Source organism: Micromonospora sp. NPDC005324 (assembly GCF_040607155.1).
Taxonomy (GTDB): domain Bacteria; phylum Actinomycetota; class Actinomycetes; order Mycobacteriales; family Micromonosporaceae; genus Micromonospora; species Micromonospora trifolii.
This window is the reverse complement of sequence record NZ_JBEXGE010000015.1, coordinates 103,597-158,501: the sequence shown is the minus strand read 5'-3', so window position 1 is coordinate 158,501 and position 54,905 is coordinate 103,597. Positions and strand designations below refer to the sequence as shown.

At 69.8% G+C, this 54,905-nt stretch carries 62 protein-coding genes and 1 riboswitch (1 of these 63 running past the window's edge); of the genes, 53 read left to right on the top strand and 9 right to left on the bottom strand.

Annotated elements, in window-relative coordinates:
• Positions 1-50: 50 nt before the first annotated feature.
• From rpsL to truA, 37 genes are all read left to right on the top strand, one after another.
• Complete coding sequence (gene rpsL / locus ABZS40_RS17960; protein ID WP_007465318.1) at positions 51-425, top strand: 30S ribosomal protein S12; 375 nt, start codon at positions 51-53, stop codon at positions 423-425.
• 1 nt (position 426) lies between these two features.
• Complete coding sequence (gene rpsG / locus ABZS40_RS17955; protein WP_007465317.1) at positions 427-897, top strand: 30S ribosomal protein S7; 471 nt, start codon at positions 427-429, stop codon at positions 895-897.
• Between the two features lie 74 nt (positions 898-971).
• On the top strand, positions 972-3,068 hold the full coding sequence (fusA, locus tag ABZS40_RS17950) for an elongation factor G (protein ID WP_354944335.1): 2,097 nt from the start codon (positions 972-974) through the stop codon (positions 3,066-3,068).
• Positions 3,069-3,280: 212 nt separating this feature from the next.
• Positions 3,281-4,474, top strand: coding sequence for an elongation factor Tu (gene tuf / locus ABZS40_RS17945; RefSeq protein ID WP_354944334.1), 1,194 nt, complete (start codon positions 3,281-3,283; stop codon positions 4,472-4,474).
• Between the two features lie 350 nt (positions 4,475-4,824).
• Positions 4,825-5,133 carry a 30S ribosomal protein S10 gene (gene rpsJ / locus ABZS40_RS17940; protein ID WP_007073037.1) on the top strand — a complete coding sequence of 103 codons (309 nt, stop codon included), beginning with the start codon at positions 4,825-4,827 and terminating at the stop codon, positions 5,131-5,133.
• A gap of 10 nt (positions 5,134-5,143) precedes the next feature.
• Entirely contained in the window at positions 5,144-5,809 is a 666-nt protein-coding gene (gene rplC, locus ABZS40_RS17935) for a 50S ribosomal protein L3 (protein WP_204942101.1), read from the top strand.
• The gene (rplD, locus tag ABZS40_RS17930) at positions 5,806-6,456 is read left to right on the top strand and encodes a 50S ribosomal protein L4 (protein WP_110563096.1); all 651 of its coding nucleotides are present in this window, start codon (positions 5,806-5,808) and stop codon (positions 6,454-6,456) included. Before rplC ends, rplD begins: the two co-directional genes overlap by 4 nt.
• On the top strand, positions 6,453-6,755 hold the full coding sequence (gene rplW / locus ABZS40_RS17925) for a 50S ribosomal protein L23 (protein ID WP_007465304.1): 303 nt from the start codon (positions 6,453-6,455) through the stop codon (positions 6,753-6,755). The genes rplD and rplW overlap by 4 nt, the downstream gene beginning before the upstream one ends.
• A 12-nt stretch (positions 6,756-6,767) precedes the next feature.
• Complete coding sequence (rplB, locus tag ABZS40_RS17920; protein ID WP_354944333.1) at positions 6,768-7,607, top strand: 50S ribosomal protein L2; 840 nt, start codon at positions 6,768-6,770, stop codon at positions 7,605-7,607.
• Positions 7,608-7,619: 12 nt separating this feature from the next.
• Positions 7,620-7,901, top strand: a complete 282-nt coding sequence (gene rpsS / locus ABZS40_RS17915; RefSeq protein WP_007465299.1) for a 30S ribosomal protein S19 — start codon at positions 7,620-7,622, stop codon at positions 7,899-7,901.
• Positions 7,902-7,942: 41 nt separating this feature from the next.
• Positions 7,943-8,401, top strand: coding sequence for a 50S ribosomal protein L22 (gene rplV, locus ABZS40_RS17910; RefSeq protein ID WP_007465297.1), 459 nt, complete (start codon positions 7,943-7,945; stop codon positions 8,399-8,401).
• Entirely contained in the window at positions 8,401-9,270 is an 870-nt protein-coding gene (rpsC, locus tag ABZS40_RS17905) for a 30S ribosomal protein S3 (protein WP_091402401.1), read from the top strand. The genes rplV and rpsC overlap by 1 nt, the downstream gene beginning before the upstream one ends.
• A gap of 3 nt (positions 9,271-9,273) precedes the next feature.
• Positions 9,274-9,699, top strand: coding sequence for a 50S ribosomal protein L16 (gene rplP / locus ABZS40_RS17900; protein ID WP_354944332.1), 426 nt, complete (start codon positions 9,274-9,276; stop codon positions 9,697-9,699).
• On the top strand, positions 9,699-9,935 hold the full coding sequence (gene rpmC, locus ABZS40_RS17895; RefSeq protein ID WP_007465283.1) for a 50S ribosomal protein L29: 237 nt from the start codon (positions 9,699-9,701) through the stop codon (positions 9,933-9,935). Before rplP ends, rpmC begins: the two co-directional genes overlap by 1 nt.
• The gene (rpsQ, locus tag ABZS40_RS17890) at positions 9,932-10,210 is read left to right on the top strand and encodes a 30S ribosomal protein S17 (RefSeq protein WP_354944331.1); all 279 of its coding nucleotides are present in this window, start codon (positions 9,932-9,934) and stop codon (positions 10,208-10,210) included. The genes rpmC and rpsQ overlap by 4 nt, the downstream gene beginning before the upstream one ends.
• A gap of 101 nt (positions 10,211-10,311) precedes the next feature.
• Entirely contained in the window at positions 10,312-10,680 is a 369-nt protein-coding gene (gene rplN, locus ABZS40_RS17885; RefSeq protein WP_023358185.1) for a 50S ribosomal protein L14, read from the top strand.
• Positions 10,677-10,997 (top strand): 50S ribosomal protein L24, encoded by a 321-nt coding sequence (gene rplX, locus ABZS40_RS17880; protein ID WP_203120238.1) that lies wholly within the window; start codon positions 10,677-10,679, stop codon positions 10,995-10,997. Before rplN ends, rplX begins: the two co-directional genes overlap by 4 nt.
• A complete protein-coding gene (gene rplE / locus ABZS40_RS17875) occupies positions 10,997-11,563 on the top strand; it encodes a 50S ribosomal protein L5 (RefSeq protein ID WP_354944330.1) in 567 nt (188 codons plus the stop codon). The genes rplX and rplE overlap by 1 nt, the downstream gene beginning before the upstream one ends.
• Before the next feature lies 1 nt (position 11,564).
• On the top strand, positions 11,565-11,750 hold the full coding sequence (locus ABZS40_RS17870; protein ID WP_272613587.1) for a type Z 30S ribosomal protein S14: 186 nt from the start codon (positions 11,565-11,567) through the stop codon (positions 11,748-11,750).
• Positions 11,751-11,866: 116 nt separating this feature from the next.
• The gene (gene rpsH / locus ABZS40_RS17865; RefSeq protein ID WP_124816396.1) at positions 11,867-12,274 is read left to right on the top strand and encodes a 30S ribosomal protein S8; all 408 of its coding nucleotides are present in this window, start codon (positions 11,867-11,869) and stop codon (positions 12,272-12,274) included.
• 16 nt (positions 12,275-12,290) lie between these two features.
• Positions 12,291-12,833: a 50S ribosomal protein L6 gene (gene rplF / locus ABZS40_RS17860; protein ID WP_354944329.1), complete on the top strand. Its 543-nt coding sequence runs from the start codon at positions 12,291-12,293 to the stop codon at positions 12,831-12,833.
• The gene (rplR, locus tag ABZS40_RS17855) at positions 12,830-13,219 is read left to right on the top strand and encodes a 50S ribosomal protein L18 (protein ID WP_354944328.1); all 390 of its coding nucleotides are present in this window, start codon (positions 12,830-12,832) and stop codon (positions 13,217-13,219) included. Before rplF ends, rplR begins: the two co-directional genes overlap by 4 nt.
• Positions 13,220-13,252: 33 nt before the next feature.
• Positions 13,253-13,867 (top strand): 30S ribosomal protein S5, encoded by a 615-nt coding sequence (gene rpsE, locus ABZS40_RS17850; protein WP_074314587.1) that lies wholly within the window; start codon positions 13,253-13,255, stop codon positions 13,865-13,867.
• Complete coding sequence (gene rpmD / locus ABZS40_RS17845; RefSeq protein WP_007465262.1) at positions 13,867-14,049, top strand: 50S ribosomal protein L30; 183 nt, start codon at positions 13,867-13,869, stop codon at positions 14,047-14,049. The genes rpsE and rpmD overlap by 1 nt, the downstream gene beginning before the upstream one ends.
• Positions 14,049-14,492, top strand: coding sequence for a 50S ribosomal protein L15 (rplO, locus tag ABZS40_RS17840; protein ID WP_088950230.1), 444 nt, complete (start codon positions 14,049-14,051; stop codon positions 14,490-14,492). The genes rpmD and rplO overlap by 1 nt, the downstream gene beginning before the upstream one ends.
• A 232-nt stretch (positions 14,493-14,724) precedes the next feature.
• Complete coding sequence (secY, locus tag ABZS40_RS17835; RefSeq protein WP_354944327.1) at positions 14,725-16,053, top strand: preprotein translocase subunit SecY; 1,329 nt, start codon at positions 14,725-14,727, stop codon at positions 16,051-16,053.
• A complete protein-coding gene (locus tag ABZS40_RS17830; RefSeq protein WP_088950228.1) occupies positions 16,054-16,707 on the top strand; it encodes an adenylate kinase in 654 nt (217 codons plus the stop codon).
• A gap of 87 nt (positions 16,708-16,794) precedes the next feature.
• Positions 16,795-17,646 carry a type I methionyl aminopeptidase gene (map, locus tag ABZS40_RS17825; RefSeq protein ID WP_354944326.1) on the top strand — a complete coding sequence of 284 codons (852 nt, stop codon included), beginning with the start codon at positions 16,795-16,797 and terminating at the stop codon, positions 17,644-17,646.
• 125 nt (positions 17,647-17,771) lie between these two features.
• Entirely contained in the window at positions 17,772-18,284 is a 513-nt protein-coding gene (locus ABZS40_RS17820) for a DUF1707 domain-containing protein (RefSeq protein ID WP_354944344.1), read from the top strand.
• A gap of 293 nt (positions 18,285-18,577) precedes the next feature.
• Positions 18,578-18,799: a translation initiation factor IF-1 gene (gene infA / locus ABZS40_RS17815; RefSeq protein WP_007073013.1), complete on the top strand. Its 222-nt coding sequence runs from the start codon at positions 18,578-18,580 to the stop codon at positions 18,797-18,799.
• Between the two features lie 90 nt (positions 18,800-18,889).
• On the top strand, positions 18,890-19,003 hold the full coding sequence (gene rpmJ, locus ABZS40_RS17810) for a 50S ribosomal protein L36 (protein ID WP_088952025.1): 114 nt from the start codon (positions 18,890-18,892) through the stop codon (positions 19,001-19,003).
• A 266-nt stretch (positions 19,004-19,269) separates the two neighbouring features.
• Positions 19,270-19,650 (top strand): 30S ribosomal protein S13, encoded by a 381-nt coding sequence (gene rpsM / locus ABZS40_RS17805; RefSeq protein WP_184178702.1) that lies wholly within the window; start codon positions 19,270-19,272, stop codon positions 19,648-19,650.
• Between the two features lie 87 nt (positions 19,651-19,737).
• Entirely contained in the window at positions 19,738-20,145 is a 408-nt protein-coding gene (gene rpsK, locus ABZS40_RS17800; protein ID WP_354944325.1) for a 30S ribosomal protein S11, read from the top strand.
• A 13-nt stretch (positions 20,146-20,158) separates the two neighbouring features.
• Positions 20,159-20,785 carry a 30S ribosomal protein S4 gene (gene rpsD / locus ABZS40_RS17795; protein WP_354944324.1) on the top strand — a complete coding sequence of 209 codons (627 nt, stop codon included), beginning with the start codon at positions 20,159-20,161 and terminating at the stop codon, positions 20,783-20,785.
• Between the two features lie 98 nt (positions 20,786-20,883).
• Positions 20,884-21,906, top strand: a complete 1,023-nt coding sequence (locus ABZS40_RS17790; RefSeq protein ID WP_007465227.1) for a DNA-directed RNA polymerase subunit alpha — start codon at positions 20,884-20,886, stop codon at positions 21,904-21,906.
• Positions 21,907-21,940: 34 nt separating this feature from the next.
• Positions 21,941-22,498, top strand: coding sequence for a 50S ribosomal protein L17 (gene rplQ, locus ABZS40_RS17785; RefSeq protein WP_053653920.1), 558 nt, complete (start codon positions 21,941-21,943; stop codon positions 22,496-22,498).
• A 68-nt stretch (positions 22,499-22,566) separates the two neighbouring features.
• Positions 22,567-23,397: a tRNA pseudouridine(38-40) synthase TruA gene (gene truA / locus ABZS40_RS17780; RefSeq protein ID WP_354944323.1), complete on the top strand. Its 831-nt coding sequence runs from the start codon at positions 22,567-22,569 to the stop codon at positions 23,395-23,397.
• A 12-nt stretch (positions 23,398-23,409) separates the two neighbouring features.
• Here truA and ABZS40_RS17775 read toward each other — a convergent pair whose 3' ends face one another.
• Positions 23,410-24,519: a hypothetical protein gene (locus tag ABZS40_RS17775; protein WP_354944322.1), complete on the bottom strand. Its 1,110-nt coding sequence runs from the start codon at positions 24,517-24,519 to the stop codon at positions 23,410-23,412.
• A gap of 102 nt (positions 24,520-24,621) precedes the next feature.
• Here ABZS40_RS17775 and ABZS40_RS17770 point away from each other — a divergent pair, with 102 nt between their 5' ends.
• From ABZS40_RS17770 to ABZS40_RS17760, 3 genes are read left to right on the top strand one after another with little or no spacing between them, the layout of a single operon-like run.
• A complete protein-coding gene (locus ABZS40_RS17770) occupies positions 24,622-25,227 on the top strand; it encodes a methyltransferase (RefSeq protein ID WP_354944321.1) in 606 nt (201 codons plus the stop codon).
• A gap of 40 nt (positions 25,228-25,267) precedes the next feature.
• Positions 25,268-26,947 carry an ATP-binding cassette domain-containing protein gene (locus tag ABZS40_RS17765; protein ID WP_354944320.1) on the top strand — a complete coding sequence of 560 codons (1,680 nt, stop codon included), beginning with the start codon at positions 25,268-25,270 and terminating at the stop codon, positions 26,945-26,947.
• A 36-nt stretch (positions 26,948-26,983) separates the two neighbouring features.
• The gene (locus ABZS40_RS17760; protein ID WP_354944319.1) at positions 26,984-27,946 is read left to right on the top strand and encodes an aldo/keto reductase; all 963 of its coding nucleotides are present in this window, start codon (positions 26,984-26,986) and stop codon (positions 27,944-27,946) included.
• Between the two features lie 63 nt (positions 27,947-28,009).
• Here the strand turns inward: ABZS40_RS17760 and ABZS40_RS17755 are convergent, their stop codons facing one another.
• Together ABZS40_RS17755 and ABZS40_RS17750 are read right to left on the bottom strand one after the other, a co-directional pair.
• Entirely contained in the window at positions 28,010-28,558 is a 549-nt protein-coding gene (locus ABZS40_RS17755; RefSeq protein WP_354944318.1) for a hypothetical protein, read from the bottom strand.
• A 70-nt stretch (positions 28,559-28,628) separates the two neighbouring features.
• A complete protein-coding gene (locus tag ABZS40_RS17750; protein ID WP_354944317.1) occupies positions 28,629-34,460 on the bottom strand; it encodes a ThuA domain-containing protein in 5,832 nt (1,943 codons plus the stop codon).
• Between the two features lie 310 nt (positions 34,461-34,770).
• Positions 34,771-34,880, top strand: a riboswitch (TPP riboswitch).
• On the opposite strand from ABZS40_RS17750, the gene thiE reads away from it, so the two are divergent.
• The 7 genes from thiE to thiC all read left to right on the top strand — a co-directional run bounded on the left by thiE (position 34,875) and on the right by thiC (position 40,760).
• The gene (gene thiE / locus ABZS40_RS17745; RefSeq protein WP_354944316.1) at positions 34,875-35,501 is read left to right on the top strand and encodes a thiamine phosphate synthase; all 627 of its coding nucleotides are present in this window, start codon (positions 34,875-34,877) and stop codon (positions 35,499-35,501) included. (Overlaps the previous riboswitch by 6 nt.)
• Positions 35,498-36,661 carry a glycine oxidase ThiO gene (gene thiO, locus ABZS40_RS17740; protein WP_354944343.1) on the top strand — a complete coding sequence of 388 codons (1,164 nt, stop codon included), beginning with the start codon at positions 35,498-35,500 and terminating at the stop codon, positions 36,659-36,661. Before thiE ends, thiO begins: the two co-directional genes overlap by 4 nt.
• On the top strand, positions 36,652-36,852 hold the full coding sequence (gene thiS, locus ABZS40_RS17735) for a sulfur carrier protein ThiS (protein ID WP_354944315.1): 201 nt from the start codon (positions 36,652-36,654) through the stop codon (positions 36,850-36,852). The genes thiO and thiS overlap by 10 nt, the downstream gene beginning before the upstream one ends.
• Positions 36,849-37,628: a thiazole synthase gene (locus ABZS40_RS17730; RefSeq protein ID WP_354944314.1), complete on the top strand. Its 780-nt coding sequence runs from the start codon at positions 36,849-36,851 to the stop codon at positions 37,626-37,628. The genes thiS and ABZS40_RS17730 overlap by 4 nt, the downstream gene beginning before the upstream one ends.
• Positions 37,625-38,368 (top strand): thiamine phosphate synthase, encoded by a 744-nt coding sequence (locus ABZS40_RS17725; protein ID WP_354944313.1) that lies wholly within the window; start codon positions 37,625-37,627, stop codon positions 38,366-38,368. The genes ABZS40_RS17730 and ABZS40_RS17725 overlap by 4 nt, the downstream gene beginning before the upstream one ends.
• Positions 38,365-39,150 (top strand): bifunctional hydroxymethylpyrimidine kinase/phosphomethylpyrimidine kinase, encoded by a 786-nt coding sequence (thiD, locus tag ABZS40_RS17720; RefSeq protein ID WP_354944312.1) that lies wholly within the window; start codon positions 38,365-38,367, stop codon positions 39,148-39,150. The genes ABZS40_RS17725 and thiD overlap by 4 nt, the downstream gene beginning before the upstream one ends.
• Positions 39,151-39,167: 17 nt before the next feature.
• Entirely contained in the window at positions 39,168-40,760 is a 1,593-nt protein-coding gene (gene thiC, locus ABZS40_RS17715; protein WP_354944311.1) for a phosphomethylpyrimidine synthase ThiC, read from the top strand.
• A gap of 161 nt (positions 40,761-40,921) precedes the next feature.
• Here the strand turns inward: thiC and ABZS40_RS17710 are convergent, their stop codons facing one another.
• The 4 genes from ABZS40_RS17710 to ABZS40_RS17695 all read right to left on the bottom strand — a co-directional run bounded on the left by ABZS40_RS17710 (position 40,922) and on the right by ABZS40_RS17695 (position 46,236).
• Positions 40,922-44,116 carry a hypothetical protein gene (locus tag ABZS40_RS17710; RefSeq protein WP_354944310.1) on the bottom strand — a complete coding sequence of 1,065 codons (3,195 nt, stop codon included), beginning with the start codon at positions 44,114-44,116 and terminating at the stop codon, positions 40,922-40,924.
• 76 nt (positions 44,117-44,192) lie between these two features.
• Positions 44,193-44,501, bottom strand: a complete 309-nt coding sequence (locus ABZS40_RS17705) for a cupin (protein ID WP_007465195.1) — start codon at positions 44,499-44,501, stop codon at positions 44,193-44,195.
• Positions 44,498-45,448 carry an LLM class F420-dependent oxidoreductase gene (locus ABZS40_RS17700; protein WP_354944309.1) on the bottom strand — a complete coding sequence of 317 codons (951 nt, stop codon included), beginning with the start codon at positions 45,446-45,448 and terminating at the stop codon, positions 44,498-44,500. The genes ABZS40_RS17705 and ABZS40_RS17700 overlap by 4 nt, the downstream gene beginning before the upstream one ends.
• Before the next feature lie 2 nt (positions 45,449-45,450).
• Positions 45,451-46,236: an ABC transporter ATP-binding protein gene (locus tag ABZS40_RS17695; protein ID WP_354944308.1), complete on the bottom strand. Its 786-nt coding sequence runs from the start codon at positions 46,234-46,236 to the stop codon at positions 45,451-45,453.
• A gap of 270 nt (positions 46,237-46,506) precedes the next feature.
• Here ABZS40_RS17695 and ABZS40_RS17690 point away from each other — a divergent pair, with 270 nt between their 5' ends.
• Positions 46,507-47,538, top strand: coding sequence for an ABC transporter substrate-binding protein (locus tag ABZS40_RS17690; protein ID WP_354944307.1), 1,032 nt, complete (start codon positions 46,507-46,509; stop codon positions 47,536-47,538).
• Between the two features lie 103 nt (positions 47,539-47,641).
• Entirely contained in the window at positions 47,642-48,499 is an 858-nt protein-coding gene (locus ABZS40_RS17685) for an ABC transporter permease (protein WP_354944306.1), read from the top strand.
• Between the two features lie 111 nt (positions 48,500-48,610).
• Here the strand turns inward: ABZS40_RS17685 and ABZS40_RS17680 are convergent, their stop codons facing one another.
• Positions 48,611-49,789, bottom strand: a complete 1,179-nt coding sequence (locus ABZS40_RS17680) for an ABC transporter substrate-binding protein (RefSeq protein WP_354944305.1) — start codon at positions 49,787-49,789, stop codon at positions 48,611-48,613.
• A 444-nt stretch (positions 49,790-50,233) separates the two neighbouring features.
• Between ABZS40_RS17680 and ABZS40_RS17675 the strand changes: the two genes are divergently transcribed.
• The 4 genes from ABZS40_RS17675 (at position 50,234) to ABZS40_RS17660 (ending at position 54,858) form a co-directional block, all read left to right on the top strand.
• The gene (locus tag ABZS40_RS17675) at positions 50,234-53,395 is read left to right on the top strand and encodes a nitrate- and nitrite sensing domain-containing protein (RefSeq protein WP_354944304.1); all 3,162 of its coding nucleotides are present in this window, start codon (positions 50,234-50,236) and stop codon (positions 53,393-53,395) included.
• The gene (locus ABZS40_RS17670) at positions 53,392-53,799 is read left to right on the top strand and encodes a roadblock/LC7 domain-containing protein (RefSeq protein WP_007465177.1); all 408 of its coding nucleotides are present in this window, start codon (positions 53,392-53,394) and stop codon (positions 53,797-53,799) included. Before ABZS40_RS17675 ends, ABZS40_RS17670 begins: the two co-directional genes overlap by 4 nt.
• An 89-nt stretch (positions 53,800-53,888) precedes the next feature.
• Positions 53,889-54,254 (top strand): DUF742 domain-containing protein, encoded by a 366-nt coding sequence (locus ABZS40_RS17665; protein ID WP_124778091.1) that lies wholly within the window; start codon positions 53,889-53,891, stop codon positions 54,252-54,254.
• Positions 54,235-54,858 carry an ATP/GTP-binding protein gene (locus ABZS40_RS17660; protein ID WP_354944303.1) on the top strand — a complete coding sequence of 208 codons (624 nt, stop codon included), beginning with the start codon at positions 54,235-54,237 and terminating at the stop codon, positions 54,856-54,858. Before ABZS40_RS17665 ends, ABZS40_RS17660 begins: the two co-directional genes overlap by 20 nt.
• Positions 54,859-54,902: 44 nt before the next feature.
• Here ABZS40_RS17660 and ABZS40_RS17655 read toward each other — a convergent pair whose 3' ends face one another.
• Positions 54,903-54,905, bottom strand: the 3' end of a protein-coding gene (locus ABZS40_RS17655; protein ID WP_327033960.1) for a uroporphyrinogen-III synthase. Its footprint extends 1,086 nt past the window's final position; 3 of the gene's 1,089 nt are visible here — the last part of the coding sequence; its start codon lies beyond the right edge, outside the window; the stop codon is at positions 54,903-54,905.

Genomic DNA, 54,905 nt, shown 5'->3' with positions numbered 1-54,905 from the left:
CGAGCAGACGGCGCGGCCGCGGATGCGGCCGAAGGGAGCGGAGAAACCCGGTGCCCACGATCCAGCAGCTGGTCCGCAAGGGCCGACAGGCGAAGACGACCAAGACCAAGACCCCGGCGCTGAAGGGTTCCCCTCAGCGGCGCGGCGTGTGCACCCGCGTGTACACCACCACCCCGAAGAAGCCGAACTCGGCGCTGCGCAAGGTCGCTCGCGTGAAGCTCAGCAGCCAGATCGAGGTGACCGCCTACATCCCCGGCGTCGGTCACAACCTGCAGGAGCACTCGATCGTGCTCGTTCGCGGCGGCCGGGTGAAGGACCTCCCCGGCGTGCGTTACAAGATCGTTCGCGGCTCGCTGGACACCCAGGGTGTCCGCAACCGCAAGCAGGCGCGCAGCCGTTACGGCGCGAAGAAGGAGAAGAGCTGACATGCCGCGTAAGGGACCCGCTCCGCGGCGGCCACTGGTCGCTGACCCGGTGTACAACTCGCCGCTGGTCACCCAGCTGGTGAACAAGATCCTGCTCCGCGGCAAGCGTCAGCTCGCCGAGTCCATCGTGTACGCGGCCCTCGAGGGCTGCCGCGAGAAGTCCGGCACCGACCCGGTCGTCACCCTCAAGCGGGCGATGGACAACGTCAAGCCGACCCTCGAGGTGCGTAGCCGTCGTGTCGGTGGCGCCACCTACCAGGTTCCGGTCGAGGTCCGCCCGACCCGGGCGACCACTCTGGGCCTGCGCTGGCTGGTCACCTACTCCCGCGCCCGGCGCGAGAAGACCATGGTCGAGCGGCTGATGAACGAGCTGCTGGACGCGAGCAACGGCCTCGGTGCCGCCGTCAAGCGGCGCGAGGACACGCACAAGATGGCCGAGTCGAACAAGGCCTTCGCGCACTACCGCTGGTAACACCCTGGTTCCGGCGCCTCCGGGCGCCGGAACCGCCACCAGTTGAGTCGAGACGACGATAAGTAGGGATTGAAGTGGCCGCCGCAGACGCGCTCGCCAAGGTACGCAACATCGGCATCATGGCGCACATCGATGCCGGTAAGACCACGACCACCGAGCGAATCCTGTTCTACACCGGCATCACGTACAAGATCGGTGAGGTCCACGAGGGCGCTGCCGTCATGGACTGGATGGAGCAGGAGCAGGAGCGTGGTATCACCATCACCTCCGCTGCTACCAAGTGTGAGTGGAAAGACCACACGATCCAGATCATCGACACGCCTGGCCACGTCGACTTCACGGTCGAGGTCGAGCGGTCGCTGCGTGTCCTGGATGGTGCTGTCGCGGTCTACGACGGCGTTGCCGGTGTGGAGCCGCAGACCGAGAACGTCTGGCGGCAGGCCGACAAGTACAACGTCCCGCGCATGTGCTTCGTCAACAAGCTCGACCGGACCGGCGCCGACTTCTTCCGCTGCGTGCAGATGATGATCGACCGGCTGAACGCCACCCCGCTGGTGCTCCAGATCCCGATCGGGCTCGAGGGCGACCACATCGGTGTCGTCGACCTGATCGGCATGCGTGCGCTCACCTGGCGTGGGGAGACCCAGAAGGGTGACGACTACGCGATCGAGGAGGTCCCGGCCGACCTGGCCGACTCCGCGGCCGAGTGGCGCGAGAAGCTGATGGAGACCCTGGCCGACGTCGACGACGCCGTGATGGAGAAGTACCTGGAAGGCGAAGAGGTCTCCGTCGAGGAGATCAAGGCCGCCATCCGGCGCGCCACCATCGCCGGCAAGGCCAACCCGGTGCTCTGCGGCTCGGCGTTCAAGAACAAGGGCGTCCAGCCCATGCTCGACGCCGTTGTCGACTTCCTGCCGTCGCCGCTGGACGTTCCGGCGATCGAGGGTACGGCCACCGACGGCGAGACCCCGCTGCTGCGGAAGCCGTCCAAGACGGAGCCGTTCGCTGGGCTGGCCTTCAAGATCCAGACGGACAAGCACCTCGGCAAGCTCACCTACGTCCGGGTCTACTCCGGCACGCTCGATTCCGGTTCCCAGGTGGTCAACTCCACCAAGGATCGCAAGGAGCGGATCGGCAAGATCTACCAGATGCACGCCAACAAGCGGGAAGAGCGTCCGTCGGCGCAGGCCGGCGACATCATCGCGGTGCAGGGTCTCAAGCAGACCACCACCGGCGACACGCTCTCCGACCCGGCGAACCCGGTGATCCTGGAGTCGATGACCTTCCCGGAGCCGGTCATCTCGGTGGCGATCGAGCCGAAGACCAAGTCCGACCAGGAGAAGCTCGGCACCGCGATCCAGCGCCTGGCCGAGGAGGACCCGACCTTCCGCGTCCGTCTGGACGAGGAGACCGGTCAGACGGTCATCTCCGGCATGGGCGAGCTGCACCTGGACATCCTGGTCGACCGGATGCGCCGCGAGTTCAACGTCGAGGCGAACGTCGGCAAGCCGCAGGTGGCCTACCGCGAGACCATCCGCCGCAAGGTGGACAAGGTCGAGTACACCCACAAGAAGCAGACCGGTGGTTCCGGCCAGTACGCCCGCGTGATCGTGAGCGTCGAGCCGCTGCCGCTGGACAACGACTCGCCGACCTACGAGTTCGCCAACGGCGTCAGCGGTGGCCGCATCCCTCGGGAGTTCATCCCGTCGGTCGACGCCGGCGCGCAGGACGCTCTGCAGTACGGCATCCTCGCGGGCTTCCCGCTGGTCGGCGTGAAGCTGACCCTGCTGGACGGCCAGTACCACGAGGTCGACTCGTCGGAAATGGCATTCAAGATCGCCGGCTCGATGGTGATGAAGGACGCGGCCCGCAAGGCCGACCCGGCGTTGCTCGAGCCGATGATGGCCGTTGAGGTCACCACTCCTGAGGAGAACATGGGTGACGTCATCGGCGACCTCAACTCCCGCCGCGGTCTGATCCAGGCGATGGAGGAGCGCAGCGGCGCCCGCATCGTCCGGGCTCTCGTGCCGTTGTCGGAGATGTTCGGCTACGTCGGCGACCTGCGGTCGAAGACCCAGGGCCGGGCTAGCTACAGCATGCAGTTCGACTCCTACGCCGAGGTTCCGCAGAGCGTCGCGAAGGAGATCATCGCCAAGGCAACGGGCGAGTAACGCCCTGAGCAGGTGATTCGTGGTTGGTCGCGGGAGGGTTCGCCCGCCTGCGGCCACCACGATCGGATCGCGTGAGACCGGGCCTGTAGGCTTCATCGCCGCAGAACCCACAAAGGCTCTCCGGCCGTCAGGCCGGAAAGGCTGTCGACAGAGTCCTAAGCGCCGACCGGCGCGCCGGGCGTACGAACCAAGAAGTCCACAGGAGGACACCAGTGGCGAAGGCTAAGTTCGAGCGGACTAAGCCGCACGTCAACATCGGCACCATTGGTCACATCGACCACGGTAAGACGACGCTGACGGCGGCCATCACCAAGGTCCTGCACGACCAGTACCCGGACCTGAACCCCTACACGCCGTTCGACGAGATCGACAAGGCGCCGGAGGAGAAGGCCCGCGGCATCACGATCTCGATCGCACACGTCGAGTACCAGACCGAGACGCGGCACTACGCGCACGTCGACTGCCCCGGGCACGCCGACTACATCAAGAACATGATCACCGGTGCCGCGCAGATGGACGGCGCGATCCTGGTGGTCGCGGCGACCGACGGCCCGATGCCGCAGACCCGCGAGCACGTGCTGCTGGCCCGTCAGGTTGGTGTGCCGTACATCGTCGTGGCGCTCAACAAGAGCGACATGGTCGATGACGAGGAGCTCCTGGAGCTCGTCGAGCTCGAGGTCCGTGAGCTGCTCTCCTCGCAGGAGTACCCGGGTGACGACCTGCCGGTCGTTCGGGTTTCGGCGCTGAAGGCCCTCGAGGGTGACCCCGAGTGGACCGGCAAGCTGCTGGACCTGATGACCGCTGTCGACACCTCGATCCCGCAGCCGGAGCGCGAGATTGACAAGCCGTTCCTGATGCCGGTTGAGGACGTCTTCACGATCACCGGTCGTGGCACCGTCGTCACCGGTCGCGTGGAGCGCGGCGTTCTCCTGCCGAACGAGGATGTTGAGCTCGTCGGTATCAAGGAGAAGAGCTTCAAGACCAAGGTCACCGCGATCGAGATGTTCCGGAAGACCCTGGACGACGCCCGCGCAGGCGAGAACGTCGGCCTGCTGCTGCGTGGTACCAAGCGCGACGAGGTCGAGCGCGGCATGGTCGTCGTGAAGCCGGGCTCGAACACCCCGCACACGGAGTTCGAGGCGACGGTCTACATCCTCTCCAAGGAGGAGGGCGGCCGTCACACCCCGTTCTTCCAGAACTACCGTCCGCAGTTCTACTTCCGGACCACGGACGTCACCGGTGTCGTCACCCTTCCCGAGGGCACCGAGATGGTCATGCCGGGTGACAACACGTCCATGTCGGTGAAGCTGATCCAGCCCATCGCCATGGAGGAGAACCTCAAGTTCGCGATCCGCGAGGGTGGCCGCACCGTCGGCGCCGGGTTCGTCACCAAGATTAACAAGTGAACTAGGTAACCCCGATTAGACCCGCCGCCGGTCGTGCGGCATACTAGTCAGGTTGCGTAACGACAGTTCGTCGCCTGTGTTCGGCTTTCGCTGAACCTCCAGGTGGCGAGGCAGTCGAGCGTAGGGTGGTTGGCGGCCCAGTCGCCAACCACCCTCGCACGGCGTTCAGGTCGCGGTAATGCGATCGGCGCCTTGACCCCCCGTGCGGTCAGCACCACTCCGGTACCTAGGGGCGGAGCTCGGCCCGAGGGCGCGACACGCCCGACCGCGGGGGTCGGCGAAGTGGGCCTGTACCAGCCGGTACAGGCGCCCGCAACACAGCGGCATCGAGAGAAGGAACAGAAGCCACCATGGCGGGACAGAAGATCCGCATCCGGCTCAAGGCCTATGACCACGAGGTCGTCGACTCCTCGGCTCGGAAGATCGTCGAGACGGTGACGCGCACCGGGGCGCAGGTCGCGGGCCCGGTGCCGCTGCCCACGGAGATCAACCGTTTCTGCGTTATCCGCTCGCCGCACAAGTACAAGGACTCGCGCGAGCACTTCGAGATGCGCACGCACAAGCGGCTGATCGACATCATCGACCCGACCCCGAAGACGGTCGACTCGCTCATGCGCCTCGACCTGCCGGCTGGCGTCGACATCGAGATCAAGCTGTAGGGACCGGACAATGGACAGGCAAGTCAAGGGGATCCTGGGCGCCAAGCTCGGCATGACCCAGGTCTGGGACAACAACCGTGTTGTTCCCGTGACCGTGGTCGAGGCCGGCCCGTGCGTCATCAGCCAGGTTCGTAGCGCCGAGAAGGACGGTTACTCCGCGGTCCAGCTCGCGTACGGCACCATCGACCCGCGCAAGGTCAAGAAGCCGATCAGCGGGCACTACGCCAAGGCGGACGTGGCGCCGCGCCGGCACATCGTCGAGCTGCGCACCACGGACGCTGGGGAATACTCGCTCGGCCAGGAAGTCACTGTCGAGGAGTTCCCGGCCGGCGTCACCATCGACGTCACCGGCAAGACCAAGGGCAAGGGCTACGCCGGCCCGATGAAGCGGCACGGCTTCCACGGTCTGGGTAGCAGCCACGGTGTCGAGCGCAAGCACCGTTCGCCCGGTTCCATCGGCGCCTGCGCGACCCCGGGTCGTGTCTTCAAGGGCACCCGGATGGCCGGCCGGATGGGTGGCGTGCGGTACACCGTGCAGAACCTCACCGTCCAGGCGGTCGACACCGAGAACAACCTCCTGCTCGTCCGGGGTGCCATTCCTGGTCCCAAGGGCGCGCTGGTTCTGGTCCGTACCGCGGCCAAGATCAAGGTGAAGAAGGGCGGTGCGGCCAAGTGACCACCGTTGACGTGCGCACCGTCGAAGGCACCACCAGCAGCTCCGTCGAGCTGCCGGCGGACATCTTCGACGTGCAGGCCAACGTCGCGCTGATGCACCAGGTCGTGGTGGCCCAGCTCGCGGCGGCCCGACAGGGCACGCACAAGACCAAGACGCGCGCCGAGGTTGCTGGTGGCGGCAAGAAGCCGTACAAGCAGAAGGGCACCGGTCGCGCCCGGCAGGGCTCGATCCGCGCGCCGCAGTTCGCCGGCGGTGGCGTCGTGCACGGTCCCGTGCCGCGCGACTACAGCCAGCGGACCCCGAAGAAGATGAAGGCCGCCGCTCTGCGGGGCGCCCTCTCGGACCGGGCCCGCGCCGGGCAGGTGCACGTCGTCGAGGCGTTCGTCTCGGGCGAGAAGCCGTCGACCAAGGCGGCCCTGGCCACGCTGACCAAGCTCACCGAGGCCCGTCGGGTCCTGGTCGTGCTGAGCAGCACCGACGAGCTGAACTGGGTGTCGCTGCGCAATGAGCCGCGCGTGCACCTGATCGAGTCCGGCCAGCTGAACACGTACGACGTGTTGGTGGCCGACGACGTGGTCTTCACCAAGGACGCCCTGGACGAGTTCCTGGGCGTGCCCGCCGAGACCACCGAGGAGGGTGGCAAGTGAGCACGATCGCCGACCCGCGCGACATCATCGTGGCGCCGGTCGTCTCGGAGAAGAGCTACAGCGAGCTGAACCGGAACTGGTACACCTTCCTGGTGCACCCGGACGCGAACAAGACCGAGATCAAGATCGCTATCCAGCAGATCTTCAACGTCCGCGTCCTGACGGTCAACACGCTCAACCGCCAGGGTAAGCGCAAGCGCACCAAGACCGGCTTCGGTCAGCGCAAGGCGACCAAGCGGGCGATCGTGAAGCTGGCTGACGGTGACCGTATCGAGGCCTTCGGCGGCCCGGTCAGCTGAGGGGTGTAGACAATGGCTATCCGTAAGTACAAGCCGACGACGCCGGGCCGACGTGGCTCGAGTGTCGCTGACTTCGCCGAGATCACCCGGTCCACGCCGGAAAAGTCGCTGCTGGCTCCGCTGCCGAAGAAGGGCGGGCGTAACGCCCACGGCCGGATCACCACGCGGCACCACGGTGGCGGTCACAAGCGCCAGTACCGTCTGATCGACTTCAAGCGGGTCGACAAGGACGGCGTGCCGGCGAAGGTCGCTCACATCGAGTACGACCCGAACCGAACGGCGCGCATCGCGCTGCTGCACTACGCCGACGGCGAGAAGCGGTACATCCTCGCGCCGAAGGACATGAAGCAGGGCGACCGCATCGAGTCCGGTCCGGGCGCCGACATCAAGCCGGGTAACAACCTGCCGCTGCGCAACATCCCGGTCGGTACCACGATCCACAACGTGGAGCTGCGTCCGGGTGGCGGGGCCAAGCTGGCCCGGTCCGCCGGTGTCGGCATCCAGCTGCTCGGCCGTGAGGGCGCGTACGCGACCCTGCGTATGCCGTCCGGTGAGATCCGGCGGGTGGACGTGCGCTGCCGCGCCAGCATCGGCGAGATCGGCAACGCCGACCAGTCGAACATCAACTGGGGCAAGGCCGGCCGGATGCGGTGGAAGGGCAGGCGCCCGACCGTCCGTGGTGTCGCCATGAACCCGGTCGACCACCCGCACGGTGGTGGTGAGGGTAAGACCTCCGGTGGTCGCCACCCGGTCAACCCGCAGGGTAAGCCCGAGGGCCGCACCCGCCGTAAGGGCCAGCCGAGTGACCGGCTGATCGTCCGCCGCCGCTACGCCACGCGTAAGCGCGGCTGAGGGAGATAAGACATGCCTCGCAGCCTGAAGAAGGGCCCGTTCGTCGACGACCACCTGCTCAAGAAGGTGGAAGTACAGAACGACAAGGGCTCCAAGAACGTGATCAAGACCTGGTCGCGGCGTTCGACGATCATCCCGGAGATGCTGGGGCACACGATCGCCGTTCATGACGGACGCAAGCACGTCCCGGTGTTCGTGACCGAGGCGATGGTCGGGCACAAGCTCGGCGAGTTCGCGCTGACCCGCACGTTCAAGGGTCACGAGAAGGACGACCGGAAGAGCCGTCGGCGCTGACGCCGCGGGCATACGGATAGAGGGAACAAGGGGTTACAGCGATGCCAGGAAAGGGCGACGCTCCGGTGCTTCCGGGCGCGCGGGCGGTTGCGCGGCACGTGCGCATCTCGCCGATGAAGGCGCGCCGGGTGGTCAACCTCGTCCGCGGTTTGCCCGCGAAGGAGGCGCTCACGGTGCTGCAGTTCGCGCCGCAGGCTGCGAGCGAGCAGGTGTACAAGGTGCTCGCTAGCGCGATCGCCAACGCGGAGAACAACGAGCGGCTGGACCCCGACGCGCTGCTCGTCAGCGAGGCCTTCGTGGACGAGGGCCCGACGATGAAGCGCTTCCAGCCGCGGGCGCAGGGTCGGGCGTACCGAATCCGCAAGCGCACCTGCCACATCACCGTGGCGGTCGAAGCGGTCGCGCCGGCAGCGCCGAGGAAGGCCGCGGCGAAGAAGGCCGCCCCGGCCACGGAGGCCGCACCGGCCGAAGCGCAGAGCAAGACGGAGGACGCCGAGTAATGGGTCAGAAGGTTCACCCCACTGGGTTCCGGCTCGGCATCTCGACCGACTGGAAGTCCCGCTGGTTCGCGGACAAGCTCTACAAGGACTACATCGGCGAGGATGTCAAGATCCGCCGCATGATGTCCAAGGGCCTCGAGCGTGCCGGGATCTCCAAGGTCGACATCGAGCGCACCCGCGACCGGGTCCGGGTCGACATCCACACCGCCCGGCCGGGCATCGTCATCGGCCGTAAGGGTGCGGAGGCCGACCGGATCCGCGGTGAGCTCGAGAAGCTCACCGGCAAGCAGGTTCAGCTGAACATCATCGAGGTGAAGAACCCCGAGTCGGACGCTCAGCTGGTCGCGCAGGGCGTGGCCGAGCAGCTGTCCAGCCGGGTCAGCTTCCGTCGGGCGATGCGTAAGGCCATGCAGTCGGCGATGAAGAACCCGGTCTGCAAGGGCATTCGGGTTCAGGTCTCGGGCCGCCTCGGCGGCGCCGAGATGAGCCGGACCGAGTTCTACCGTGAGGGCCGGGTTCCGCTGCACACGCTGCGGGCCAACATCGAGTACGGCTTCTTCGAGGCTCGTACCACGTTCGGTCGGATCGGTGTGAAGGTCTGGATCTACAAGGGCGACGCCGTCCCGGGCCGGGAAGCTCCGGCCGAGGCCGGTCCGTCCCGCCCGCGTCGTGGTGAGCGCGGCGACCGTCCCGAGCGTCCGCGCCGTGGCCGGTCGGGTTCGTCCGGCACCACGGCTGGTGGCACCGAGGCCGGTCGGGCTGCTGCGACCACCATCGCGCAGCAGGCCGAGACGCCGAGCGGCGAGCCGGTCGACAGCGCAGCTGTCGCCGCCACTGCTGCTCCGGCAGAAACGCAGCAGGAGGGCTGACAGATGCTGATGCCGCGCAAGCCTCCGAAGGGCTTCCGCAAGCCGCACCACCCGAACCGCAGTGGCGCGTCCAAGGGTGGTAACCGGGTGGTGTTCGGCGAGTTCGGGATCCAGGCTCTCGAGCCGGCGTACGTGACGAACCGGCAGATCGAGTCGGCACGTATCGCGATGACTCGCCACATCAAGCGTGGTGGCAAGGTCTGGATCACGATCTTCCCGGACCAGGCCCTCACCAAGAAGCCTGCCGAGACCCGCATGGGTTCCGGTAAGGGTTCGCCCGAGTGGTGGGTCGCCAACGTCAAGCCGGGGCGGGTTCTCTTCGAGATGTCCTTCCCCAATGAGCAGACCGCGCGTGAGGCCATGCGTCGCGCGATCCACAAGCTCCCGATGAAGTGCCGCATTGTTACGCGCGAAGTGGGTGAATCCTGATGGCAGCGGGCGTTAAGGCGACCGAGCTGCGTGAGCTCTCCGAAGAGGAGCTGGTCACGAAGCTGCGGGAGGCCAAGGCGGAGCTGTTCAACCTCCGCGTGCAGGCCGCAACCGGGCAGCTGGACAACAACCGGCGGTTGCAGGTCATCCGTCGGGAGATCGCCCGGATCTACACGATCATGCGCGAGCGTGAGCTGGGGCTCTCGGCCGCGCCGACTGAGGTGACTGCATCATGACCGAGAACACCACCACTGACGCCACGCGCTCGCGCCGTAAGGTCCGTGAGGGCCTTGTGGTCAGCGACAAGATGGACAAGACCATCGTGGTCGAGGTCGAGGACCGGGTTCGGCACGCGCTGTACGGCAAGATCATGCGCCGTACCCGCAAGCTGAAGGTGCACGACGAGCAGAACGCCGCCGGCATCGGCGACCGGGTCCTGATCATGGAGACCCGGCCGCTGAGCGCCACGAAGCGTTGGCGGATCGTGGAGATCCAGGAAAAGGCCAAGTAGCGAAGGCTCGATCTCGCCCGGCGTTGCGTCGGGCGTAGGTTCCGCCAGGCTCCGGCCGGCCGCTACGGCGGCCGGAGAACCGGCAGACATAGGAGATAGACGTGATTCAGCAGGAGTCGCGACTGCGCGTCGCCGACAACACGGGTGCTCGGGAGATCCTGTGCATCCGGGTTCTCGGTGGCTCGGGTCGGCGCTACGCGAGTATCGGCGACGTCATCGTGGCCACCGTCAAGGACGCGATCCCGGGTGCCGGTGTGAAGAAGGGCGATGTCGTCAAGGCGGTCATCGTTCGCACCGCCAAGGAGAGGCGACGTCCGGACGGCTCGTACATCCGCTTCGACGAGAACGCCGCCGTCATCATCAAGGACGGCGGGGACCCGCGTGGAACCCGTATCTTCGGCCCGGTGGGCCGGGAGCTGCGGGACAAGCGGTTCATGAAGATCATTTCCCTCGCGCCGGAGGTGTTGTGACCGTGAAGGTCAAGAAGGGCGACACGGTCGTCATCATCGCCGGCAAGGACAAGGGTGCCAAGGGCAAGGTCATTCAGGCCTACCCGCGGCAGGACAAGGTCCTGGTTGAGGGCGTGAACCGGGTCAAGAAGCACACCCGTATCAGCACCACCCAGCGTGGCGCCAAGACCGGCGGCATCGTCACCCAGGAGGCCCCGATCCACGTCTCGAACGTGCAGGTCCTGGACTCCGACGGCAAGCCGACCCGCGTCGGTTACCGGATCGACGACAACGGCCAGAAGGTCCGCATCGCGCGTAGCACCGGTAAGGACCTGTGATGACCACGGCTACCGAAAAGACCCTGCCGCGCCTCAAGGAGCGGTACCGCAACGAGATCGTGGCCCAGCTGCGCGAGCAGCACAGCTACGGCAACCCCATGCAGGTGCCGCGGCTGGTCAAGATCGTCGTCAACATGGGTGTCGGCGAGGCTGCTCGCGACGCCAAGCTGATCGACGGTGCGGTCCGCGACCTCGCCACGATCACCGGCCAGAAGCCGCAGGTGCGGCGGGCGACCAAGTCCATCGCGCAGTTCAAGCTCCGCGAGGGCATGCCGATCGGCGCGAAGGTCACCCTTCGCGGCGACCGGATGTGGGAGTTCCTGGACCGGCTGCTGTCCATTTCGTTGCCGCGTATCCGCGACTTCCGCGGTCTGGACGGGCGCAAGCTCGACGGGCACGGCAACTACACGTTCGGTCTGACCGAGCAGTCGGTGTTCCACGAGATCGACCAGGACCGGATCGATCGCCAGCGGGGCATGGACATCACGGTGGTCACGACCGCCACGACCGACGACGAGGGACGGGCGCTGCTCAAGCTCCTGGGCTTCCCGTTCAAGGAGAACTGAGATGGCCAAGAAGGCGCTGATCATCAAGGCGGCCGCGAAGCCGAAGTTCTCGGTTCGCGCCTACACCCGGTGCCAGCGGTGCGGGCGTCCGAAGGCGGTCTACCGCAAGTTCGGGCTCTGCCGGATCTGCATCCGGGAGATGGCCCACCGCGGCGAGCTGCCGGGTGTGTCCAAGGCTTCCTGGTAAGGGCGACCGCGTCCCGGCCGTCGGCCGGGAACTCCTGCACCGATTAGGTATTGCTCTTCGCCGTAGGCCCGGAGCTGATGCTCCGGGAACCCCGGCGAGAAAGGCTGACGAAATCCATGACGATGACCGACCCGATCGCAGACATGCTCACGCGTCTGCGTAACGCCAACCAGGCGTACCACGACCAGGTGAAGATGCCCTACTCCAAGATCAAGGCGAACATCGCCGAGGTCCTGAAGGCCGAGGGTTACATCTCCACCTGGTCGGTCGAGGAGCCCGAGGAGGGTGCCGTCGGCAAGCGACTGGTCGTCGAGCTGAAGTACGGCCAGAGCCGCGAGCGGAGCCTGGCCGGCATCAAGCGCGTGTCCAAGCCCGGTCTCCGGGTGTACGCCAAGTCGGACGGGCTCCCCCGGGTGCTCGGTGGGCTGGGCGTGGCGATCATTTCGACGTCCCAGGGGCTGCTGACCGACCGGCAGGCCCGCAAGCGGAGTGTTGGCGGGGAAGTCCTCGCCTTCGTCTGGTAACGGGAGACAGGTAGAAATGTCGCGAATTGGACGTAAGTCGATCCCGGTACCAGCCGGCGTCGACATCAACATCGACGGGCAGACCGTCAAGGTCAAGGGCCCCAAGGGCCAGCTCCAGCACACCCTCGCCGAGCCGATCACGATCGAGCGGGCCGAGGATGGGCAGCTGAGCGTCAACCGGCCGAACGACGAGCGCAAGGCCAAGGAACTCCACGGCCTGAGCCGTACGCTGGTTGCCAACATGATCGTCGGGGTCACCGAGGGCTACCGCAAGAGCCTGGAGATCGCCGGCACCGGTTACCGGGTCACCGCCAAGGGTTCGGACCTCGAGTTCGCGCTCGGGTTCTCGCACCCGGTGGTCGTCCCTGCCCCGGCGGGCATCACCTTCACGGTGGAGCGGCCGACCCTGTTCCACGTGGCTGGCATCGACAAGCAGCAGGTCGGTGAGGTCGCCGCCAACATCCGGAAGATCCGCCCGCCGGAGCCCTACAAGGGCAAGGGCGTCAAGTACCAGGGCGAGGTCATCCGCCGCAAGGCTGGAAAGGCAGGTAAGAAGTGAGCGCCACGCTGCTCAAGCGCCGCCGCGGTGTCGCCGCCAAGCGCGCCGTTGGGCGTGCGCGTCGACACTTCCGCGTCCGCAAGAACGTCAGCGGTACGACCGAGCGTCCGCGCCTGGTCGTCACCCGCTCGCTGCGGCACATGGTCGCCCAGATCGTCGACGACACCAAGGGTCACACCCTGGCGTCGGCGTCGACCCTGGACGCCTCGCTGCGCGGTGCGGAGGGCGACAAGAGCGCCCTGGCTGGCAAGGTGGGCGCGCTGCTCGCCGAGCGGGCCAAGGCCGCCGGCGTCTCCAAGGTCGTCTTCGACCGCGGCGGCAACCGGTACGCGGGGCGAGTCGCCGCGCTTGCCGACGCCGCCCGCGAAGCCGGGCTCGAGTTCTAACAACCCCGTCACGAGAGAGAAGGAAGGCTGCTGATGCCAGGTCAACAGCGCCGTGGCGGCGGGTCCGGTGGCAACGAGGGTGGTCGCCGCGACAACCGCCGTGAGGGCGGCCGCGGAAACGCGCCCGTCGAGAAGACCCCGCACCTTGAGCGGGTCGTCGCGATCAACCGCGTCGCCAAGGTCGTGAAGGGTGGTCGTCGCTTCAGCTTCACCGCCCTGGTGATCGTGGGCGACGGCGACGGCACGGTCGGCGTGGGCTACGGAAAGGCCAAGGAGGTGCCCGCGGCCATCGCCAAGGGTGTCGAGGAGGCCAAGAAGCACTTCTTCAAGGTTCCGCGGATCGGTCAGTCGATCCCGCACCCGGTGACGGGTGAGGACGCCGCTGGTGTGGTGCTGCTCAAGCCGGCCTCGGCCGGTACGGGTGTCATCGCCGGTGGACCGGTGCGTGCCGTGCTGGAGTGCGCTGGGATCCACGACGTGCTCTCCAAGAGCCTCGGCTCGTCGAACCCGATCAACATCGTGCACGCCACCGTGGCGGCCCTGAAGGGGCTTGAGTCCCCCGAGCAGGTCGCGGCGCGTCGTGGTCTGCCGGTGGAGGACGTCGCGCCGGCCGCCATGCTGGCGTCGCGTGCGGGGGTGGCGCACTGATGGCACGCCTGAAGGTCACCCAGCTCCGGTCCGGTATCGGGACCAAGCACAACCAGCGTGAGTCGCTGCGTTCGCTCGGTCTCAAGCGGATCAACGACGTGGTGGTCAAGGAGGACCGGCCCGAGATCCGCGGCATGATCTTCACTGTGAGCCACCTCGTGAAGGTCGAGGAGGTCGAGTAATGACGATCAAGGTGCATCACCTGCGCCCGGCGCCCGGTTCCAAGACCGCGAAGACCCGTGTGGGTCGCGGTGAGGGTTCCAAGGGCAAGACCGCTGGTCGCGGTACCAAGGGTTCCAAGGCCCGCAAGAACATCTCGGCGGCGTTCGAGGGTGGGCAGATGCCCATCCACATGCGCCTGCCGAAGATGAAGGGCTTCAAGAACAAGTTCAAGGTGGTCTTCCAGGTGGTCAACCTGGACCGACTCGCTGAGCTGTTCCCGAATGGTGGTCAGGTCGGCCCGCTGGAGCTCGTTGAGTCCGGCGCGGTCCGCAAGGGTCACCCGGTCAAGGTCCTCGGCACCGGGGATCTCGGCGGTGTGGCGCTCCAGGTGTCCGCGCACGCGTTCAGTGCGTCGGCCAAGGAGAAGATCGCTGCCGCCGGTGGCTCCGCCACCGAGCTGTAAGGCGTACGACCATGGCGCCCGTCCAGTTGAGAGCAACTGGCGGGCGCCGTGGTCTGCCTGGGGCCTGAGCGCCCGGTAACATCGGAATCGATTTATGTAGTCGGGCGCATCTGCCCGGACCGGGGTGAGGCTGTTAGAGTCCCATCCCAGCCATGGATTGCGGGCGCTCGCCCGTGATCCAACCCGACCCGCCAGGGATCACCGGCGGCCCGCCTCGCGCAGGAGGAAGAAGTTGCTGTCCGCCTTTCTCAGTGCGTTCCGTACGCCTGACCTGCGCAAGAAGCTGCTGTTCACAGTAGGCATCATCGCGGTCTACCGGCTGGGTGCAACGCTCCCCAGCCCGGGCGTCTCGTACGGCAACGTGCAGAAGTGCCTCGACCTCATCCAGGGTGACACCACCGGGGTGGTGAACCTTCTCAACCTCTTCTCCGGCGGAGCGCTGCTACAGCTCTCGGTCTTCGCGCTGGGCATCATGCCCTACATCACCGCGTCGATCATCCTGCAGCTGCTGACCGTCGTGATCCCCCGCTTGGAGCAGCTCCGCAAGGAGGGCCAGGCCGGTCAGGCGAAGATCACCCAGTACACCCGCTACCTGACCCTCGGTCTCGGTGTGCTGCAGGCTTCGGCGTTCGTGGCTCTGGCCCGCTCGGGCCAGCTGTTCCAGAACAAGTGCGACCAGTTCCCGATCATCCCCACCGGCACCGGCATCCCGGACTGGCTGACCCTGGCCATCCTGGTGATGACGATGACCGCCGGCACCGGCATGGTCATGTGGCTCGGCGAGCTGATCACCGACCGCGGCGTCGGCAACGGCATGTCCGTCCTGATCTTCACCTCGATCGCGGCGCGGCTGCCCAGCGAGGGCTGGCAGATCAAGACCAGCAAGGGCTGGGACATGTTCGCCCTGGTCATCGCGCTGGTCCTGGTGGTCATCACCGCTGTCACCTTCATCGAGCAGGCGCAGCGCCGGATCCCGGTGCAGTACGCCAAGCGGATGATCGGCCGGCGGATGTACGGCGGAACCTCGACCTACATCCCGCTCAAGGTCAACCAGGCGGGTGTGATCCCGGTCATCTTTGGCTCGTCGCTGCTCTACCTGCCGCAGTTGGCGCTGCAGTTCTTCGACCAGACCGACCCGGGCAAGACCCAGTCGTGGATCCAGAACAACCTGGTCAACCCGAGCAGCCCGATCTACATCGCGGTCTACTTCCTGCTGATCATCTTCTTCACGTACTTCTACGTCTCGATCACGTTCAACCCGACCGAGGTCGCGGACAACATGAAGAAGTACGGCGGATTCGTGCCGGGCATCCGCCCGGGCAAGCCGACCGCCGACTACCTGGACTTCATCCTCAGCCGGATCACCCTGCCGGGCGCGCTCTACCTCGGCGTCATCTCGATCCTGCCGAACTTCTTCTTCATCTGGCTGGACAACCAGCAGTACCAGAACTTCCCGTTCGGCGGCACCGCTGTGCTCATCATGGTCGGCGTCGGTCTGGAGACCGTGAAGCAGATCGAGAGCCAACTCATGCAGCGGAACTACGAAGGGTTCCTGCGGTAGATGAGACTCGTTCTGGTTGGCCCGCCGGGCGCGGGCAAGGGCACGCAGGCCGAGTTCATCGCCGCGCACCTCTCGGTGCCGAAGATTTCGACCGGAGACATCTTCCGGTCGAACGTCACCCAGGGCACGCCGCTCGGTGTCGAGGCGAAGCGGTACATGGACGCGGGCGAGCTGGTTCCGGACGAGGTCACCATCAACATGGTCCGGGACCGGCTGGCCGAGCCCGACGCCAGCGAGGGTTTCCTGCTCGACGGCTTCCCGCGGACGACTCCGCAGGCGGCCGCTCTGGACAAGCTCCTGGCCGATCTGGGCACCGCCCTGGATCTGGTCCTGGAGCTGGTCGTCGACGACGACGAGGTGATCCGGCGGCTCTCCGGCAGGCGTACCTGCCGGGGCTGCGGCAAGATCTGGCACGTCGAGTTCGACGCCACCACCCGGCCCGGCATCTGTGACCGGTGCGGCGCCGAGCTGTTCCAGCGCGACGACGACAAGCCGGAGACGATCGCCACGCGGCTTCGTGAGTACAGCGAGAAGACCGCACCCCTGGTCGACTACTACGGCGCCCAGGGCAAGCTCGTCGGGATCGACGCCACCGGGCCGGTGGAGGACGTCACCACCCGGGCCATCGACGCGTTGCGGTCGTACGGCGGCTGAGGTCCGGCCGGGCCACGGCGGATAGAGTGCGAACAGCGGGGTACGCGTTATGTGCCCCGCTGTTCGGCAACGAAAGGTAACCGCTCCATGCGTCGTCCCCAGCTGGACATCCAGCTGAAGACCCCTGACCAGATCGAGAAAATGCGGGCCGCCGGGCTGGTGGTGGCCGAGGCGCTGCGCCGGATGCGGGAGGCTGTCGCCCCCGGTGTGAGCACCGCCGATCTGGACGCGATCGCCGAGTCGACCATCCGCGAGGCGGGTGGCGTTCCGTCGTTCAAGGGCTACCACGGTTTCCCGGCGTCGATCTGCTCCTCGGTCAACGAGCAGATCGTGCACGCCATCCCGTCGCCGAAGCAGGTGCTCCAAGCCGGTGACCTGATCTCCATCGACTGCGGCGCGGTGCTGGACGGCTGGCACGGCGACTCCGCGATCACGGTCGGGGTCGGTGACGTCGACCCGGCGCTGCTGAAGATGGCCGAGGTCGCCGAGGACGCGATGTGGGCCGGCATCGCCGCCGCGGCGCGGGGCGCGGCCAGCGGCAGGGGTCGACTGACCGACATCTCGCACGCGGTGGAGACCGCTGTCCGCAAGGGCGGCCGGTACGGCATCGTCGACGGCTACGGCGGGCACGGCATCGGCACCGAGATGCACCAGGACCCGCACGTGCTCAACCACGGCCGGCCGGGCAAGGGTCCGCGGCTGGTTCCCGGAATGGCCCTGGCCATCGAGCCGATGATCACCATGGCGTCCCCGCGTACCGTCGAGTTGGCCGACGGGTGGACGGTCGTCACCCGGGACGGGTCGGTGGCCGCGCACGTCGAGCACTCGATGGCGCTGCTGCCGGACGGCGTCTGGGTGCTCACCGCGTTCGACGGTGGCCGCGCCCGTCTGGGCGACCTGGTGACCGCCCGCCAACCCGCAGCCACAAAAACCCCCTGACCCCAGGCCCCCCGTCGATCATGAAGTTATTGCCCTGACACGCCGGCGAGGCGGGCAACAACTTCATGATCGACCGATGGTCCGGGGTCGGGCGGGAGTGGCGCGACGGTGGCATGCTTGCCGGCATGGACGGGCGCGACGGGATGCGAGCCGCGGACTCGGACCGTGCGGCGGTGGCCGACAGGTTGCGGGTCGCCCTCGACGAGGGTCGACTGGATCTGCACGAGTACGACGAGCGGTTGCAGCGGGCCTACGCGGCACGCACGTACGCCGACCTTGAGGCCCTGCTCACCGACCTGCCGCCGGTGACCCCAGCGCAGCGGTCGGGCCTGGCGCCGGCCGCCGGGTCGATGGTGAGCCAGTTGGGCGACCAGCTTGGTCCGGCCCCCACCGGGGGCGTCACCGCCCGCTGGTTGGCTGAGGTGTGGTTCCCGTACCTGCGGGTGATCGCCATCGTGGTGACCATCTGGGCGGTGACGTCGTTGCTCACCCAGGACCTGCTCTACTTCTGGCCGGCCTGGGTGGCGGGGCCGTGGGGTGCGGTGCTGATGGTCCGCACGGTCACCGGGTTGGCCGGGAAAGAGCCGGACAACCAATCCCCAACCCCCTGCCCCCCCAACCCCCACCCGTCCCATTGATCATGAAGTTGTTGCCGCCGGCTCCGGCGTGTCGTGACAACAATTTCATGATCAACGGGGCTGGGGGTGGGGCCGGATGGGGCGGCGCGCGGGTTGGTGGGTGGTCGGTTTGGCGGGGGACCGCGGGCCGGCGTACACTTTCAGATCGGCGCACAGCGTCCACTCCGGCATGCCCACCCTGCGCTTCGGTGGGAGCTGGAGCCGCGGCTGGCGCGGGCTTCTGATTCTGATCAGATTTCCGTGTAAGACGTTGTGGGCCGCCCGGAGCAATCGACGTCAGGACAGCGGAGGACATGCCGAAAAAAGACGGAGCCATTGAGATCGAGGGTCGGGTCATCGAGCCTCTGCCGAACGCCATGTTCCGGGTGGAGCTCGCGAACGGCCACAAGGTGTTGGCTCACATCAGCGGCAAGATGCGGCAGCACTACATCCGCATCCTTCCGGAGGACCGGGTCGTCGTCGAACTTTCGCCGTACGACCTGACCCGCGGGCGCATCGTCTACCGCTACAAGTAGTCCTGACGACGGCCGGGAAGTCCGTGTCCGTCTTCGACGTCCGGTGTCGCGTAGAGCGCGTAGCCGGGCCAGATGGGAAGTAAGGCAACCGTGAAGGTCAAGCCGAGCGTCAAGAGGATCTGCCAGAAGTGCCGGGTTATCCGCCGGCACGGCCGGGTCATGGTCATCTGCAGCGACCCGCGCCACAAGCAGCGCCAGGGCTGACTCAGCCCGTCCGGCCGGAGCACGGCCGGGTGGCGTTGGTCCAGGCAGATCCTCAGCGACACACACATCACACATGCTCGTCCCAGCCACGAGCGGTACGCCAGTCGTACCTCTGCGTGGCTGACCCCCGGTCGGAGGCCGGGGCCCGCTCGGGCAGCGACCGATCCCGGTCGCCGGCGCTCACCGCGTCGGAAAGACGGGACGGCCGGTAGCGGGGTGGGACGGGTCCACACCTCCGCCACACACCACGAGGAGTACGCCCGCACATGGCACGTCTAGCCGGCGTGGATCTCCCCCGCGAAAAGCGGATGGAGATCGCGCTCACCTACATCTTCGGGGTCGGTCGCACCCGCGCCCTGGAGACACTCGCCGCTACCGGCATCTCGCCGGACAAGCGCGCTCGGGACCTCACGGACGAGGAGCTCGTGCAGCTCCGCGACCACATCGAGGGCAACTACAAGGTTGAAGGCGACCTGCGCCGCGAGGTCGCCGCTGACATCCGCCGCAAGGTTGAGATCGGCTGCTACGCCGGCATCCGGCACCGCCGGGGCCTGCCCGTGCGTGGCCAGCGGACCAAGACCAACGCCCGGACCCGCAAGGGCCCGAAGCGGACCGTCGCCGGCAAGAAGAAGCCCGGCAAGAAGTAGTTCTTAACCGGATGACGGGGGCGGCCGCCGCCAAGGTGGGCCAGGCCGCAACCCAATCCGGAAAGTCAACTAGGAGCGCACAGACTTATGCCACCGAAGGCTCGTGCCGGAGCCGCTGTAAAGAAGGTCCGGCGCAAGGAACGCAAGAACGTCGCCCACGGGCAGGCGCACATCAAGAGCACGTTCAACAACACCATCGTGTCCATCACGGACCCGACCGGTGCGGTCATCGCTTGGGCCTCCGCTGGCCAGGTCGGCTTCAAGGGCTCCCGCAAGTCGACTCCGTTCGCTGCGCAGCTGGCCGCCGAGGCTGCCGCGCGTCGCGCCATGGAGCACGGCATGCGCAAGGTCGACGTGTTCGTCAAGGGCCCCGGCTCCGGCCGGGAAACCGCCATCCGTTCGCTGCAGGCCGTGGGCCTCGAGGTCGGCCAGATCGCCGACGTCACCCCGCAGCCGCACAACGGGTGCCGTCCGCCGAAGCGTCGCCGGGTCTGAGAGGTAGAGAGAGATGGCTCGTTACACCGGTGCAGACTGCCGCCGTTGCCGGCGGGAGAAGATGAAGCTGTTCCTCAAGGGCAGCAAGTGCGATGGTCCGAAGTGCCCGTTCGAGTCCCGGCCGTTCCCGCCCGGGCAGCACGGCCGCGGCCGCACCAAGGAGACGGAGTACCTGCTCCAGCTCCGTGAGAAGCAGAAGGCCCGTCGGGTTTACGGCGTGCTGGAGAAGCAGTTCCGCGGTTACTACGAGGAAGCCGTTGGCAAGCAGGCCAAGACCGGTGAGGTCCTCCTGCAGATCCTCGAGTCGCGGCTGGACAACGTCGTTTACCGGGCCGCCTACGCCCACTCGCGGGACATGGCCCGCCAGTTGGTCAAGCACGGTCACTTCACTGTGAACGGCAAGAAGGTCGACATCCCGTCGTACCGCGTCAAGGAGCACGACATCATCGAGGTTCGGGGCAAGAGCAAGGAGCTCACCCCGTTCGTCGTCGCGCAGGCTCAGGCCGGCTCGAAGACGGTTCCGGCGTGGCTTGAGGCCATCCCGAGCCAGATGAAGGTGCTCGTGCACTCCCTCCCGGCCCGGCAGGTCATCGACACGCAGGTCCAGGAGCAGTTGATCGTCGAGCTCTACTCCAAGTAGTCCGAGCTCGTTCGGTGGCCCGCCCTTCGGGGCGGGCCACCGGAACAGTTTGTGTCGTGGGCGTCAAATAGCGGGCGCCCCGGAAGAGAAGAGAAAAGATGCTCATCAGCCAGCGACCCTCCCTCTCCGAGGAGTCGATCAACGAGACCCGGTCCCGGTTCGCCATCGAGCCGCTGGAGCCGGGCTTCGGCTACACCCTGGGTAACTCGCTGCGGCGTACGCTGCTGTCGTCGATCCCGGGCGCGGCCGTGACCTCGATCAAGATCGACGGTGTGCTGCACGAGTTCACCACGATCCCCGGTGTCAAGGAGGACGTGGTCGAGCTCGTCATGAACATCAAGGAGCTGTGCGTCAGCTCCGAGCACGACGAGCCGGTCAGCATGTACCTGCGTAAGCAGGGCCCGGGCGACGTGACCGCGGGCGACATCCAGCCCCCGGCCGGCGTCTCGGTGCACAACCCGGATCTCAAGCTCGCCACCCTGAACGGCAAGGGCCGGCTCGACATGGAGCTGACCGTCGAGCGGGGCCGGGGCTACGTGACGGCGGCGCAGAACAAGCAGTCCGGCGCCGAGATCGGCCGGATCCCGGTCGACTCGATCTACTCGCCGGTGCTGAAGGTGACCTACCGCGTCGAGGCGACCCGTGTCGAGCAGCGCACCGACTTCGACCGGCTGATCATCGATGTCGAGACCAAGCCGTCGATGGGTCCGCGTACCGCGCTGGCCTCCGCCGGTTCGACGCTGGTGGAGCTGTTCGGGCTCGCCCGGGAGCTGGACGAGACCGCCGAGGGCATCGACATCGGACCGTCCCCGCAGGACGCCCAGCTGGCGGCGGACCTCGCTCTGCCGATCGAGGAGCTGGACCTCACCGTCCGCTCCTACAACTGCCTCAAGCGCGAGGGCATCAACTCCGTTGGTGAGCTCATCGGGCGTACCGAGGCCGACCTCCTCGACATTCGCAACTTCGGTCAGAAGTCGATCGACGAGGTCAAGATGAAGCTCGCCGGGATGGGTCTCGGGCTGAAGGACTCGGCTCCGAACTTCGACCCGGCGCACGTCGTGGACACCTTCGGCGAGGCCGACTACGACACCGACGACTACCGCGAGACCGAGCAGCTCTAGTCCGCGCTGCCGCCACAACTGAGGAGCACCAAAAATGCCCACGCCCACCAAGGGCCCCCGCCTCGGCGGCAGCCCCTCGCACGAGCGGCTGATGCTGGCCAACCTGGCGACCGCGCTGTTCCAGCACGGGAAGATCCAGACCACCGAGACGAAGGCCCGGCGGCTGCGCCCGCTGGCCGAGCAGCTCATCACCAAGGCCAAGCGCGGTGACCTCGCCTCGCGGCGTCGGGTGCTGGGTGTCGTCAAGGACAAGGACGTGGTCTACGCCCTGTTCGACCAGATCGCGCCCCGGTACTCCAACCGCCCCGGCGGTTACACCCGGATCGTGAAGACCGGTCCGCGCAAGGGTGACAACGCGCCGATGGCCATCATCGAGCTGGTGGAGGAGCTTCAGGTCGCCGAGCCGAAGGTGAACAAGAAGACCGCCGCCCGCAAGGCCGCGCAGCAGGACAAGGTCGAGGCGCTCGCCCCGGCCGACGAGGCCCCGAAGTCGGCTCCGGCCGACCAGGACTCCGAGGCGCCGGTGTCGGCGTCCGGTGACACCGACGCCGCCCGCGAGGACAGCGACGAGGCCACCGAGAACAAGGCCTGATCAAGGGCGTTGTCGGGCCCGGCACCCCATCGGGGGTGTCGGGCCCGACCCGTAACAGGAGGTACGAGGTGGACGAGCGGATCCGGCTGCGGCTGGACGTCTCGTACGACGGCACCGACTTCTCCGGCTGGGCAGCCCAGCCGACCAGGCGCACCGTCGCGGGGGTGCTCGTCGAGACCCTGGACCTGGTCCTCGGCGCCGGTACGGCCACCGGGCTGACGGTGGCCGGGCGTACCGACGCGGGCGTGCACGCCACGGGGCAGGTGTGCCACGTGGACCTGCCCGTGGACGTGTGGCGGCAGCACGAGGGACGACTGCTGCGTCGGCTGGCCCGGCTGCTCCCCACCGACGTGCGGGTACGGGCGATGACCGAGGTGGCGGCCGACTTCGACGCCCGGTTCTCGGCCACCTTCCGGCGCTACGAGTACCGGGTCACCGACGCGCCCTTCGGTGCCGAGCCGCTGCGCCGTCACGAGGTGCTGGCCTGGCCGAAACCGTTGGACCTGGCCGCGCTGAACGCCGCCGCGAGCGGGCTGGTGGGGGAGCACGACTTCGCCGCGTACTGCCGGCGCAAGGAGCACGCGACCACGCTGCGCGAGGTGACCCGGCTGGACTGGCGTCGCGACCCGGACGGCATCCTGGTCGCCACAGTGCAGGCCGACGCGTTCTGCCAGGCGATGGTGCGCAGCCTGGTGGGTGCCATGCTGGTGGCCGGGGACGGCCGCCGCCCGGTGGAGTGGCCGGGAACTCTGCTCACCCAGCGGGAGCGGTCCAGCGAGGTGACAGTGGCCCCCGCGCGTGGGCTGACCCTGGTCGCCGTCGGCTACCCGGCGGATCCGGCCGAGTACGCCCACCGCGCCACCCTCACCCGCCGGCTGCGGGTTCCGGTCGAGGGCTGACCGTCCGCGGGGTCAGTTGCCCGGCAGATCGCCCTGGTTGGCGCTGCTGCCGGTCGGTGCCGCCGTCGGTTGCGCGGCGGTGCCACCGTCGGCCCGGCTCTGCAGCACGCCCCGGCTGAGGTGCAGCTCGATCATGTCGAAGAGGATCTCGCGGACCTTGGCGTCACCCGCCTTGACCGCCGCCCCGTCCTTGCGGACCACCAGCGCGTACGCCAGATAGTGGCCACGGACCTGCCAGCCGACGCGTGCCGGGGCGCTGGCCAGGACATCGGTGCCGTCGCCCTCGTCGGCGGTGAGGCCACGGAAACGGCCCTGCCGCTCGTCGAGCAGTTGCCGCAGGCGGTCTCGGGCTCGTTCCGCGCTGACCTTGTCGGTGAGGTTGAACAAACCGGCGGTGACCAGGTGGCTGCCGTCGGGCGTGCTCAGCGTGGCCCGGACGACCTGGTTGCAGCCGAGCCGGACCAGCAGGTCGGCGACCTCGTCGGTGGCGGCGACGGCGCAACTGCCACTGGACTGTGTCTTGAGCACCTGGTAGCTCGGCTGGCCGTCGGTGAGCTTCAGCTCCTTGCCGGGGAAGAGTTCCTTGGCGGTGAGCGGGGCCTGGTCGGTGTCCCGGGAGTCGAGGGCCAGCCGTTCCGCCGGTGCCGACGTCGGGGCGGCGTTCGGCTGGTACGTCGGGTTGCTCTGCGGCTGCTCGTTGCGGTTGGCGAGCAGCGCGGCGGCGCCGAGGCCGCAGAGGGCGAGCAGCACCAGGACGGCTGCGCCGCCGATCAGCACCTGCCACAGTCGGCCGCCGCCGCGCCGGCTGGGCGGCTCCACCGGCGTCGACGAGGTGTAGATCTGGCTGCGCGGCGGGGCGGGCGGGATGTCGGCACGAGTCGGTAGTTGCTGCGGCGCATCGGTGCGGGCGACCGGCCTGGGCGGCGACACATCGGCACGAGCCTGCGCGGGCTGCGACGAGGGCAGCGAGAGCTGGTTCGGCCGGGGCAGCGACGGCGTGGGGAAGCGCGACGGAGAGGGCCCGGCCGGCGGGGGCGGACCGGCGCCGAGCACCGACAGGTCGGACCCGGGCTCCGGGTACTCCTCGAAAGCGTCCTCATCGGACTGGTACCGATACACCATGTCGCCCAGAGTAGGAGCCATTGTCCCTTTAGGGGGTAATATCGGGGAAATGTGCGTGTGGGCCGCGTCAGGTCCGCCCCGGACCGGTGCGAGAATTGCCTGGTGACCGGCGACCATTACTTCACCGCTCAGCCCACCAGCGACGCCCCGGCGCGCGAGGTCGAGTTCTCCGTCGCCGACCGCGACTACCGGCTCACCTCGGCCGGCGGGGTCTTCTCCGCCAGCCGGCTCGACCCGGGCACCGCGGTGCTGCTGCGCAAGGCGGAGCTGCCCGCCGCGGACACCACCGGCGACCTGCTCGACCTCGGCTGTGGGTTCGGACCGATCAGCTGCGTGCTGGCCGACCTCGCGCCCACCAGCACCATCTGGGCCGTCGACGTCAACGCCCGGGCCCGCGAGCTGACCGCCGCCAACGCGGCCCGGATCGGCGCCGCGGACCGGGTCCGGGTCAGCGCGCCGGACGACGTCCCGGACGGCATCCGCTTCGCCCAGCTCTGGTCGAACCCGCCCATCCGGATCGGCAAGGACGGGCTGCACGACCTGCTGCTGCGCTGGCTGCCCCGACTCGCCCCGGACGGCGTCGGCTGGTTGGTCGTCGCCCGGCACCTCGGCGGCGACTCGCTGCAACGCTGGCTCACCGAGCAGAGCTGGCAGGTCGAGCGGTACGCCAGCCAGAAGGGCTTCCGGGTGCTGCGCGTCACCCGGTAATTGGATATGCCCCCGACCCTCACTGGGGCAGGATCCCGGCGTGGGATACGTGGACGTGGCAGCGGTCGGGCACATCCTGCCCGACGGTCGGGAACTCTTCGCCGACGTGTCGTTCCGGGTCGGGGAGGGCAGCAAGGTCGCCCTGGTCGGGCCGAACGGTGCGGGAAAGACGACGCTGCTGAGGATGGTCGCCGGCGACCTGCCGGTGCGCAGCGGCGTCGTCGCGCGTGCCGGTGGGCTGGGCGTGATGCGCCAGTTCATCGGCATGATCGGCGACGAGTCGACAGCCGCCGACCTGGCGTTGTCGCTGGCCCCACCGGCGCTGCGCGACGCCGGCCGGCGGCTCGGCGAGACCGAGGCGGCCATGCGGGCGGCCGAGGCCCACGGCAAGTTCAGCAACGCCGCGGGCAAGGCCCAGCTGGCGTACGCCGATGCGCTCGGCGCCTGGGGCGAGGCCGGCGGGTACGACGCCGAGGTGCTCTTCGACACCGTCGCGACCATCGTGCTCGGCCAACCGTGGGACGCCGTCCGGGACCGCCCGGTGTGTACCCTCTCCGGCGGCCAGCAGAAGCGCTTCGCCCTGGAGTTGCTGCTGCGCGGCCCGGACGAGGTGCTGCTGCTCGACGAACCGGACAACTTCCTGGACGTGCCCGGCAAACGTTGGCTGGAGGCGCGACTGCGCGAGTCGACGAAGTCGGTGCTCTACGTCTCGCACGACCGCGAGCTGCTGGCCCAGAGCGCCGACCGGGTGGTCGCCGTCGAGGGTGGCAGTGCCTGGGTGCACCCGGGCGGCTTCGCCAGCTGGCACGAGGCTCGGGTGGCGCGGCACGCCCGCCTCGACGAGCTGCGTCGGCGCTGGGACGAGGAGCACCAGAAGCTGCGCGAGCTGGTGCTGATGTACAAGCAGAAGGCCGCGTACAACGACGGGTTGGCCTCGCGGTACCAGGCCGCGCAGACCCGGTTGCGCAAGTTCGAGGAGGCCGGGCCGCCGCCCGTACCGCCGAAGGACCAGGACATCCGGATGCGGCTCAGCGGCGGGCGGACCGGCAAGCGCGCGGTCGTCTGCGAGCAGCTGGAACTCGACGGCCTGACATTCCCCTTCGACCTGGAGATCTGGTACGGCGACCGGGTGGCGGTGCTCGGTGCCAACGGCACCGGCAAGTCGCACTTCCTGCGGCTGCTGGCCCGCGGCGGCACCGACCCGGACCCGGCGAACGGGCCGGTCGACGGCGCGGGCGCGCTGACTCCGGTGGCGCACGACGGCACGGCCCGCCTCGGCGCCCGGGTCCGTCCCGGGCACTTCTCCCAGACCCACGACCGGCCGGAGCTGGTGTCGAAGACGCTCGTCGAGATCCTCTGGCGGGGTGACGAGCACCGCACCGGGATGGACCGGCACGCGGCGATGGGTGTGCTCAGCCGCTACGAGCTGGCGGCGCAGGGCGACCAGCGCTTCGGCACTCTCTCCGGCGGGCAGCAGGCCCGGTTCCTGGTGCTGCTGCTGGAGCTGTCCGGGGCGACCCTGCTGCTGCTCGACGAGCCCACCGACAACCTCGACCTGGCCAGCGCGGAAGCACTCGAAGCGGGCCTGAACGCCTTCGCGGGCACGGTGATCGCTGTCACCCACGACCGTTGGTTCACCCGCTCCTTCGACCGGTTCGTGCTGTTCCGGGGCGACAGCGAGGTGGTGGAGACCCCGGAACCGGTCTGGGACGTCGGGTGAGCGGTCCCCGGCGGCGGTGCGTCCGGCCGGCATAGGGTGGATCTCGTGACTGAGATGACCTATCGCCGGCTGGGCGACTCCGGGCTCGTGGTGTCCGTGGTCGGCATCGGCTGCAACAACTTCGGCAGGAAGCTCGACCTCGACGGCACCCGCGCGGTGGTGGACGCCGCCCTGGACGCCGGGATCACCCTCTTCGACACCGCCGACATCTACGGCGAGCCGCAGGGCAGCTCCGAGGAGCTGCTCGGGCAGGCGCTCAAGGGTCGCCGGGACGACGTGGTGGTGGCCACCAAGTTCGGCATGGACATGTTCGGCCTCAACGGGCCGGACCACGGCGCGCGGGGTGCGCGGCGCTACATCGCCCGCGCCGTGGAGGCGTCGCTGCGTCGGCTCGGCACCGACCACATCGACCTGTACCAGATGCACGAGCCCGACCCGGGCACCCCGATCGACGAGACCCTCGCGGCCCTGGACGACCTGGTCCGCGACGGCAAGGTTCGCTACCTGGGCAACTCCAACTTCGCCGGCTGGCAGATCGCCGACGCGGACTGGGTCGCCTCGTCAAACGGTCGGTCCCGCTTCATCAGCGCGCAGAACCACTACAGCCTGGTGGAGCGCTCGGTGGAGGCCGAGGTGATCCCGGCGTGTGAGCGGTTCGGCCTCGGCATGCTGCCGTTCTTCCCGCTCGCCAACGGTCTGCTCACCGGCAAGTACAAGCGCGAGGCTCAGCCGCCGGCCGGCAGCCGGCTCTCCGGCGGTGGCCGGTACGCGGAGCGGCTCGCCGCTGCCGACTGGGACACCATCGAGGCCATCGAGGCGTACGCGGCCGAGCGGGGTCTGACGATGCTCCAGGTCGCGATCGGCGGGCTGGCCGCCCAGCCGGCGGTGACCTCGGTGATCGCCGGTGCCACCACGCCCGAGCAGGTGCGTGCCAACGCCGCCGCCGGCGTCTGGGAGCCCAGCGACGACGATCTGGCGGCGCTGCGCGCCGTCCTCTGAGCTCAGACGGCACCGGGCCGGGCCGCTCGTCGCGGCCCGGCCCGGTCGTTGGATGCTGTGTGGTCAGTCGGTGCGGCGGCGGCCGAAGAGCATGGCCACCCCCATCGCGGCGGCGACGAGCACGAGACCGGCCGCCGCGAACGGCCACCAACCGGTGCCCGCCCCGCCGTCGACCGGCTTGGTCACCGCGACCGGCGCGGGCGCCGGCGGTGACTGCGCCGCCTTCGCCTGCACCGTGGCGGTCGCCTTGCTCTGGAGCGGAGCGGGGGAGTCCACCGACACCTTCCACGTGCCGGTGGAGAGCACCGGGCCGCTGCTGTAGAAACCGTGCCCCTCGGGCTGCGGTTCGAGCTGCACCGGCCCGACCCGTTGCCCGTCCGGGCCGGTGGCGGTGAGGACCAGCCGCACCACCTGCTCCAGCCGGCGACCATCGGCGTGGGTGGCCTGGATGGTGACGCCCTGAGCCCCGTCGCCGGCAACAGTGAGTTTGAGCTTGTCGGCCTGCGCCGCCGGGGCGGCCTGAGCGGCCTGCGCCGCCGCCGGTGCGACCGCGGACAGGGTCAGGGCCAGTCCGACGGAGACGGCGGCCAACACCTTGCGGATACCCGTCACGGACATCCCTCCCTACCGATGAGGGAGGCCCCTCCCCGACGCCGCAGCGCCGGGAAGGGGCCTCGTCGGATCAGAGCTGGCGACCGGGTGCCAGCCGGGTGGCATCGCCACCGAGCCGTCCGGTGCCCTTGACCGGGTCACCGTCGTTCGCCTTGACCCCGGCCTTGCTGGCCGCGCCGCCGAGCCGAACGATCATGGCGTCGGCGTCCCGGATCAGGACGTCCCGGACCTCCGCCTCGGACACCAGCGTGGCGTCGCTGGCGAGCGTCCGGAACGCGGTCAGCTGCCGGACGGCAGCCTTGTCGTCGCCGGCCGCCTCGGACGCGCGAACAGCGTCGAGCTTGTTCGACAGCTGCTTGTGCGCCTTGGTCGAGAGCCGCCCCGTCGCCTTGAACCGGTCCAGCAGACTCTGCATGTCCCGGAACGAGGTGGTGACGAAGAACCGGACCGTCGAGGTGGTCTTGTTGCCCGCCTTGTCGGTAGCGGTCACGGTCAGCTCGTGCAGGCCGAGCGACAGGTCGTACATGGCCTGCAGAGTGCCGCTGGCGTACGCCTGGCCGTCGAGCTGACCGACCACGCTCGCGATGCCCGAGGTCGGGTCGACGGCCTGCCAGGCCACCCGGACGTCCTGGCTGTCGCCGTAGAGCTGGCCGTCGGCCAGCCCGGACACCAGCAGCGTCGGCTTGGCGCCGTCGATGCGCAGCACCGCCGACTTCAGCGTCTCGACGTTGCCCGCCTTGTCCGTGGAACGGAACAGCAGCTCGTGCTGCCCGTCACCGGTCACCTCGACCGGCGCCGAGTACGGCGTCCACGCGCCACCGTCCAGCGACCACTCGACCGTCTTGACGCCGGAACCGGCATCGGTCGAGGTCAGCACGACCGGGATGGTCCCGTTGTGCCAACCGGCGTCGTTCGCCGGAGCGAACGTCGCCGAGGTCACCGGCGCGGTGGCATCGATCTTGACGGAGACGGTCTTGGTCGCCTCCACGTTGCCGGCCTTGTCCGTCGAGCGGAACCGGAGCTCGTGCTCGCCGTCCCCGCTGACCGCCACCGGAGCGGTGTACGCCGTCCAGGTGGTGGCCCCGTCCAGTTGGTACTCCGTGCTGCCGAGCCCGCTACCGCCGGCCTCGTCGGCACCGGTGAGCGTGATCGTCACCGGCCCGGTGTGCCACCCGTCGGTCGGGGTGCCGGAAACCGCAGCCGTGGTCACCGGCGCGGTCTCGTCGGCCACCTCCGTGCTGAGCCGGAAGTAGTCGAACGAGGCGGTCTTCGACGCCGTCTGAGCGGCGCCGAGGGTGAACAACCCCACCTTCGGGGTTGCCCCGACCGCGCTGTTGGTCAGCGCCGTCAACGCGGTCCAGGTCGTCCCGTCGGCCGAGTACGACGCGGTGAACGTGTCGCCAGTGCGGGCCAGCCGCAGGTGCCACACCGCCGAGGTCAGGTTGCCCGCCTCGGGCTGCGGGTTCTGGACCACCCCGGCGATCTCGCTGCGGAACTCGATCCGCCGCGTCACCGCCTGGCCAGCCTGGTTGTCCGCGATGAAGTCGAACTTGACGTAGTTGTCGTCGTCCGCCTGCACGAGCAGACCTGCCTGCTGGTACTGCTCGTTCAACAGGCTGCCGTCGACCTTCGTCTCCAGGGTCCAGTCGCCGGACGGCGCGGTCTGGAGGATGAAGTTCTTCGGCCCGGTGTTGTCGGTGCCGTAGATGTCACCGTTGGGCACGTCGATCCGCAGCGCGCCATCGGTGACCCGGTAACCGCTCGGGTCCTCCCGCGTCACGGCGTCCCACCGGCACTTGTCCAACGTGCTGCCGGTGAACTCGTCCGACGGGTCGACCGGGCCGGCCGGGGCGTCCGGCGTGACCTGGAACGAGTCGAACGCGGCGTCGACAACCGGCGCCTCGGTGCCTCCGTTGAGCGCGAAGACCCCGATCCGCGGGTTGGTGATGCCGGCGAGCGCGGCCGAACGGCCGACCGGGGTGAAGGTCTGCCCGTCGCCCGAGGCGGACGCGGTCAGGTTCGTCCCGTCGCTGGTGATCCGCAGGTACACGGTGTCACCCGCCGGTGCGTTGGTGGCGTCGGCGGCCTCGTTGCGAGGAGTGGCCGCCGTCTCCCGGATGAACTCCACCCGCCGGCTGCCGTTGTACAGCAGGTCCAGCTTGGCGTAGTTGTCGTCGTCGCCGTACACCAGGACGCCGGCCTGCTGGTAGTTGGCCGTCACCGGCAGGGTGACCTTGGTGGTCATCTCCCACGCGCCGGTCGGGGCCGCCTGGAGCACCAGGTTGGTGGCGTCGTTGCGAGCGCCGTAGAGGTCACCCACGCCGGTGGGCAGCCGCAGCGCGCCGCCACTGAGCGAGTAGAGCTGGTTCTCCCGGATGACGCTGGTCCAGCGCTCCTTGTCGAGGCTGTTGCCGTTGAAGTCGTCCGAACGCGCCCCGAAGCAGGACGTGTCCGGCGCGTCGACCCGCACCGGCACCGTGGCGTACGACTTGGCGCCCTTGCTGTCGGTCACCGTGAGGGTGACCGTGAAGGTGCCCGGGCTGGTGTAGGTGTGGCTGGCGTCCAGTGTGGTCGCCGAGCCTCCGTCACCGAAGTCCCAGGCGTACGTCAACGGGGTGTCGCCCTCGTCGTCGGTGGCCGTGCCGTCGAACGCGACGGTGACCGGCGCGGTGCCGGTGGCCGGGGTGGCCGTGGCGCTGACCACCGGCGGCCCGTTCTCGGTGACACCGCGGCCGACGAAGTCCATCCAGTTGACGTTGAACAGCGAACCCGTTCCGCCGTTCGGGTCGCGGGCCAGGAAGTACAGCGAGCCGCTCGCGGCGCCGGTGACCGGTGCGCTCACGTCCGTGTACGTCTGCCACGCGCCGGTCGACGGTACGACGGCAGTGGCGACCACCGGTCCGTCGACAGCACCCGCGCGAACCTCGATCCGACCGCCAGCGGCGGCGGAGGCGGCCCGGAAGCGGATCTCGGTGATGTTGGTCAGGTCCGCCGGAGCGACCGACCACCAGTCGCCATCCTCGATGAAGGCGACGCTCTGGCCGCCTCCGGCGGTGTCGGCGCCGGCTTCCCGCTGCACGCCGGGGTCTCCACCGCCGGTGCTCACCGGGGCGCGCCCGGTGGCGGTGAAGTACTCGGCCTGCTTCTGCTTCGGCTGGAGGATCTCGATCTGCCGACCGGTCAGGGCACCGGCGCCGCCGGCACCACCCTCGTCGGTGTAGGTCGCCTCGAAGACCGCGAAGACGTTCGCCTCGGCGCCGTGCCCGGAGGCGAGCGACGTCTGGACGGTGCCGGTGCAACCGGTGTGCTGCTCCAGCGGGTGGGCGTGCTCGTCGTGACCGAGCAGCACCTGAAGCTGCACCCGGTCACAGTCGATCTGCCCGTCCTCGGGGTCGGTCACCTTGATCGAGTAGCGGACCTGGTCACCCCAGTTGAAGAAGCCGCCATCCGGTGGGAACTCGATGGAGACCGTCGGCGCGGTGTTGCCCACGGTGACCGGCACGTTGGCCACAGCGGTCCGGCCCTTGGGGTTGGTGACGGTGAGCTGGGCGGTGTAGTTGCCCGCCGTGGCGTACGTGTGGGTCGGGTTGGCCTCGGTCGAGGTCTGCCCGTCGCCGAACGTCCAGGCGTAGGTGAGCGTGCCACCGTCCGGGTCCCGGGAGCCGGCGCTGGAGAAGGTCACCGTCAACGGCGCCGGACCCGAGGTCGGGTTGGCGGACGCCGCCGCTATCGGGGCGCGGTCACCGGCGGTGTAGTCGATCCGGTAGACGCCCGAGTTGTCGTTGTTGCCGCCGAAGCCGCTGCCCCACTCGATCAGGTACAGCGCGCCGTCTGGGCCGAACTCGAAGTCCATCGGCCGGACCATGCTCATGCCGGTGAGCAACTGGTTGATGTCCACCAACGACTTGCCGTCGGGGGTCAGCTGCATGGTGTACATCTTGTTCTGGTTCCACTCACCGAGCAGAGCCTTGCCGTCGTAGTACGCCGGCCACTTGCGGTTCGAGTTCAGGTCGGCGTCGTAGCGGTAGACCGGGCCGCCCATCGGGGCACCGCCGCCGCCGATCTCCGGGTAACGCGCGTCACCGGCGTACCCGTAGTCGACGGTCGCCGGGACCACCGGCGGGAGGTTGGTCAGGCCCGTGTTGTTGGGCGAGTTGTTCACCGGGGCGGCGCAGTCGAACTTCGGACCGCTCGGGCCGGACGGGAACGTGTAGTCGTTGTACGCCTCGTTCGTGCCCGTGCAGTACGGCCAGCCGTAGTTGCCGGGGGTGACGACGTTCCACTCGACCAGACCGCGGGGGCCCCGGTTCGGGTTGTCCGCGTTGGCGTCCGGTCCGTAGTCCGCGACGTACAGCGTGTTGGTCTTCGGGTCGGTGCCGATCCGGAACGGGTTGCGGAAGCCCATCGCGTAGATCTCGGGACGGGTCTTCTCGGTACCCGCAGCGAAGAGGTTGCCCGCCGGAACGGTGTACGTCCCGTCGTCCTCCGGGTGGATCCGGATCACCTTGCCGCGCAGGTCGTTGGTGTTGCCGGAGGTGCGCTGCGCGTCGTAGTCCTGGCGCCCCGCCCGCTCGTCGATCGGCGAGTACGAGTTCGACTCGAACGGGTTGGTGTTGTCGCCGGTGGCCAGGTAGAGGTTGCCGTCGCCGTCGAAGGCCATGCTGCCACCGGCGTGGCAGCAGGTGTTGCGCTGCGTGTCGACCCGTAGCACCTGCTTCTCGCTGGCCAGGTCGATGGTGTCGCCGGAGACCGTGAACCGGGACAGCAGGTTGCGGGTGACTCCGTCGTTCGGGGCGTAGTACAGATACACCCACTTGTTGGTGGCGAAGTTAGGGTCGAGCCGGAGGCCGATGAGGCCGTCCTCGTTACCGGTGAAGACGTCCAGGTCGACGGCGGTGACGGTGTTGCCGGTGTCCGGCTTCACGATCTGCACGCGACCGTCGCGCTCGATGTAGAAGACCCGCCCGTCGGGGGCGACGTCCAACTCCATCGGGTTGCTGGTGTTGCTGTCCAGCGTGACCTTCTCGAAGTTCGAGGTCTTCGAGGCGCCGCAGTCGGCGTTCTCGACACCGGCCGCGGTGCGGATGCCGCCGAGCAGGTGGGAGAGGAACTCGGGCTCGGCGTACGACTCCCGGGTGTGCCCCAGGCCCGTGTACCAGGACCGGCCACCGTCGTAGTCCTGACACCAGGCGACCGGGTGGTCCGCACCCATCGCGCCGGCACCGGGGGTGTAGCTCTTCTCGTCCAGGCTGGCCAGCACGTGCACGTCCGGCCGGGGGTTGGTCTGGTAGTTGTACCACTCGTCGAACCGGGACCACCGGTCCGGCAACCCGGCCGTGGACGGGTGTGCGTGGTCCTCCACCTTGACAGTGGCCTGCTGGTTCTGCGGGTGGTTGGCGAAGTACGCGCCGACCAGGTCGCCGTACCAGGCCCAGCTGTACTCGGTGTCCGACGCGGCGTGGATGCCGACGTAACCGCCGCCGGCCTTCACGTAGCGCTCGAACGCCGCCTGCTGGTCGGCGTTGAGCACGTCACCGGTGGTGGAGAGCCAGATCACCGCCTTGTACTTCGCCAGGTTGGCGTCGTTGAACGCGGCCCCGTCCTCGGAGTTGTCCACAGTGAATCCGTTGTCGACGCCGAGCTGCTGGATGGCGGCGACGCCGGTGGGGATGGAGTCGTGCCGGAAGCCGGCGGTCTTGGAGAAGACGAGGACGGAGAAGGGATCGGCCGCGGCCTTTGGCGCCTTCGGCGCCACCTGGCTGACCGGGGCTGCGGCTTTTGCATCCCGTGGGGGGACCTGGGCGGCCGCCTGGGCGGGCGCGCCGAACAGGGTGGTCGAGGCCATGGCCAGGGAGATCAGGGTTGCGGTGATGGGTACGCGGGCACGACGAGAACGGGACACGCCGCCTCCTGTGTCGTAGTGACAGAGCTCGCGGGAGTCGGCTCGCCGAAGGCCCTCCCTGATGGAGCCGGTGGTCACACCGTGCCAGGGTGCCCCGCCGACATTTTGTCGAATCGCTGAACAAATTAATTCGGCTGGCTCGATGTCGGGCAAGATGCAGACGGGTAACGGTTCGGCAACGGGAGGCGACATTCCGAACAGGACCGTATGAAGTGCCCCATGGATCTCGGTCGTTCTGGTGCGGCCCGGCCCGCCGGCCACCGCCGACCCACGTCTTGGCAGGCCGGCGGATCTGTCGTACGGTGACACGCAAGTAACCCACGGGAGCCCGGTGTACCGGGCTGAGAGGGGGGCTGACAGCCCCCGACCGTTGAACCTGATCCGGGTAATGCCGGCGCAGGGAGGAGCGTTGCCGTGCCGTCCCTGGGGCGATTGCATCTCATCACCGACACCCGAGCGGGTCGCGACCCACTCGCCGTGGTTCGCGCCGCCCTCACCGTGGCCCACGCCGACCTGGTGGTGCAGGTCAGGGTCGAGGATTCCGCCACCGATCGCGAGGCGTACGACCTGACCCGGCGGGTGCTGGCGCTCTGCGCCTCGTACCGGGCGACCTGCCTGGTCAACGACCGGTTGCACGTGGCGCTGGCGGCCGGTGCCGCCGGTGGCCACGTCGGCGCCGACGACCTGCCGGTCGCCGCCGCCCGCCTGGTGCTCGGCCCCACCGGCGTGCTGGGCGCCACCGCCCGCGCGCCGGGCCCGGCGCACGAGGCCGTCGCCGCGGGCGCCAGCTACCTCGGCGTCGGGCCGTGTCACACCACCAGCACCAAGACCGGCCTGCCGGACCCCATCGGGCCCGCCGGGGTACGCGCCGTCGTCGACGCCGTCGACGTCCCGGTCATCGCGATCGGGGGGGTGACCGCCGCCCGGGTGCCGGCGCTGCGGGCCGCCGGGGCGTACGGGGTGGCGGTGGTCGGTGCCGTCTCCGCCGCCGCCGACCCGGCACTGGCTACCGCCGAGCTGATCGAGGCCCTGACGTGCTGACCGGCCGGTCCCCGTCACCGCCGTCGAGCGACCGGGTCCGGCCGGACGTGGCAGTGGTGGGGGCGGGGCCGATCGGGTTGGCGATCGCCTGGCGTTGCGCCGCGCGCGGGCTGCGGGTGGTGGTGCACGATCCGGCGCCCGGCTCGGGCGCGTCGGCGGTGGCCGCCGGCATGCTCTCCCCGGTCGCCGAGGCGTACTTCGGTGAGCGGCAGCTGACCGGGTTGCTGCTGGCGTCCGCGGCCCGCTGGCCGGCGTTCGCCGCCGAGTTGACCGAGACGACCGGAGTCGAGATCGGCTACCGGACCGAGGGCACCCTGATGGTCGGGCTCACCGGCGACGACCTGGCCGAGGCGCGTCGGCTGTGGGCGTACCAGCAGGGGTTGGGCCTGCCCGTGACGCCGCTGCGCCCCAGCGAGCTGCGCGAGCGCGAACCGGCGCTCGCCCCACGGGTGCGCGGCGGCGCGCTCGCGCCCACCGACCACCAGGTCGACCCGCGGCTGCTGGTGCCCGCGCTGCGCACGGCCGCGCAGCGGGCCGGCGCGGTGCTCGCGCCGCAGCCGGTCCGGTCCCTGTCCGACGTGGACGCGCCGGTCACCGTGGTCGCCGCCGGCTGCGGGGCAGCCGCGCTCACCGGCCTGCCCGTGCGGCCGGTGAAGGGCCAGATCCTCCGGCTCCGCGCGCCCGACGGCGTCGCGCCGGGCTTCCGGCACGTGATCCGGGGGTACGCCGACGGCGAGCACGTCTACCTGGTGCCCCGCGCCGACGGTGAGGTGGTGCTCGGCGCGACGGTCGAGGAGCGCTCCGACACCACCGTCACCGCCGGCGCCGTGCAGCGGCTGCTGCGCGCCGGAGTCGACCTGCTGCCCGAACTGGCCGAGTACGACCTGGTCGAGGCGGTCGCCGGGCTGCGCCCGGGCACCCCTGACAACGCGCCGATCCTCGGGCCGCTGCCCGACCGACCGGACGTCCTGGCCGCCACCGGGCATCACCGGCACGGCATCGTGCTCACCCCGATCACCGCCGACCTGATCGCCGACCTGGTGCTCGGCGGCGTACCCGACGCGCTGCTCGCGCCCTTCGGGGCTGACCGCTTCGACGCTGTCGCGGTGGCCGCGTCGGGCGGACCTGAACCGACGATGGAGGGGGACCTGTGGAGTTGACGGTGAACGGGGCCGGGCGCAACGTCGCCGCCGGCGCGTCCGTGGCGGACCTGGTCCGCGACATCGTGGCGCAGCCACGTGGGGTGGCGGTCGCTGTCAACGGCGAGGTGGTGCCCCGTGCCGGCTGGCCGACCCGGGCGCTGCGCGACGGTGACCGGGTCGAGGTGCTCACCGCGGCGCAGGGCGGGTGAGCGGCGTGCCGTTCGAGCTGGGTGGGGAGACCTTCACCTCACGGCTGATCCTCGGTACCGGCGGCGCCGCGAACCTGCACGTCCTGGAGCAGGCGATCCGGGCGTCCGGCACCGAGCTGGTCACTCTGGCGCTGCGTCGGGTGGGCACGGCGCCGGGCTCCACCGGTGGGTTGCTGGAGCTGCTGGACCGGTGCGGCGTACGCCTGCTGCCGAACACCGCCGGGTGCCACACCGCGACCGAGGCGGTGAAGGTGGCCCGGTTGGCCCGGGACGCGTTCGACACCGACTGGGTCAAGTTGGAGGTGATCGGCGACGAGCGGACGCTCCTGCCCGACGGGGTGGAGCTGCTCCGCGCCGCCGAGGAGTTGGTCTCCGACGGCTTCACAGTGCTGCCGTACACCAGCGACGACCCGGTGCTCGCCCGCCGCCTCGCCGACGTGGGCTGCGCCGCGGTGATGCCGGCCGGCTCGCCGATCGGTTCGGGGCTCGGCATCGGCAACCCGCACCACATTCGACTCATCCGGCAGGGTGTGGACGTGCCGGTGATCCTCGACGCCGGCATCGGCACCGCGTCCGACGCGGCGCTGGCCATGGAGCTGGGCTGTGACGGGGTGCTGCTGGCGAGCGCTGTCACCCGGGCGGCCGACCCGGTGGTGATGGCCACAGCGATGCGGTACGCGGTCGAGGCCGGACGTCTGGCGGCCCGGGCCGGCCGGATCGAGCGCCGCTTCCACGCGCTCGCCTCCACTCCTGACGAGGGAAGACCCGAGCTGTGATCCCGCCGTCCGGGGTTGTCGTGTTGACCGACCGGCTCGTTGCGCGGAGCCGGCTCGACCGGGTGGTGGCGGGCGCCGTGGCCGGGGGAGTGCGCTGGGTGGTGCTGCGGGAGAAGGACCTGCCGCGTGCCGAACGCGTCGCCCTCGCCGCCGACCTGCGCGCGATCCTCGCCGACGTCGGCGGGACCCTCGTCGTGGCCGGCCCCGACCCGCTCGGCGGCGACGCCGTGCACCTGCCCGCCGCCGGCCCGTACCCACCGCCAGCCCATGGCCTGGTAGGCCGCTCCTGCCACCACCAACCCGAGCTGAGCCGCCTGACCACCGAGCACTACGCCACCATCTCCCCGGTCTGGCTCACAAAGACAAAACCGGGCTACGGCCCACCCCTGGGACCGGACGGCCTGCGAAAGCTGGTCGAGGCCACCCCCGTGCCACTGCTGGCCCTGGGCGGAGTCGAAACCCCGGAACAGGTAACCGCCTGCGTCCAGGCGGGAGCCGTCGGGGTGGCAGTGCTGGGCGCACTCATGCGAGCCGAAGACCCGTGTGCGGTAGCCGCCACCCTGACGAGCGCTTATGCAGAGGCGGTCACCCCTGTGCTGACCCAAACCCGCGCGGAGGCACCCAGGTCCCCACGACGGGGGCTGCGGCCGACCGTGCCCACGCAGGGATCAAGCCTGACCGCCCGGAGTGGGCACGGTCGGCCGCAGCCCCCAACCGCAACCAAAAGCGAGGGAAAATGACCCCGCGCACCATCCTCACCATTGCCGGCTCGGACTCCGGCGGCGGCGCGGGCATCCAGGCCGACCTCAAGGTCTTCGCCGCACTTGGCGCGTACGGCACCAGCGTCCTCACGGCGGTCACCGCGCAGAACACCAGGGGTGTCGACGCGGTGCTGCCGCTGCCCCCGCGCACTGTCACCGAGCAGTTGGACAGCGTGCTCACCGATTTCACCGTCTGCGCGGTGAAGACGGGGATGCTCGGCACCCCGGCGATCGCGGACGTGGTGGCCGAGGCGGCCCGGGACGGCCGGCTGCCTCAGCTCGTCGTCGACCCGGTGCTGGTCGCCACGAGTGGTCACCGGCTGGGAGTGGTGGGCGCGGTGGAGCGGCTGCTGCCGTACGCCACTGTGGCGACCCCGAACTGCGCGGAGGCCGCAGCGATCACCGGACGCCCGGTGGACGACGTGGCCGCGATGGTCGTCGCCGCCGAGGCCCTGGTGGCCGGCGGCCCGGAGTACGTGGTGGTCACGGGCGGTGACCTGGACGGGGGCGAGGCGGTCGACGTGCTGCACGGCGGCGGCGTCACCACGCTGTTGCGCGCACCCCGGGTGACCACACGGCACACCCACGGCACCGGGTGCTCGTTCTCGGCGGCGATCGCGGTGCGGCTCGGTCTGGGCGATCCGGTGCCGACCGCCGTGGGGGCCGCGAAGGAGTACGTGCTCCGTGCGCTGACCGGCGCGCGGGGCTGGGAGCTGGGCGCGGGGCGCGGACCGCTGAACCACTTCGGCTGGTCCGCTTGATCACCAGGGAGGCTGTCATGCACGCACGAGGCAAGGTGTACGTCGAGGGTTCGCGGCCGGATGTCCGGGTGCCGTTCGCGGAGGTGGGGCTGACCGGGGACCTGCCGCCGGTGCGGCTCTACGACACGTCCGGCCCTGGTTCGGACCCGGAGGTGGGGCTGCCGCCGCTGCGCGGGCCGTGGATCGCCGAGCGGGGTGACGTGGCGCCGGTGCGGGGGGCGGGCACGCCGCTCGCCGGGGTGGACGGTCGCCGGCCCACCCAGCTCGCGTACGCGCGGGCCGGTGTGGTGACGGCGGAGATGGAGTTCGTGGCGATCCGGGAGAACGTCGACCCGGAACTCGTGCGGGCCGAGATCGCCGCCGGTCGGGCGGTGCTCCCGCTCAACGTCAACCACCCGGAGTGCGAGCCGGCGATCATCGGTAAGGCGTTCCTGGTCAAGGTGAACGCCAACATCGGCACCTCGGCGGTCAGCTCGTCGGTCGCGGAGGAGGTGGAGAAGTTGACCTGGGCCACCCGCTGGGGCGCGGACACCGTGATGGACCTGTCCACTGGTAAGCGGATCCACGAGACTCGTGAGGCGATCGTGCGGAACTCGCCGGTCCCGATTGGAACGGTGCCGATCTACCAGGCGTTGGAGAAGGTCGGCGGCGACCCGGTGAAGTTGAGCTGGGAGGTGTTCCGGGAGACCGTGATCGAGCAGGCCGAGCAGGGCGTGGACTACATGACCGTGCACGCCGGGGTGCTCCTGCCGTACGTGCCGCTGGCAGTGGACCGGGTGACCGGGATCGTGTCCCGGGGCGGTTCGATCATGGCGGCGTGGTGCCTGGCGCATCACGAGGAGAACTTCCTCTACACCAACTTCGAGGAGCTGTGCGCGCTGCTCGCGCGCTACGACGTGACGTTCTCCCTCGGTGACGGCCTGCGCCCCGGTTCGATCGCCGACGCCAACGACGAGGCGCAGTTCGCCGAGCTGCGCACCCTCGGTGAGCTGACGAAGGTCGCCTGGGCGTACGACGTCCAGGTGATGATCGAGGGCCCCGGTCACGTGCCGATGCACAAGATCAAGGAGAACGTGGACCTTCAGCAGGAGTGGTGCCACGAGGCGCCCTTCTACACGCTCGGTCCGCTGACCACCGACATCGCGCCCGCGTACGACCACATCACCTCGGCGATCGGCGCCGCGATGATCGGCATGTTCGGCACCGCGATGCTCTGCTACGTCACGCCGAAGGAGCACCTCGGCCTGCCGGACCGCGACGACGTGAAGGCGGGCGTGATCGCGTACAAGATCGCGGCACACGCGGCGGACCTGGCCAAGGGGCACCCCGGCGCGCAGGCCTGGGACGACGCCCTGTCGAAGGCGCGGTTCGAGTTCCGCTGGGAAGATCAGTTCAACCTGTCGCTGGACCCGGAGACCGCTCGGTCGTACCACGACGCGACCCTGCCCGCGGAGCCGGCGAAGACCGCGCACTTCTGCTCGATGTGTGGCCCGAAGTTCTGCTCCATGAAGATCACCCAAGAGCTCAAGGAGTACGCGGCGCGCGGCATGAAGGACAAGTCGGAGGAGTTCGTCTCCGGCGGGAGCCGGGTCTACCTACCGCTCGCCTGACCCACCCCGTGAGTCATCCCGGGGCGCCGTCCGGCGTCGCGGGGCGTTCGACTCGGCTTCATTGATGTCGGGGTGTCTGGCAGCTCGGGACAGCCCGGTTTCAATGAACCCGAGTCGATCAAGCGGCGATCGGTCGGTGCGTCTGCTCGCTGCGCGGCGGGTCAGTCGCGGTGGTGTCGACCGGTGGAGCGCAACGACCGGCGGCCGTTCTCCTGCTCGGGCTCGTTGTCCGACACCGGCTTGCTCAGACCGGCGACCCAGTCGACGAACTCCTCGTCCTGGGTCGCCAGCGGCTCGGCGGCGTCCGACGTCTTCGGGCTCTCCTCGTCGGCGCGGGACCGGTTGCGGCGGAACAGCCCGCCGAGTCGCCCTCGCCGGGAGGGCTGCTCCGCCACCTTCGGGGGCGTCGGCGTTGCCGACGCGGCGTCAGCGGGCGTCAGATCGCCGGTGCCGGCACCGGCACCGGCGGCGGTGGCGCTGTCGGCGGTGGCGGCGCTGATGGTGGCGGAGTCGGAGGGCGCGCCCAGCGTCCCCGGGAACTCCGTCGGAGCCGGGTGTTCGGCCGGAATGGCGGTCTCGCTGGCGTCGGTCGGCGCTGTCCGTGCCGTCGAGCTGTCCGGCGATCCCGTGCCGCGGCGCCGAGAGGTGTCGAATGCGTTCCAGGTGCCGGCCCGGCTCAGGTCCGGCAACGGTGCCCGATGGCGGGGCCTGGGCGTCGGCCCGGTCGGCTCGTCGGGATTGCTCGACGACTCAGATGTGGTTGCCTCCGGCTCGGAGGCCTGCGGTGGCACCGTCCACGTCGGGGTGACCGGCCAGGCCGACGGCGCGGGCGTCCACCGGTCCGCGTCCGGGTCACTGGCGGCGGTGGCCCCGAACAGCCCGGCGGTGGGAACGTCCTCGGCGGCGGGCCGCGCGCTGTCGGTGCCACGAGCCCCGGCGATTGCAGAACCGCTTGTCGCGTCGGCCGGTGCTGCCGTGCTGCCCGTGCCGGCCTTCGGGACGCGCGCTGTGGCTTCCGCACCAACCTGGCCGGCCGCGGTGGTCGGCGCCGCCGTTGCTGGCGTCGCGCCGTTTGCGGTGGTCGGTGCTGGCGTCACGGTGGTCGGGGTCTGTGTGGCGTCGGTTGCCGTGGTCGGGGACTCCGGGTCGGCCGGTACCTGCGTCGCGCCCGTTGCGGCGGTCGTCGAGGCGGCTGGCGGTCGCTTCGAGCCGGTGACGGGGGTGGCCGGTGCCCGCTTCGCGCCGGCAGCGGTGGTCCGGGCTGCCGCTGCCGTGCCGGCGGCAGCAGCCGAGGGGACGTCGGAGGTCGAGCTCGACCGCTCACCCAGGCTTCCCCGGCTGGACGACGGAGTCATGGTGGCCGCGTCGGAGCCGGTGCTGTCGGCGGACCTGCCCGGCCGGGTGCCCTTCGTGGCGCGGCCGGTGGTCGTCTCGGGGGCGGGCGTCGCGTCGGTGGTCGTTGCGTCGGTGGTCGTTGCGTCGGTGGTCGTTGCGTTGGTGGTCGTCGCGTTGGTGGTCGTCTCGCTGGTGGTTGCCGAGCCGGCAGAGGATGTGTCGTCAGCCACGTCGGAGGCGGTGGCGTCCGGGTTGGCCTTCGGCTTACGGCTACGTCGCGGCTTGATCGTCGGCGGTGCCTCGGGCGTGTCCTGGCCGGCCGTGCCTGCGCTGGTCGCCTGCGTGCTGCCCATGCCCGTGCTGCCCGTGCCCGCGCTGCTCGTGCCCGCGCTGCTCGTGCCCGCGCTGCTCGTGCCCGCGCTGCTCGTGCCCGCGCTGCCCGCGCTGGTCGCGGCTGCGCTGGTCCGGGCGGTGCTGCCGGTCGCGGGGCTGGGCGCGTCCGAGCTGGTCGGAGCGCTGGTCGCGGCCGCGCTGGTCGTGCCGGAATCCTGTGCACCCGTGCTGCTCGGGGTGGCGGCGGACCTGCGGGTGGTGCGCCCATCGGTCGGCCCGCCGCTGGTCGCCGTGCTGCCGCTCGTGCCCGTCGCCGTGCTGCCGGTCAGCGTGTCGGCCGCTCGGCCGCCCGTCGGGGTCGCGGCGTCGACGCGTCCGGCCGTGGTGCCGGTCGCGGAGGCGTCGGTGACCTTGCTGACGTCGGTGCTGGCCGAGGGTTCGGTCGTGGCCGGGACATCATCGTGACGCGGGAGCGTCTGCCCTGCGGCGCTGAACTCACCGGTCGGCGCGGTCAGCCAGGCCGCCGGCCGGGTCGGGGCGGCGGGAGTCGGGGCCGCGGAAGAAGCAGTGGCGGGAGCCGGACCGTGCTGTCCGCTCGCTGTGGTCTCCGGCCAGTCCCAGTGGGCCGGGACGGTGCGTACGGAATCGGGGTCGCCCGCCGCCCACGGACCCGCGACGACGCCGCCGGGCTGCGCGGTGGCCAGCTCGGCGTTTGTCGTCTCCGTGTCGGTGCGCTCGGCGCTGTCCCGGTCGTTCGCCGCGCTGGGCAGCGCCGGGCCGGCGGGCAGCGGGCGCAGGATGGCGGTGGGCTCGATGGCCTGCGGATCGGCCGCACGGGTGCCCGTCGGCCAGCGCAGCAGCGCGGCGGCGGCCGCGCCGAGTGCTCCGGCGAGGATCGCGATCAACGAGCCGTAGTAGGGGGCGGCCTGGTAGCGGTCCACAGCGTCGCCCGGACCGGCGGTCAGGTAGGCGAACGCCACCAGCACCGGACCGGCCACCCCGGTGGCCCCGCTGACCAGTGGCGCCTGGCCCCGCCAGCGAGCCAGCCCCGCGGTCGCCGCGCCGGCCAGCAGCGCCACGATGGGCAGCAGGAGCAGCGCCAGCCGCTGTGCGGCGGCGTCGTCGAGCCAGCTCGGCTCCAGTACGCCGAGCCGGACGGTCGGCAGTGGGCCGACAGTGCCGAGCGACGGTAGGACGGAGATCAGCGCCAGCAGCCAGACCGCGCCGGCCACGGCCGCCATGTTCCAGCCCAGCTCGGGCCGGAACAGGACGGCGATCGCGGCCCCCGCCCCGATCACCGCACCGACCATGGCGCAGATGCCCACAGCCCAGACCGGGTCGACGGAGATCAACTCCGCGGCACGGGCGGGCTGCATGCAGAGCGGGGCGATGACTGTGGCGCCGAGCGCCGCCGCACCACCGACCGCCAACTGTCGGCCGGTGCTGGCCGGCGGAGTGTCGCGGCGAGCGAGGCGTCCGGTCAGGACGGCGCCGGCGACGGCTGCGTTCGCGGCGAACCAGCCCACCCAGACGAGCTGGGCCGGCCACTGGTTGACGGTCGTACCGGTGAATGCGCCGGTCAGGCGGACGATGCCGAAACCGTACGCGACGCCGAGCTGGCCGGCTCCGGCCAGCACGCTCACCCCGAGCGCCGTGAGCAGCAGTCTGCCCCAGGTCCGAAAGGCCATGTCCGGCACGTTACGCACCCGGTACACCCGATTGCCACCGGCGCGCCGCGCGGCACGCCGGTGGCCATCGGCGGGTCTACTTGAGCTCGACCAGCCGGGCCAGGTAAGTCGTATCCCCGACATTGGTCAGCATGTGCACCGCGCCCGGGTCCCGGTAGACCACTCCGCCGGTGGGCTCGTCGGCGTCGATCCGGGTGCCGTCGATGGTCTGTACGACGTTCTTGGCGCCCTCGATCGCCACCACCAGATAGGGGTGGTCGTGCCGGTGCAGCGGCTGCCGCTCGCCCGGTTCGAGGCGGATGTGCCAGACCCGGACCCGGTCGTTCTCGTACACGATCTCCTGACCCACCGGTCCGAGTTCGGTTCCGTCGATCACGTCGGTCATCGTGCTCCGTCCAGTTGGGGCAGCACCTCGGCGGCGATCAGCTCAAGGTGGTCGAGATCATCGAAGTCGACAAGGCGTAGGTGGACCCGGGTGGTGCCGATCGCGGCGAACTCACCGATCCGCTGCGCGAGCTGCGCGGGGGAGCCGACCACCGGGTCCTCCGGTGGCAGCGCGCTCTTCTCGTGCAGGGGTGCGGCCCGACGCTGGGCCTCCGCGTCGGTCCGGCCGATGGCGACGACGATTCCGGCGGAGAGCACCAACGGGTCGCGCCCGGACTCCGTCCGTCCGGTGCGCTCGCACGCCTCGCGCACCCGGTCGTACGCCTCGGCGGTGGCCGCCACGGACTTGAACGGCATGTTGAACTCGGTGGCGTACCGGGCGGCCAGTTCGGGGGTGCGCTTGGGACCGCGCCCGCCGACGATGATCGGCGGGCCGGGCACCTGCACCGGCTTGGGCAGGGCGGGCGCGTCCACCAGCCGGTAGTGGTCGCCGGTGAAGCTGTAGGTCTCGCCGGACGGGGTTCCCCACAACCCGGTGATCACCTCCAGCTGCTCGGCCAACCGGTCGAAGCGCTCGCCGACCGCCGGGAACGGGATGCCGTACGAGGTGTGCTCGCGCTCGTACCAGCCGGCGCCGATGCCGAGGTCGACCCGGCCACCGCTCATCTGGTCGACCTGCGCGACCATCACGGCGAGGGGGCCGGGCAGACGGAACGTGGCCGACGTCACCAGCGTGCCGAGTCGGATCCGCTCGGTTTCCCGGGCCAGCGCGGCGAGGGTCAGCCAGGCGTCCGTGGGGCCGGGCAGGCCCGGGTCGGCGCCCATCGACTGGTAGTGGTCGGCGCGGAGGAAGCCCTCGTATCCGCAGGTCTCGACCAGCCGGGCGAACCGGAGCTGGGTGTCGTAGCTGGCGCCACGGTTCGGCTCGGTGAAGACCGACACCCGCATGGTCAGTGTCCTTCCGCGCCGGCGGTGGCCGGCTGCTCGCGTTCCATCAGCAGTTCGTGCAGGTCGGCACTGACCTGGGCGACGTCGGCCAGGTGGGCGTTGCGGCCCAGGGTGCGGGGCCGGGGGATGTTGACGTCGACGACCTTGCGGATCCGGCCGGGGCGGGGGCTCAGCACGACCACCCGGTCGGCGAGCAGCACCGCCTCGTCGATCGAGTGGGTGACGAAGACGATTGTCGGCTTGTTCTCCATGTGCACCCGCTGGAGTTCGCCGGAGAGTTCCTCGCGGGTGAGCGCGTCCAGCGCGGAGAACGGCTCGTCCATCAGCATCACCCGGGGCTCACCGATCAACGACCGGCACAGCGACACCCGCTGCTGCATGCCGCCGGAGAGCTCGTGCGGCAGCCGCTTCTCGAAGCCGGCCAACCCGGCCACGTCGAGCAGTTGCCGGGCCCGCTCCCGGTGCTTGGCGCGGCCCCAGCCGAAGATCTCCACCGGCAGCAGGACGTTGTCCAGCACTGTGCGCCAGGGCAGCAGCGCCGGCTTCTGGAACAGCATGGCGATGTCCTGGCGGGGGCGGGCGATCGGCGTACCGGCGACGGTGATCTCGCCGGCGCTCAGCGGGAGCAGCCCGGCGATCAGCCGCAGCAGTGTGGACTTGCCGCAGCCGGACCGGCCGAGCACGGCGACGAACTCGCCCTCGGCGACGTCGAGGTCGATGCCGCGCAGCGCCTCCACCCGGCCGGATCGGCCTTCGAAGGTACGGGACACCCCGGACAGTCGGATCATCTCCGGCGTACCTCCGCTGAGTCGACGGTCAGGAATCCGACAAAGGCTAGCCGCCCTGTCGAGGTATGGCACCGGCTGGGGTGGTCGTCAGGTTGTTTCCGTTCCGCAACCCGATACGCCTGGCGTCACAACTGTGGGTTTCTCGTACGCTGTGCCCGCGAAGAGTCCCCTCACGACGGCGGCGCCCGGCTTCCACCCCTCCCGCCGGCCCGTCACGACAACCCCCTCCGGTGGCCTGTCGGCCCCGGTCGGAAAGGACATGGTGCACTGATGAGAAGGCTGACCCGTACGGTCGCTACGGCCGCGCTGGCCACCGCCCTCGCCCTTGTCTCCGCCTGCAGCAGCGGGTCGGATTCGGCCGGCGATGCCAAGGGCGGCGACGGCAAGACGCCGGATAAGGTGACCTACCTCACCTCGTTCGGTAACTTCGGCCGTGACTCCTACGCCTGGGTGGCGAAGGACAAGGGCTTCTTCAAGGAAGCCGGCTTCGACGTCGAGATCAAGGCTGGTCAGGGCACCGGTGGCGTGATCCAGACCGTCGTCGGCGGCCAGGCCGACTTCGGCCCGATCGACCTCACCGGCGGTCTGCTCCAGCTCGGCAACGGCCAGGCCAAGGACTTCACCGCGGTGGCCGCGATCCAGCAGCGCACCATGGCGGGCATCGCCACCGTCGAGGGCAAGAACATCAGCTCGCCGAAGGACCTGGAGGGCAAGAAGCTCGCCGACACTCCCGGGTCCGTGGTCCGCAACCTCTTCCCGACGTACGCCCGGCTCGCCGGTGTGGACGCGACCAAGGTGACCTGGGTCAACGGTGAGGCGCAGAACCTGATCAGCACGCTGGCCACCGGCCAGGTGGACGGCATCGGCCAGTTCGTCGTCGGTCAGCCGACCATCGAGGCGGTGGCCAAGAAGAAGGCAGTCATGCTGCCGTACAGCAACGTGATGCAGGACCTCTACGGCAACGTGCTGATCACCTCCTCGAAGACCGCCAAGGAGAAGCCCGAGATGGTGAAGCGGTTCACCGCGGCGCTGCTCAAGGGCCTGGAGTACAGCCTGGCCAACCCCAAGGAGGCCGGCGAGATCCTGAAGAAGAACGTCGAGACCGCCAACCCGGTCGCCGCCGCCGCCGAGCTGGAGCTGATGGCCGCGTACGTCCGTTCCGGCAACACCGGCACCGCGATCGGCACCCTGGACAGCGGTCGGGTCGCCAAGAGCATCGCCATCCTGCAGGGCGCCGGCGCGCTGAAGCAGAACATCACCCCCGAGCAGATCATCGACTTCAGCCTCGCGCCGAAGGCCTGATCGTCCGGTCGTCATGAGGGGGTACGTCCCGCCGATCCCGGTGGGGCGTACCCCCGTCGCTCGTCGGCCCCCGGCGGGCCGTGGGATTTCGAGGAGGACAGAGATGACCGACGTCCGGTCAGCGGACCCGGCGGTGGCGGAACCCGCGCCGCCGAGTGCCGGCCCCGAGGCGGGGCGCACGGGTCGAGGTGCCGGCCTGCGGGCCGGGGCCGAGGCGGTGCTGCCCGCGGTCGGCATCCTGGTCGCGCTGGCGGCGTGGTGGTTGATCGCCCGACTGGAACTGGTACACCCTGTCGCCCTGCCGCCACCCGGCGAGGTGTTCAGCGCGTTCGTCGAGAAGCCCGCCCAGATGCTGGAACACACCTGGGACACGACGCTGGAGATCCTGACCGGGTTCGCCCTGTCGGTGGTCGCCGGTGTGCTGATCGGGCTCTCGCTGGCCAGTTCCCGCACTGTGGAGCGGATGTTCACGCCGCTGCTGGTCGCTGTGAACGCGGTGCCGAAGATCACGCTCGGCCCGCTGCTGGTGGTGGCGCTCGGCTGGGGTCAGAAGCCGATCCTGACCATGGTGTTCCTGCTCTGCTTCTTCCCGATCGTGCTCTCCACAGCGACCGGGCTGACCACCACGCCGGCCGACCTGGCCGAACTGGTGCGTTCCTGGAACGCCTCCCGTTGGCAGGCGTTCCGTAAGGTGCGCTTCCCGGCCGCGCTGCCGCAGATCTTCGTCGGGCTCAAGGTGGCCATGCCACTGGCCGCGATCGGGGCGGTGATCGGTGAGTTCCAGGCCGGCGAGAGCGGCCTCGGTTACCTCATCACGCAGTACGCCGGCATCGGCGACGCCGCCACCGCCTGGGCGGCGATCATGCTGGTGGCGCTGGTGAGCATCCTGCTCTACTCGGCGCTCCTGCTGATCGAGCGGTTCGCCCTCCCCTGGGTACGAGAAACCACCAGCAGCCGCTGACCAAGGCAGAACAACACAAGATCGACCCCAAGAAACGCGAAGGGCCGGCCCCCACTTGGAGGCCGGCCCGTTCCGTCGAACCCGCAGGCGAGTCAGGTGTGGCCCGAGCGTCTACCCCGCCAGCCGCCAGCGGCCGTTGCGGGCGACCAGCGTGGTGAGCGCCTGCGGCATCAGGCCGCTGTGGTTGTCCGGCGTCATGCGGATCGGGCCGGAGAGGCCGTCCATCTGGGACGTCTCCAGCACGTCCCGGATGCCGTTGCGGTCCACCTTGCCGATCTCACCACCGGCGCGCAGTTCGGCGTCGGCGATCAGCTGGACGGCGTCCGCGGCGAACGACGAGGACCCGTTGTAGCCACCGAAGCGTGCCGTGTAGTCCTGGAACCACTGCCGCCGCGCCGCCTTGGCCGGCGTGGTCGCGATCACGTCGTCGATCACCATGGTCTGCGTGAAAATCAGCGTGGCCTTCTCGGTCGCCTTGGCCGCCGCACCGAGGAAGAGATCCCCGGCCGCCCCCGCGTCGAAGTAGATCGACCCACGGAAGGTGGTCTGCTGGGCGCTGGTGGCGGCCAGTGTGGCCTGCTCCGGCGGGGTCCAGAACACCATCGCGTCGGGCTTGCCCGACGCGAGCTGCTGGACCTGCTGGCTGACGTCGGTGTCGGTGGTCTTGATCCGCTGCTGTCGGAGCGTGATCCTGGCCTTGTCCAGCTCGTTCTTGAGCGCCGTCGCGCCCTCCTGGCCGTAGTTGTCGTCGCTGACCAACATCCCCACCTTACGGATGTTGTTGCGGCGCAGTTCGGTGGTCAGTGCGGCGGCGCTGTCCGGGGCGTTGGGGCCCAGCTTGAACACGTAGCGCCGTTCAGCGGCCGGCGCGGCGATCGCGCCGGAAGCGGCTAGCGCAATGGTGGGAATCCGCTTCTCGTTGATGGTCCCGACCGCCCCGACCGCGCATTCGTTGCAGCCGCCCATGATGATGGCGCTGACCTTCGAATCGCTGCTGAAGTCGACGATGTTGCGAAGTGACTCGGCCGAGTCGGAACGGTTGTCCTTCACCTTCAGGTCGATCTTCCGGCCGTTCAGTGCTCCGGAGGAGTTCAACTGCTCGACCTTGAGTTCGAGGGCTCGCTGGTATGTCCGGCCAACCGTGGCTGCGGCGCCGGAGAGTTCGAGATCGGCAGCGATCACGATCGGACTCGTGTCCTGTTCCGCCTCGCCAAACTGGCAGCCGGTGAGCGTGGTGGCCACTACGGCCGATGCGAGCGCCGCGATGGTCGCGGAGCGGATGGGGCTCAACTCAGTCCTCCAGGTGCGGGCGCGGGCGCTGCCCGGTCACCGCCGCTAATCCGTCCTCAGTGGAGGACGGGATCTCCTCTGCCGTACGGTGTGCGCGAAGCCTGCAAAACCTTGCCAATGGCCGGCGCTGTGGTCAAGCGCGGACCCCGGCAGCACTTTCGGGACGGCCATCCCACATGCTGGGGTAACGCAATGTTTGCAAAAGCTCACTTTGCATACACGCGTGACCACTCTGGAGTTACATGCCCTGTTCAGGGGCTTGCGGAAATGAAGGTATCAGTTGCCCGGATCACGGGATGCGCTCCGTCCGACCGTTTCCTACCTCACTGCGGCTTCCCAAACACGATCATCTCTGATGAAATCGCGGCCGTGCCGCGCGTGGTCCCCTCCGCTTGCGGCATGGCTCGGCGGCTCAGGCGGGGAAGAAACGACGGAGGCGATGTCGTGAGCACCGGACCGACGACCCTGCCCGCGCTCGGCGACAGCGGTCGGCGTGCGCGCCGACGGATGCCGAGACTGCGTGACGCCCGGATCCGGTCCAAGTTGGCGTTGATTCTTGTCGTCCCGGTGGCGGCGGTGATCGCGCTGGCCACGGTCCGCCTGATCTCCGTCGGCGAGGGCGCGTTCGACGCCACCCGGGCCCGGTCGCTGACCGCCCTCTCCGTCGACGTCAGCGCCCTCACCCAGGACCTTCAGGCCGAACGGATGGCCGCGGCCGCCTACCTCGCCGCTCCGCAGCAGCCGGCCGACGCGTACAACCTGCGGGTCCGCCAGACGCAGCAGCAGGTGGACGAGTACCGCGCCGAGCGGGGCCGGATCGGAGACGTGCCGGCCGCCCTGCGGGAGCGGCTGGCCGCCATCGACGACCACCTGGCCACCCTGGACGGCACCCGCCAGGAGGTGCTGGACCGCCGGCAGATGGCGGTCGCCGAGGCGGTGCTCCGCTACGGAGTCATCCTCACCGACCTGGTCTCGTACGGTGACGGCCTGGCCCAGCTGCCCGGCGACGAGAGCCTGTCGGACAGCCGGCGCGCGGTCGCCGCCTTCGCCCGCGCCAAGGCTTCCGTCGCCGAGGAAGAGGCCGTCGCCTTCACCGCGCTGACGGCCGGCCAGCTCGACCCGGAGCAGTTCTCCTCCTTCGTGGCAACGTTGACCGGCCAGCAGGAGGCCCTGGTCGCCTTCTCGCTGGCCGCCGACCCGGTGCAGCGCGCGCTGGTCGACAGCACCGTCTCCGGCGACGCGGTCGGCCTGGCCGATCGCGTGGCCACCGACATCACCCGCTCGGTCGGGCAGCGCCCCCTGGTCACCGCGCAGGACGCCACCGCGGCCATCGGCGCCGTGAACGACCTGATGCGCTGGGCCGAGATCCAACTACAGGACCGACTGCTCCAGCAGGCCGACCAGGCCCGCTCGGACGTCATCCGGCAGGCAGTGGTCGAGTCGATCCTGGTGCTGTTGACCCTGATCATCGCCGTGTCGCTGGCCGTGGTGCTGGCCCGCTCGCTCAACCACTCGCTGCGCCGACTGCGTGAGGGCGCGCTCTCGGTGGCCAACCACGACCTGCCCGACGCCGTGCAGCGGCTGCAGAACATGGGCAGCGTGGGTGACGGCGGGGTGGACGAGATCGTCCGCCAGGTCCGGGACCCCATCCAGCTCAACTCCCGCGACGAGGTCGGTCAGGTGGCGCTGGCCTTCAACGTCGTACACCGGGAGGCGGTGCGGGTCGCCGCCGAGCAGGCGGCACTGCGTACCAGCGTCTCGGCGATGTTCCTCAACCTGGCCCGCCGCAGTCAGACCCTGGTCGACCGGATGATCGGCGAGCTGGACGCGATCGAGCGCGGCGAGGAGGACCCGAAGCGGCTCGCGCAGCTCTTCGAACTGGACCACCTGGCCACCCGAATGCGCCGCAACGACGAGAACCTGCTCGTCCTGGCCGGCGCCGACTCCGGCGCACCGCGTCACGACAACGCGCTCGTGGTGGACGTGCTGCGCGCCGCCCAGTCCGAGGTGGAGCTGTACAACCGCATTGAATTCGGCACCGTGGACACCGACATCTCGGTCGCCGCGAACGCGGTCAACGACGTGGTACGCCTCGTCGCCGAGCTGCTCGACAACGCCACCCGGTTCTCGCCGCCGAACACCACTGTTGTCGCCGACGGTCGCCGGATCCGCGACTACGTGCTGATCCAGATCGAGGACCGCGGGCTCGGCCTCACCGACGACCAGCTCGACTCGCTCAACCGCCGGCTGGCGGCCCCACCGAGCGTGGACGTCGCCGCGTTCCGACTGATGGGTCTGGCCGTGGTGAGTCGGCTCGCCTCCCGCTACGGCATCCGGGTGGAGTTGCGCCGCAACGTCGAGGGCGGCACCGTCGCCCAGGTGACGTTGCCCGCCGCCACAGTGGTGCTCCCCAGCAACCGGGGCCGCGAGCAGGTGCTCACCCGGCCGCGTCAGCCGATGGCCGTGGAGCAGGCGCCGCTCACCCCGGCCGGTCACGCCGAGCAGTTCGCCGGTGCCGCCACGTCGGCGGCGACGCTGCCCGACCAGTGGCGGACCAGCACGCCGACACCCGCCCAGTGGCAGTCGCCGCTGGATTCGCGGGACACCACCCCGGCCGTGCAGGCAGGTGGCTACACCGGTCCGCGCTCGACCATGCCGCCGGCACCTGCCGCCCCGGCACCCGCCGCCCCGCTCCCGCCGGCCCAGCCGGCCTACGGCAACGGCGTTGGCGCCTCGCTGGGCAGCCCGACAGTTGCCTACCCGACCATCGACCCGCTGCCTCGGCGTGGCACCACCCCGGACGCCGCGGACACCGCGGACGGGCGTGGCGCCCAGGGCCTCCCGGTCGGGCCGGTCGCCGGGCCGGGAGCTGTGGCACCGCCGGCCGTTCCGTCGGTGCCCGCCGCACCGGTCAGCACCCGGCCCGACTTCCCCGCCGAGGCTCCGATCTTCCGGGAGATGGAGGCGGTCTGGTTCCGGTCGCACGGCGACGACGCCACCGCGATCTTCACCCGGCCCAACTTCGACGAGCCGCCCGCGCCCGCCGCCACCACCGCTGCGGCCGACCTTGGCCTGCGTATCGGCAACGGCGGCCAGCCGAGCGCCGGGTCGGTGCCGGCCGCGTCGCCGGCCCGACCGAAACTGCCGACCCGTACCCCGGGCAGCTCCGGCACCGACGGGACGGCCACCCCGGGCGCCGACGGCCTCGGCGCCACAATGGACGGGTTCGGGGCACGGCCGTCGGCGCCGCCGACGTACGCCCCGCCCCCGGCCGGTCGGACGGCCCCGGCCCCGGCCCCGGCCCCGGCCCCGGCCGCACCCGCCATCGACCCGGGGGCATGGCGTACGGCAGCGGACGAAGGCTGGTCCCGGGCCAGCCGGGCTGCCGAGCCGGCTCCCGCCGGGACCACCCGCTCCGGACTGCCCAAGCGGGTGCCGCAGCAGCAGCTCGTGCCGGGTGGCATCGAACCGAAGAGCGGCCGGGACCGCAGCCGGCGGACCCCGGATGAAGTACGTGGTCTGCTGTCGGCCTACCACCGCGGTGTGCAGCGCGGTCGGACGGCCGGAACGGACCTGAACAGCACCTCGACCAAGGAGAGCCGATGAACAGGCCAGCTGCCATGCAGGACATGGGTTGGCTGCTCACCAACTTCGCCGACAGCGTGGCGGGAATCGCCCACGTGGTGGCGGTGTCCGCCGACGGGCTGCTGCTCGCGTCCTCCCGGGATCTCCCGGGGGACCGGGCGGACCAGCTCGCCGCGATCACCTCCGGGGTGGTGAGCCTGACCGAGGGCGCGGCCCGGATGTTCAGCGCGGGCGGGGTGTTGCAGACAGTCATCGAGATGGACAGCGGGTATCTCTTCCTGATGTCGATCAGCGACGGCTCCTCGATGGCCGTGCTGGCCGCGCGCAGCTGCGACGTGGGCCAGGTGGGCTACGAGATGGCGCTGCTGGTCGAGCGGGTGGGTGCCGCGCTGGTGCCGCTGCCGCGCGACGCGGTGCGCTCTTAGCACCGGAAGGCGGCGCTCGTTCCGAGCGCCGGACCAGGGACGAGAGGCGGCACAGTCCGGCTCAGCAGGGGACGAGGAGGTGATCGGGAATGGACCAACGACGCGCTGACCCGCGTGGCGCGCTGGTGCGTCCGTACGCGGTCACCCGTGGTCGTACCGAGCCGCGGCAGGACATCGCCCTCGAGGCCGTCCTCACCGCCTCTCTCACCCAGGTCGCCGAGTCCCGCTTCGCCGGGCACGACAAGCACCGCATCGCCACGGTCTGTGAGGGCCGAGCACAGTCGCTGGCGGAGATCGCCGCGTATACCCGGATGCCGCTGGGCGTCGCCCGGGTGTTGGTCGCCGACATGGTGGCCGAGAGCCTGCTGACGTTACACACTGCTGCTCCCGCCGAGGGGTTCGAGGAGCGGATGGAACTGCTTGGAAGGGTGCTAAGTGGACTTCGCAGGCTATGACCCCGCAGGGGGGCGGCCGGGCCGGGGAATCGTCTCCGCGAAGATCGTCGTCGCGGGCGGCTTCGGCGTCGGTAAGACGACACTGGTCGGGGCGATCTCCGAGATCACACCGCTGACCACCGAGGCGTTGATGACCGCGGCGGGTGTCGGCATCGACGATCCGTCCAAGGTGCCGGGCAAGGAGACCACCACGGTCGCCATGGACTTCGGCCGTATCACCATGGCCCAGGACCTGATCCTGTACCTCTTCGGTACACCGGGTCAGACGCGGTTCTGGTTCATGTGGGACGAGATCATCAGAGGGGCGGTGGGTGCCGCCGTGCTGGTGGACACCCGCCGGATCACCGACGCGTTCGCCCCGCTGGACTACTTCGAGAACCGCAACCTGCCGTACGTGGTGGCGCTGAACAAGTTCGACGGCGCACCGCAGTACGAAGCCGAGGAGGTCCGCGAAGCGCTGGCCATCTCACCGCAGGTGCCGCTGGTGATGACCGACGCCCGGCAGCGGGACTCGGTCAAGCAGGTGCTGGTGACTGTGGTCGAGCACGCCATGCTCCGGCTCCAGTCCGAGCAAGGGCGGGGCTTCCCGACGCCGGTCGGCTGAAACGCCGCGTCACGGCCGGCTCGCGACGGCCGGCCGTGACGCGTTCA

What these genes read in the sequence shown, in the direction of transcription:
- map (WP_354944326.1), top strand. Translation starts at nt 16,795, where the DNA reads ATGCGTCGTCCCCAGCTGGACATCCAGCTGAAGACCCCTGACCAGATC.
- ABZS40_RS17830 (WP_088950228.1), top strand. Translation starts at nt 16,054, where the DNA reads ATGAGACTCGTTCTGGTTGGCCCGCCGGGCGCGGGCAAGGGCACGCAG.
- rplE (WP_354944330.1), top strand. Translation starts at nt 10,997, where the DNA reads ATGACCACGGCTACCGAAAAGACCCTGCCGCGCCTCAAGGAGCGGTAC.
- rplF (WP_354944329.1), top strand. Translation starts at nt 12,291, where the DNA reads ATGTCGCGAATTGGACGTAAGTCGATCCCGGTACCAGCCGGCGTCGAC.
- thiD (WP_354944312.1), top strand. Translation starts at nt 38,365, where the DNA reads ATGACCCCGCGCACCATCCTCACCATTGCCGGCTCGGACTCCGGCGGC.
- thiC (WP_354944311.1), top strand. Translation starts at nt 39,168, where the DNA reads ATGCACGCACGAGGCAAGGTGTACGTCGAGGGTTCGCGGCCGGATGTC.
- rplO (WP_088950230.1), top strand. Translation starts at nt 14,049, where the DNA reads ATGACGATCAAGGTGCATCACCTGCGCCCGGCGCCCGGTTCCAAGACC.
- rpsD (WP_354944324.1), top strand. Translation starts at nt 20,159, where the DNA reads ATGGCTCGTTACACCGGTGCAGACTGCCGCCGTTGCCGGCGGGAGAAG.
- rpsC (WP_091402401.1), top strand. Translation starts at nt 8,401, where the DNA reads ATGGGTCAGAAGGTTCACCCCACTGGGTTCCGGCTCGGCATCTCGACC.
- rplQ (WP_053653920.1), top strand. Translation starts at nt 21,941, where the DNA reads ATGCCCACGCCCACCAAGGGCCCCCGCCTCGGCGGCAGCCCCTCGCAC.
- rpsM (WP_184178702.1), top strand. Translation starts at nt 19,270, where the DNA reads ATGGCACGTCTAGCCGGCGTGGATCTCCCCCGCGAAAAGCGGATGGAG.
- rpsE (WP_074314587.1), top strand. Translation starts at nt 13,253, where the DNA reads ATGCCAGGTCAACAGCGCCGTGGCGGCGGGTCCGGTGGCAACGAGGGT.
- ABZS40_RS17775 (WP_354944322.1), bottom strand. Translation starts at nt 24,519, where the DNA reads ATGGTGTATCGGTACCAGTCCGATGAGGACGCTTTCGAGGAGTACCCG.
- ABZS40_RS17820 (WP_354944344.1), top strand. Translation starts at nt 17,772, where the DNA reads ATGGACGGGCGCGACGGGATGCGAGCCGCGGACTCGGACCGTGCGGCG.
- rpsJ (WP_007073037.1), top strand. Translation starts at nt 4,825, where the DNA reads ATGGCGGGACAGAAGATCCGCATCCGGCTCAAGGCCTATGACCACGAG.
- rpsH (WP_124816396.1), top strand. Translation starts at nt 11,867, where the DNA reads ATGACGATGACCGACCCGATCGCAGACATGCTCACGCGTCTGCGTAAC.
- ABZS40_RS17790 (WP_007465227.1), top strand. Translation starts at nt 20,884, where the DNA reads ATGCTCATCAGCCAGCGACCCTCCCTCTCCGAGGAGTCGATCAACGAG.
- ABZS40_RS17665 (WP_124778091.1), top strand. Translation starts at nt 53,889, where the DNA reads ATGGACCAACGACGCGCTGACCCGCGTGGCGCGCTGGTGCGTCCGTAC.
- rpsK (WP_354944325.1), top strand. Translation starts at nt 19,738, where the DNA reads ATGCCACCGAAGGCTCGTGCCGGAGCCGCTGTAAAGAAGGTCCGGCGC.
- ABZS40_RS17700 (WP_354944309.1), bottom strand. Translation starts at nt 45,448, where the DNA reads ATGCGGGTGTCGGTCTTCACCGAGCCGAACCGTGGCGCCAGCTACGAC.
- rpmD (WP_007465262.1), top strand. Translation starts at nt 13,867, where the DNA reads ATGGCACGCCTGAAGGTCACCCAGCTCCGGTCCGGTATCGGGACCAAG.
- ABZS40_RS17705 (WP_007465195.1), bottom strand. Translation starts at nt 44,501, where the DNA reads ATGACCGACGTGATCGACGGAACCGAACTCGGACCGGTGGGTCAGGAG.
- ABZS40_RS17685 (WP_354944306.1), top strand. Translation starts at nt 47,642, where the DNA reads ATGACCGACGTCCGGTCAGCGGACCCGGCGGTGGCGGAACCCGCGCCG.
- ABZS40_RS17710 (WP_354944310.1), bottom strand. Translation starts at nt 44,116, where the DNA reads ATGGCCTTTCGGACCTGGGGCAGACTGCTGCTCACGGCGCTCGGGGTG.
- ABZS40_RS17695 (WP_354944308.1), bottom strand. Translation starts at nt 46,236, where the DNA reads ATGATCCGACTGTCCGGGGTGTCCCGTACCTTCGAAGGCCGATCCGGC.
- rpsQ (WP_354944331.1), top strand. Translation starts at nt 9,932, where the DNA reads ATGACCGAGAACACCACCACTGACGCCACGCGCTCGCGCCGTAAGGTC.
- rpsG (WP_007465317.1), top strand. Translation starts at nt 427, where the DNA reads ATGCCGCGTAAGGGACCCGCTCCGCGGCGGCCACTGGTCGCTGACCCG.
- ABZS40_RS17670 (WP_007465177.1), top strand. Translation starts at nt 53,392, where the DNA reads ATGAACAGGCCAGCTGCCATGCAGGACATGGGTTGGCTGCTCACCAAC.
- ABZS40_RS17690 (WP_354944307.1), top strand. Translation starts at nt 46,507, where the DNA reads ATGAGAAGGCTGACCCGTACGGTCGCTACGGCCGCGCTGGCCACCGCC.
- rplV (WP_007465297.1), top strand. Translation starts at nt 7,943, where the DNA reads ATGCCAGGAAAGGGCGACGCTCCGGTGCTTCCGGGCGCGCGGGCGGTT.
- rplC (WP_204942101.1), top strand. Translation starts at nt 5,144, where the DNA reads ATGGACAGGCAAGTCAAGGGGATCCTGGGCGCCAAGCTCGGCATGACC.
- rpmC (WP_007465283.1), top strand. Translation starts at nt 9,699, where the DNA reads ATGGCAGCGGGCGTTAAGGCGACCGAGCTGCGTGAGCTCTCCGAAGAG.
- rplP (WP_354944332.1), top strand. Translation starts at nt 9,274, where the DNA reads ATGCTGATGCCGCGCAAGCCTCCGAAGGGCTTCCGCAAGCCGCACCAC.
- ABZS40_RS17870 (WP_272613587.1), top strand. Translation starts at nt 11,565, where the DNA reads ATGGCCAAGAAGGCGCTGATCATCAAGGCGGCCGCGAAGCCGAAGTTC.
- rplB (WP_354944333.1), top strand. Translation starts at nt 6,768, where the DNA reads ATGGCTATCCGTAAGTACAAGCCGACGACGCCGGGCCGACGTGGCTCG.
- rpsS (WP_007465299.1), top strand. Translation starts at nt 7,620, where the DNA reads ATGCCTCGCAGCCTGAAGAAGGGCCCGTTCGTCGACGACCACCTGCTC.
- infA (WP_007073013.1), top strand. Translation starts at nt 18,578, where the DNA reads ATGCCGAAAAAAGACGGAGCCATTGAGATCGAGGGTCGGGTCATCGAG.